Source organism: Caulobacter hibisci (genome assembly GCF_016135805.1).
Classification (GTDB): domain Bacteria; phylum Pseudomonadota; class Alphaproteobacteria; order Caulobacterales; family Caulobacteraceae; genus Caulobacter; species Caulobacter hibisci.
This window is the reverse complement of record NZ_JADWOX010000001.1, coordinates 111,202-167,376: the sequence shown is the minus strand read 5'-3', so window position 1 is coordinate 167,376 and position 56,175 is coordinate 111,202. Positions and strand designations below refer to the sequence as shown.

Genomic DNA, 56,175 nt, shown 5'->3' with positions numbered 1-56,175 from the left:
GCTCCTGGGCGAACGGGGCCTGGCGCCAGCGGAAATAGCTGACCACGCCGGCGCCGTGGGCGAAGGCCTCCAGCGTCCACAGCCGCACCATGCCGGGGGCCGGACGCGGGTTGTGGTTGGCCCAGTTCACCGGACCCGGCTGCTGCTCCATGATCCAGAAGGCGCCGGGCGCCAGGCCACGGGTCTGATCGAAGAAGAAGGTGCCGAAGTCCGGGTGGCCCGTACGCATGTAGGGGCGGAAGGCCTCGGGGTCGTCGCCCGCCATCAGCAGGTCGGTGCGGCCCAGCGGATAGTTGTCGTAGGCGGCGAAATCGAGATCGGCGGCCACGGCGTGGTTGTCGACCCCGGTCTCGTTCATCGGGATGAAGTTGTGGGTGACGAAGCGGCCCGGCGAATGGGCGCGCAGGATCTTCACCTGGGCGTCGTGGAAGCGCACGACCTGGTCCGACGAGAAGCGGCGATAGGCCATGCGGTGCGCCGGGCTGGTCTCGGTGACCGCGCCGACCGGCAGCTCGATCTCGTCGAAGCTGCGATACTCCATCGACCAGAAGACGTTGCCCCAGGCGGTGTTCAGCGCCTGTAAGTCGCCGTAACGGGCCGCGCACCAGGCCTGGAACGCCGTCTTGGCGGCCGGCGAGGCGCTGAGCGTCGTGTCGTGGCAGCTGAGTTCGTTATCGGTCTGCCAGCCGGCGACATGCGGGTTTTCGCCATAGCGTTCGGCCAGGGCCAGCACGATCCGCTCGCACTCGCGCAGATAGACGTCGCTGGAGAAGTCGTAGTGCCGCCGCGAGCCGAAGCCGCGCACGCGGCCGGTGTCGGGATCAACGGGCAGGATCTCGGGATGGCGATCGATCAGCCACTTGGGCGGCGTGGCGGTGGGCGTGCCGATCACCACCTTGAGGCCGGCCTCGCCGAGGATCGCGATGCTCTCGTCGAACCAGGCGAAGTCGTAGACGCCGGGCTCGGGCTCGAAGCGCGACCAGGCAAACTCGCCGATCCGAACATAGGTCAGACCCAAGTCCTTCATTCGGCGAGCATCTTCGCGCCAAAGACTTTGAGACCACTGTTCCGGGTAATAGCAAACGCCGAGCAATTTTTCCTCCGATACGTAACTTTACGTTACGTAATTCAAATCTACGACCGATACGCACGTGAAGGTCGATCATTTTATATCGACGCACACATGGGCGCTTTTTATTGAGTCTTATTTATCGTACAAACCATTCGAGTCAACCGTCGCTCACCAGCCATGGACCCCATTGATGTCCCCACCGTTCATCCGGCTTGACGGCCGAACCACCAGCCTGATCGTCGATTGCCGGGGCGATGCGCCCGCGGTGCTGCATTGGGGCCCGAAGCTGAGCCCGGACCTGGATCCGGCCGAGCTGGTGCTGCTGGCCACGCACGAAGCCGCGCCCTGCTCGCCCATCGCGCCGGCGCCGCTGGCCCTGTCGCCCCTGCTGGGCCACGGCTTTCCGGGTTCGCCGGGCCTGCAGGCCCATCGCGACGGCCTGGGCTGGGCGACCTTCACCCGGATCGAGCGGGTCGAGCGGATTTCGCCCTCGGTGGTCGAGATCGTCTCGATCGACGATCACGACGCCCTGACCCTGGTTCACCGCCTGGAGCTGGACGCCGACCAGGACGTGCTGGTCGCCACGACCAAGGTGATCAACACCGGCGACCAGGCCCTGACCATCGACGCCTGCCCGGCCCCGACCCTGCCCCTGCCGCCCGAGGCCACGCACCTGATCAACCTCGACGGCCGCTGGTCGGGCGAGTTCCAGATGCGCCGCACGCCGCTGGGACAGGGCGCCACGGTTCGCGAGAACCGCCGCGGCCGCAGCTCGCACGACGCCTTCCCCGGCCTGATCGCCGAATGCGCCCCGGCCAGCGAAGCGACCGGCGAGGTCTACGGCTTCCACCTGGGCTGGAGCGGCAACCACCGCATCCATGCCGAAACCCTGTCGGACGCCCGCGCCTTCGTGCAGCTGGGCGAGCTGTTCATGCCCGGCGAGATGCGCCTGGCGCCCGGCGCGGCCTATGACAGCCCCAAGCTCTACGCCGCCTGGTCCGACGCCGGCCTCAGCGGCCTGTCGCGCGCCTATCACGACCTGGTCCGCGCCCGTCCCGAGCACGCCCGCCTGCGGGCCAAGCCGCGCCCGGTGCACTACAACACCTGGGAAGCGGTCTATTTCGACCATGACCAGGACAAGCTGGCCCAGCTGGTCGACGCCGCCGCGGCGATCGGGGCCGAGCGCTTCGTGCTCGACGACGGCTGGTTCAACGGCCGCCGCGACGACACCGCCGGCCTGGGCGACTGGTACGTCGACGCAGGCGTCTATCCCAATGGCCTCAAGCCCCTGACCGACCGCGTGCTGGCCGCCGGCATGGAGTTTGGCCTGTGGGTCGAGCCCGAGATGGTCAATCCGGCCAGCGACCTGTTCCGCGCCCATCCGGAATGGGTGCTGGGCTGCGCGCCCGCCCCGCAGCTGTCGTTCCGCAACCAGCTGGTGCTGGACTTCGGCCGCGCCGAGGTGCGCGAGCACCTCTACGCCCGGCTGGACGCCCTGCTGACCGAGCACCCGATCGCCTACCTCAAGTGGGACATGAACCGCGACATCAGCCACCCAGGCGGCCAGGACGGCTCGGCCGGCGCGCACGCCCACGTGCTGGGCCTGTATGCGGTGCTGGACCGGCTGCGGACCGCCCACCCGGCGGTCGAAATCGAGAGCTGCGCCTCGGGCGGCGGCCGCGCCGACCTGGGCGTGCTGGAGCGCACCGACCGCATCTGGACCTCGGACAGCAACGACGCCCTGGACCGCCTGTCGATCCAGAAGGGCGCTTCGCTGTTCCTGCCGGCCGAGCTGATGGGCGCGCACGTCGGGCCGACCGACTGCCACATCACCGGACGCCGCGTATCGATGGCCACCCGGGTGTCGACCGCCCTGTTCGGCCACTTCGGCATCGAGGCCAACCTGCTGGCCCTGACCGACGACGAGCGCGCCGAACTGGCCGAGGGCGTGGCGCTGCACAAGACGCTGCGCGAACTCATCCACACGGGCGACCTGCATCGCCTGGACCGGCCGGCCAACGAGAGCGCCTTCGGGATCGTGTCCAAGGACCGCGGCCAGGCGGTGTTCAGCTACACCCTGGTGCGCGAGCAGGACGCCTATTTCGCCGGCCGCCTGCGGCTGACGGGGCTCGACGCCGACGCCCGCTATCAGGTGCGACTGGTGTGGCCCAAGGCCTTCGTCACCCGCTCCAGCCTGGTGGACGTGCTGCGCGCGGGCGTCGCCCTGGATGGCCGCAACCTGATGACGGTGGGCCTGCAGCTGCCGCGGATGCATCCGCAGGCCAACTTCATCCTGCGCCTGGAGCGGCTGCCCTAGCGGCGGCCGGCCGGCGCGGGGCCCTTCGCCCTTCCAGGCGGAGGGCCCCGGCGCGGGATCCGGCGGATCCGGATGGAAAGACTCAAGACGGGCCCGCCTCCTCAGGAAGCGGGCCCGTCTTGCGTCCGGAACGCAAAAAAGGGGGCGGACCGAAGCCCGCCCCTCAGAGTCGGGGGAAAAAGACGCGTGGCAGAAACGCGCCGAAAACGGCCGGGCGCGGCGAGCCATGCCCGGCCGATCCATCAGAACTTCGCGCGAGCGCCGACCGCGTAGCGCGGACCGGTCTCGACGAGGCTCAGGAACTGGTTCTGGTAGACGCCGTGAGTCTGGGTCTTGGCGTCGTTGAGGTTGGTGCCCTCGACGAAGACCGAGAAGTTGTCGTTGATCTCGTAGGTGGCCTGCGCGTCGAACTGACCGGCCGTCTTGGTGTAGATCGGCATGCCGCCCGTCGAATTGGACTGGGTCGACATGAAGCCGTCGCGGCGGTTGTAGGCCACGCGCACCTCGAACGGACCCTTGGCGTAGAACAGCACCGCGTTCTGGCTGTCGCCCAGGCCTTCCAGGGCGAACCCGGAGTCGTTGGCGCTGGACTTCACGAAGGTGGCGTTCAGGGTCACGCCCAGGCCGTCGAGCGGCGCGGGCAGGTAGTCGAAGGTGTGCTGGAAGCCGACTTCCAGGCCGTAGACGTTGGCGCTGCCGATGTTGCGCGGACGGCTGACGTTGAAGGTCGCCTTGCCGCCGGTGAAGGCCGCCAGGTTGGCCGAGTTGGCGATCGTGAAGACTTCCGGCGCGCTGGTGACGACGATGAAGTTGTCCAGCTGCTTGTAGAAGGCGCCGACCGTGAAGAAGCCCGACTTCTGATAGTACCACTCGTACGAGACGTCGAAGTTGGTCGACTTGTACGGCTTCAGCTCGGGGTTTCCGCCGCTGGCCGCCAGGTTGCCCGGGCGGGTCGAGGTGAAGGTGAGCTGCGGCGCCAGGTCGGTCAGGTTCGGCCGGGTGACGGTCTTGGACGCCGCGAAGCGGGCGACCATGTCGTCGTTCAGGTCGATCTTGACGTTCAGGCTGGGCAGGAAGTCGTCGTAGGACGCGCTCTTGGACACCGGCGCCGAGGCGGTCAGGGTCGCGTTGTAGAGCGTGCTGTCGCCGGTGATCGGCGTCAGGTCGACCAGGCTCTGGGTCTGACCGCGCGACGTCAGCTCGGTGTGGACGTAGCGCGCGCCGACGGTGGCGCTGACCGGCAGGCCGCCGATGTCGCCGGCGAAGTCGGCCTGGACATAACCGCCCGCGACCTTCTCATGCACGTCGTAGGAGCTGGACTGCGGCGTGGCGGCAAAGCCGTTGGTCGCCTGCAGCGCCGCGTAGGAGGTGCCGACGGTGCGGCCCGCCGCGACGTCCTGGGCGTTGGCGGCCGCCTGGCTTTCCAGGAACTTGAAGTAGGCCTCGGGATCGAAGCTCAGCCATTGGCGCGGGAAGTTGCCGCCCTCGCCGTCGAGGAAGTTGCTGGGCGCGTAGGTCTGCAGCAGGCCCGCGGGCACCGAGACCGAATAGCCGCAGTAGGTGCACCAGATCGCCGAGCTGGACTGGACCAGCTGGTTGGTTTTGGTGCGGTCGGTGAAGATGCCGCCGAGGCGGACGGCCGTGAAGTGGTCGTACTCGGTCTTGAAGGTCGCATCGAGACGGTTCTCGAAGACCTCCTCGCCGTAGTTCGAGCCCTGGCGGGTGGCGAAGTGCGCCTTGCCGGCCGCGTTGGGGTCGGCGTAGTTCGTGCCCGTGGTCAGGGTGGGCAGGCCGCCGCCGGTGTTGTCGAAGTGGGCGGTGTTGGTGATGCCGACGACGGCGAAGATCTCGTTGCCGCCGTTGTTGTTCTCGGCCTTGGACCACGAGCTGTCGAACTTGACGTCGATCAGGTCGGTCGGGTTCCAGGCGGCGTTGAAGCCGAGGGCCTTGAGGTTGGTCGGACGGTTGAAGGTCCGCGACACGTAGTCGGTGTGGCTGTCGGTCAGCTGGTCGAAGCCGACGACGGTGTTGTTGGCGTCCAGCTTCACGTTGCTGATGCTGCCCGGCGAGAAGTAGTGGCCGACCTGGCTGGTGTTCGATTTGACGGTGAACTTGTTGTAGATGCCGTCCAGCGTCAGGGTCAGGTCGTCGGTGGCGCGATACTGCACCGTGCCGGTCACCGAGGTGCGCTTACGCTCCTGGATGTCGGAATACTGGTTGTAGTTCTGCGGCATGTAGACGGTCTTCCCGCCCACGGTGGTGGCGTAGTAGCCGTCGTTGTTGGCGGCGTCGATCCGCGCCTTGCGCTCCTGGAACGACACCGAGCCCAGCACGCCCAGGCGGCCGTCCATGAAGGTGTTGCTGTAGAGGCCGAAAAGGTTGGGCGTGGTCTTGCCCGACAGGTCTTCGTAATTGCCCTGGGCGCTGAGGATGATGCGCTGGCCCTTGTGGTCGAACGGACGCGCGGTCTTCAGGTTGATGGTCGAGCCGATGCCGCCCTCTTGCAGCTGGGCGTTGCTCGACTTGTAGACGTCGGCGCCGGAGATCAGCTCGGCGGGCAGCATGTCGAAGCTGAACTGGCGGCCCGGGTTCTCGGTGGCCAGGGTGCGGCCGTTCAGCAGCAGCTGGTTGAACGACGGGCCGAAGCCGCGAACGGTCACGAAGCGGCCTTCGCCGCCGCTGCGGTCAATCGACACGCCGGTGATGCGCTGCAGCGACTCGGCGACGTTGGTGTCCGGGAACTTGCCCAGGTCTTCCGAGGCGATCGAGTCGACGATCAGGGCCGAGCTGCGCTTGACGTCGATCGAGCGGTCGAGGCTGGCGCGCAGGCCGGTGACGATGACTTCCTCGACGGTGTCGCTCTCGGTGGTCTGCGCGTGAGCCGCGCCCGCCAGCAGGGCCAGACCAAGGACGCCGGCGCTGGCGCCCGTCATGAATTTAAGGCCAAGGGTACGGCCCCGACAGCCGTCGCTCTTGCGGATCATAGTTCCCTCCAGAATGCGAAAGGATCGCCTCGGTAGCCCCCGAGCGATCTCGTTTTTCAGCGCCGACTCCGCAGCGCATTAAAATGATAAATCATAGCAACGCGGGTCGGTCAAACGAACTTTCGTTTTGGTTTCGAAATCACAGAAGTCGAAACCAAATTGCTGCACCATTCGCGCTGCGGATATGCCGCGTCGTCGCAAACCCTTTTGTAGAAGGGATTTCGCGCGATGGGTCGGCGGAGGCGCTCCGCGCCTTCCGCGATCAGCTCACCAGTTTGATGGCGAAAAAGCGCAAACGGATGCGCGGGCGCGGGTTTACGCGCCTGTCGGAGCAATCGGGCTGGAGAGGCCTCAGCCGGCCTGGTTCAGCGCCGTCTCGATGACGCGCACGCCCTGGGCCTTGCACTTGGCGGCCAGTTCCGGGCTTTCGAGCCGGTCGGTCACGAACACGTGGACGTCGCCGATGTGCCCGATCCGCACCGGCGCGGGCCGGCCCAGCTTCTGGCCGTCGGCGACCAGGATCACGCGCCGCGAGCTCTGGATGATGGTCTGCGAGACCTGGACCTCGTTGATGTCGAAATCCAGCAGCGAGCCGTCGTCGTCCATGGCCGAGGCGCCGATGATGGCGAAGTCGACCTTGAAATTGCGGATGAAATCGACCGCGAAGGCCCCGACCGAGGCCCGGTCGGCGCTGCGCACGCGGCCGCCGACGACGATGACCTCGATGCCCGGCGACGGCGCCAGGATGTCGACGACATTGAGATTGTTGGTGATCACCAGCAGGCCGGTGCGGCCCAGCAGGGCGCGGGCCACCTCTTCGGTGGTGGTGCCGATGTTGATGAACAGCGAGGCCTGCTCGGGGATCAGGGCGGCCGCGGCCACGCCGATCGCCTCCTTGGCCTCGCGCGCCAGCACGCGGCGGGCCTCGTATTCCAGATTGTCGACGCCGCCGGTGGCGATCACCGCCCCGCCGTGCACCCGGTTGAGCTGGGCCTGGTCGCACAGGTCGTTGAGATCCTTGCGGATCGTCTGGCGAGAGACCTGGAGCTGCTCGGCCAGGGCCTCGACCGTCACCCGCCCGCTCTTGCGCGCAAGGGCGAGAATCGCTTCGTGACGCTGCTCGATGTTCATCAAACCAACTCCCAGGCCTCGCCTCGGCGCGCCAGTCCGCCTCTGGTTAGCCCAGGCCGCGATGTTCGACAAATCGCCGCGATACGCGAAACGTCCCCATCCGCGCGCGCGTTGATCCTGAAAGTCCGCCCGGCCAAGGGACACGCGCCCAACTTGTCGAGACGACCGCTCACGCGCGCCTCCATCCGGCTGTGTTTGGACGTGAATTTGCGGATTTACTTTCGTTTTAGGCTTTCGTATTTGCGATTAAAGCTGCACTTCGACAGCCTCAGCTATGAGTGGGAGACGCGTCGGGTATGGAGTTCGACCTTCTGGTGGTCGGTGGCGGCGTCAACGGCGCGGGCGTCGCGCGGGACGCGGTCGGCCGAGGCCTCTCCGTGCTTCTGGTCGAACAGGACGACCTGGCCAGCGCCACCTCCTCGGCCAGCACCAAGCTGGTGCACGGCGGCCTGCGCTATCTGGAATATTACGAGTTCCGCCTGGTCCGCGAAGCGCTGGAAGAGCGCGAGACCCTGCTGGCCATGGCGCCCCACATCATCTGGCCGCTGCGCTTCGTACTGCCGCACGCCAACGCCACGCGTCCGGCTTGGCTGGTCCGGCTGGGCCTGTTTCTCTACGACCACCTGGGCGGCCGTCGCCGCCTGCCCGGCTCGAGCGGGCTTGGCCTGACGGGCGCGCCGGAAGGCGCGGCCCTGCTGCCGCAATACCGCAAGGCCTTCGTCTATTCGGACTGCTGGGTGGACGACGCCCGGCTGGTGACGCTGAACGCCGTGGACGCCGCCGAGCGCGGCGCCGAGATCCAAACCCGCACCAAGCTGATCTCCGCGCGCCGGATCGACGGCCTCTGGGAGGCGCGCCTGCGGACCACGGACGGCGCCGAACGCACGGTGCGCGCCCGGGCGATCGTCAACGCCGCCGGCCCCTGGGTCTCCGAAGTGCTGGGCGGCGCCCTGAGCGTGAAGACCGGCAGCGCCACGCGCCTGATCAAGGGCAGCCACATCGTCGTGCCCCGGCTGTTCGAGGGCGACCACGCCTACATGCTGCAGAACCCCGACCGCCGGATCGTCTTCGCCATCCCCTACGAGGACCGCTTCACCCTGGTGGGCACCACCGACGTGGCGTGGGACGCCGCCCCCGGCCCCGCCAGGATCGATCCGGCCGAGGTCGATTACCTGTGCGAAAGCGTCAACCGCTACTTCCGCAAGGGCGTGACGGCCAAGGACGTGGCCTGGAGCTATTCCGGCGTGCGCCCGCTGTTCGACGACAACGCAGACAGCGCCTCGGCGGTCACCCGCGACTATGTGCTGGAGGTGGACGCGCCGCAGGACGAGGCGCCGGTGCTGTCGGTGTTCGGCGGCAAGATCACCACCTATCGCCGCCTGGCCGATCACGTGCTCGAGCGCCTGGCGCCGTTCTTCCCAAAGGCCGGCCCGTCGTGGACGAAGGGGGCGGTGCTGCCCGGCGGCGACCTTCCCGACCTCGACCGCAAGGCGCTGGCCGGGGCGCTGCGTACCGAACATCCGTTCCTGCCCGAAGACCTGGCCTTCCGCCTGGCGCGCTCCTACGGCTCGCGCGCCAGGACGATCCTCGGCGAGGCGCGTGATCTCGCCAAGCTGGGCGAGGATTTCGGCGCCGGCCTGCACGCCGCCGAGGTCGACTATCTGGTCGCCCACGAATGGGCCCGCACCGCGCAGGACATCCTCTTCCGCCGCAGCAAGCTGGGCCTGCACATCGGACCGGACGGCGTCGCGCGGCTGGAGGCCTATCTGCGCGCCATGGAAACGACCGGCGCGGAAGCCGCCCCCTCCCCCGCCCCGTCGCTGAAGGCGCGCGGCGCATGACCGCTTCCCGCTACATCCTGGCCATCGACCAGGGCACCACCAGCACCCGCAGCATCGTCTTCGACGCCAAGGGCGACATCGCCGGCAAGGACCAGCGCGAGTTCGCCCAGAGCTATCCGGACCTAGGCTGGGTCGAGCACGATCCGGAGACCATCTGGAACGACGTGGTGGCCACCGCCCGCGCGGCGCTGGCCGACGCCGGCGTGGACGCAGCCGCCGTCGCCGCCATCGGCATCGCCAACCAGCGCGAGACGGTGGTGGTCTGGGACCGGCGGTCGGGCCGCGCCATCCATCCGGCCATCGTCTGGCAGGACCGCCGCACCACCGAGGCCTGCGAGGCGCTGCGACAGGCGGGCCACGAGCCCCTGGTCCAGGCCCGGACAGGCCTGCGGCTGGACCCCTATTTCTCGGCCAGCAAGCTGGCCTGGATCCTCGACCACGTTCCCGGCGCGCGCGCCGAGGCCGAACAGGGCCGGCTGGCCTTCGGCACCATCGACAGCTTCCTGCTGTGGCGGCTGACCGGCGGGCGCGTGCACGCGACAGACGCCACCAACGCCTCCCGGACCCTGCTGTTCGACATACACCGCCAGGCCTGGGACGAAGACCTGCTGGCGCTGTTTGGCATTCCTGCCGCCCTGCTGCCGGAGGTGCGCGACAACTGCGCCGACTTCGGCGAGACCCAGGCCGAGATCTTGGGGGCGTCCGTGCCCATCCGCGGCATGGCCGGCGACCAGCAGGCCGCGCTGATCGGCCAGGCCTGCTTCAGCCAGGGCATGATCAAGGCGACCTACGGCACCGGCTGCTTCATGCTGATGAACACCGGCTCAGAAGCCGTCGCCTCCAACGCACGCCTGCTGACCACCACGGCCTACCGGCTGGACGGCAAGCCGACCTACGCCCTGGAAGGGTCGATCTTCGTGGCCGGGGCGGCCATCAAGTGGCTGCGCGACCAGCTTGGCCTCATCGTCCGGGCCTCGGACACCTCGAGCCTGGCGACCACCGTGCCCGACGGCCACGGCGTCTACATGGTGCCGGCCTTCGTCGGCCTGGGCGCCCCCTACTGGGATCCCCACGCCAAGGGCCTGATCCACGGCCTGACCCTCGACGCCTCGGCCGCGCACATCGCCCGGGCGGCGCTGGAATCGGTGGCCTTCCAGACCAACGACCTGATCGAGGCGATGTTCGCCGACGGCGCCTCGCGCCCCAGCGCCCTGCGCGTGGACGGCGGCATGGCGGCCAACGACTGGCTGTGCGCCTTCCTCTCCGACATCATCGCCGCGCCGGTCGAACGGCCGGTCAATGTCGAGACCACGGCCCTGGGCGTAGCCTTCCTGGCGGGCCTGGGCGCCGGCGTCTGGCCCAGCCTGGCGGCGATCTCGGAAGGCTGGCGGCTGGACGGCCGCTTCGAGCCGACCATGCCGGCGGACCGCCGCGCCGATTGCCTGGACGGATGGAACGACGCCATGGCCCGAGCGCGATATCGCCCCGCCCCCAAGGCGGCGACACGCCCGCCGGCCCCCAAGGCGCTCCAGACGCAGGACGCCTGAAGGCCTCGGGCAGCCCCCCAGGATCAGCGGCGCTCGCCCGCCGTCTTCGCCGGCGTCAGGGTCTCCACCCGCGTCACGCCCTTGGCGCTCTTGGTCAGGCGGAAGGCGTCCAGCTGCCGGCCGGTGGCGGTGAAGGCGCGATAGGTCACGGCCTGCGGCGACACGTCCAGGGTCTGGAAGGTCTGGGTGCGCGCCGCCGTTCGGGTGGCCCAGCTGAGCGGGGCCACGGGATACATTTTCGGCCCCGCGACCGACACCACATAGGTCGAGCCCTTGTCGGACGGATGGCCCGGCCCCGCATTGGTCATCGCCCCGGCGCCGATGGCGCCGCGCGCATAGCCGTGGTCGTGGGCCTGCAGCACCAGGTCGACATGGTACTTGTCGATCAGGGGCTTGAGGGCGTCGCGCACCCGGGCGTTGTCGCGGTCGGGATCGACCGAGAACAGCGGGAAGTGCAGGAACAGCGCCGTCCAGCGGTTGGGATTGTCGGCCAGCAGGCCATCCAGCCAGCGCACCATCTCCGCCCGCATGGCCTCGTCGCCGTGGAACAGCGGGGCGTCGACCGAGATCAGGCGCAGGCCCTGGTAGTCGACGGTCCAGGCCGTCTCCTTCAGCTTCTCGACGCCCGCCGGGCCGGTCTCCGGCAGGGTGAACTGGCGCCGCCACTGCGGGTTCAGCACCGGGCCGCGGCCGTATTCGTGATTGCCCGGCGTCGGCATCTGCGGCGTCTGGGCGTAGAGGAAGCCGCCGGCGGCGAACCATTCGCCCCATTCGTTGTCGCTGTCGTGGCGATTGATCAGGTCGCCGGCATGGATGACGAAGGCGGCGTCGCCGGCCTTGCGGAACGCCATCCTCATCGTGCGCGAGGCCTCGCTGAGGATGTTGTTCTGCATGTCCCCCATGTAGAGGAAGGTGAAGGGCTTGGCGCTCGTGGCGGCGGTGCGGAACTGCAGCCACTCGGACCAGCGCTGACCGTCGCCGACGCGATAGGCGTAGACCGTCTCCGGCTTCAGCCCCTTCAGCACCGTCGCGTGGTAGGCTGCGCGGAACGCCGGATCCTCGCGCACGGCGAGGGTCGCGTCGTCGGTGACGGCGGGAATGCGCACGGCCTTCTCGATGAAGTCCGGCCCATCCTCGGCCTCGGCATATTCGACATGGCCCGCGAGGCCCGGCGCGGTGCGCCAGGTCACGGCCATCTCGTGCGCCGGGTCGGCGGTCAGGTTCAGGATGATCCGTTCCGGCTGGACGGTGGGCGCGACCACCGGAAGGTCGGACGCCTGGACGGGCGCGGGTTCCGGACGCGGGGGGCGATCGGTCTGCGCCAGGGCCTGGCCGCCCAGGGCCGCCAAGGCGGCCCCGAGCATCAGAATGCGGGAGGTTTTCATGTCGGCCCCGATCAGAAGACGTAGTTCAGGCCGAGCGAGATGGATCGCCCGTTCTTGATGTAGGCCCGGCTGGAGCTGGTGCTGTCGCCGGCCGTGTACCAGTAGGTGTGGCTGTCGAAGAGGTTCTGGACCTGCAGCGACGCCGTCGCGCCCTTCCACAGCTTGCGCCGCACGTTCAGGTCCACGAACTCGTAGTCCTGTTCATACGGGTTGTTGCCGAAGTCCTGGATGCCTTCGAGGAATTCCGACTGGTAGCTGTAGGCGGCGTAGGCTTCCCAGCCCTTGTACTCCCAGAACAGCTGGATGTTGGCGACCCGCTCGGGCGTCTCCATCAGCGGCAGGGTATAGCCCGCCGGGTGCCAGGAGATGCCGGTCTCGGCTTCGGACTTCTGGAGGGTCAGGTTGACGCTGGCGCCCAGCGCCGACAGCGGACCCGGCAGCCAGTGGAACACCTGCTGGGCGCTGATTTCCACGCCATAGACCCGCGCCCACTTGCCGTTGTTGGGCATCGAGATGGTCACGCCGTCGGGGCTGACGTTGGTCCCGGCCGTCCCGTCGCGGATGTTCGACGACGAGGAGCGGTACAGGAAGTTCTTGATGTCCTTGTAGAACAGACCCAGCGAATAGGCGCCGGTGTCGCCGTTGTAGCGCTCGATCGACAGGTCGTAGTTGATCGCTTTCATCGGCTTCAGGTCGGGATTGCCCTGCTCGATCGAGACCAGGATCCACTCGCTGGTCGGGTTCTCGTCGCCGTCACCATCGGGATCGGTGTCGTAGCCGTACTCGCGGGCCGACGACATGCGGGCGATGTCTGGGCGGGCGAAGCTGGTCCAGATCGCCGCGCGCAGCTTGGTGCGGTCGTCCAGGCTGTAGTTCAGGTGGATCGACGGCAGGACGTTGGTGAAGTCGCTCTTGTCGGTCGAGTAGTGGCCGCCCTGGACCTCGTCGAGGATGTAGGCGTCGATCTCGTTGCGGGTGCTTTCGACGCGGAGGCCGCCGATGACCTGGGCGTTGCCGAACCGGGCGGTCCCCATCAGGTAGCCGGCGAAGATGTTTTCGTTGAAGGCGAAGCTGTCCTCGCCGCTCAGTTCGGCGTTGGCGGGATCGGTGGCGAAGCCCTCGAAGAAGGTGCTGTTACCGGCCATGGCGCGCTGCAGCTCGGCCAGCATGGCCTTGTTGTCGATGACCGTGCCCAGGCGATAGATCCCGGAATATTCGCCGTCGAACAGGCTGGTGACCTCCTCCCCGTAGAACTGCGAGAAGTCGGCCAGGGTGCCGTCGGCGTCCAGGTCCATGAACTCGCCGCTATAGGTCGAGCGCTTGGAGCTGTAGACCTTGCCGCCGGTCTTCACCGACTCCAGCCAGGTCGCGTTCGGACGCCATTCGACGTTGAACTGGCCCTGCCACAGCCGTTCCTGCGCGCCGCCGATCTCGCCCGACAGGCCCGCGAAGGCGTACTGGCTGTTGTCGTGGATCGCCGCCATGCCGGCGTCGTTCAGCACCCACTTGGGAAAGCGGCTGTCGCCGAAATTGGTGACGGCGACGCCCTTGTTGCCCAGCCAGCCGTACTTGTCGCTGCGGAACTCCATCTCGTAGCTGTCGTCGATATTGTCCTCGGACTTGGCGTAGGACAGGTCGTAGTCGACCTTGAAGTCGCCCCAGCGGCTGACGCCCCCGAAGTTCAGCGACATCAGCGAGCCGGTCTCGCGCGAGCCTTCCCAGAAGCGCCGCAGGCGGAAGCCCTGCGGGTCCCAGGTCCCCGAGGCGCCGTCCAGGGTGTAGTAGGACTTGGTCGAGCGGTCGGCGTCGGTAATGCGGCCGTCGCCGTCGCGGTCGACGATCTGGGCCGTGGTGTAGCTGTAGATGCGCCCCAGCTTGGAGTCCGAGCCGATGATCGAGGCCTCCGGCGAGGCCAGGCCGGTCATGGTCTTGTCGACCTGGGTCAGCCGGGTCGAGTTCTTGCCCGTGTCGTTGCGGAAGTTCAGGCGGTTGCTGAACTCGTCCTTGGTGTACTCGTTGAACTGGCCGCGCAGGTGAAAGTCGTGGTCGTCGCCGCGATAATCGAGGCTGGTGTTGACGCCGCGCCGCTCGACCTCGGTCTCGCCGACGGCCAGGTCCATGCCGCGCATGACGAAGGTCTCGGGATCCCAGCCCAGGGTCTCGCTGTCGGCGTACCAGACCGAAGGCTGGTTATCGCCGTCGGCGCCGTTCTGCTCGAACTGAGACTTGCGGCGCGACCAGCTGCCGGTGACGAACACGCCCCAGCGGTCGTTGAACTGGCGGCCGAACGAGCCGGCGACCTCGCCCGAGGTCTTGTTGTCGAACTTGTCCAGCATGCCGGCCGACATCGACAGGACGCCGTAGGTCGGCGTGTGGTCGAAGGCGGTCGGGGTGCGGATGTCGACCGAGCCGCCCAGGGCGTCGCCGTCGCGGTCGGGCGTCAGGCTCTTGATGACGGTGATCGAGTCGATGCCTTCCGGCGGCAGAAAGCTGAGGCGGACGCCGCGATAGAAGTTGTCGTCGCGCGAGCCGGTGCCGCCCATGCGCACGCCGTTCATCGTGTAGTTGTTCAGTTCGGTCGACAGGCCGCGGATGGTGATCCGGTCGCCCTCGCCGGTGGTGTGGTTGCGCACGGCGTTGACGCCGGGCAGGCGCGAGAGCGACTCCGCCACGTTGTTGGCCGGCAGGTCGCCCATGTCGTCGGCGCTGATGACGTCGGAGATGAAGTCGGACTTGCGCTTGGCGTCCAGCGAGCGGCGCAGGCCCGCCGCATAGCCGACGACGACGCCATCGACCTCGACGGCGTCGGGGGGCACGATCTCGGCCTGCGCCGACTGGCGCTCCAGGGTCAGCACGCCCCGCACCTCGCGGGCCTCGATGCCCGATCCGGCGATCATCTTGCGCAGCGCCTCGCGGGCCGTCATCGCGCCCGAGACGGCGTTGGACGTCCGCCCGCGGGTCAGACCCGGATCGAAGACGATCGACAGGCCGGTGTCGCGCGACAGGGTCTGCAACGCCTGGCCCAGGTCCTGGGCCGGGATGGCGATGGCGACGCGCGCCTCGACGTTGCGGGTCGCCTGCCAGGCGTGGGCGGGCGCGGCGACGGAGGCCAGGACGGCGACGGCCGCCGCCGTCAGCAGCCCGCTCTTGTGGATACGCATTCGAAAAATCCCCTGCGATCTAACTGATCGTTACGGGGTTAGACGGCGGCCGACGGGGACCTGACACCTGTCATAAAAACTTGTTCCTGAAGGCCTAACCGCCTGAAATCTCGAATTGATCCGGTCCCTGACGAGTCAGCTTGAAGCCATGCAGCCGCGCCATGGCGGCCAGGGCGTTCTCGGGATCGTCATAGGCGAAGCGGCCGCTGACCAGCACCCGTCCCACGGCCGGATCGGCCAGGGTGACCTCGACGCCGGTCGCCCGCTCCAGGTCCTCGACCACGCTGCCCAGGGTGGCCTCGTTGAACTCCAGCCAGCCCTTGGCCCACGGCGGCACGTCGGTCTCCCGCTCGGGCCGCGCCAGGGCCGCGTGCCGGACGACGCCGCCGGACACCCAGGCCCGCTCGCCCGCACGGACGTTCACCGACGGACCACGCCCGGTGACCTTCACGACGCCCTCGAACACCTCGACCTCGACCACCGCTCCGGCGGGGGTCTGGCGCTGATCGACGTTGAAACGCGTGCCGACGGCGGTGACCCGCACCCCGTCCACCTCGACCGAGAACGGCCGGCTCTTGTCGGGCGCCACCTCGAAGAAGCCTTCGCCTTTCAGGTGCAGCCGGCGCTCGCGCTGACCCAGTTCGACCCGCACCTGGCTCTGGCCGTTCAGCCGGATCGCCGAGCCGTCCGCCAGGGCGATGGGCTTGGGAACGCCACGGGCGCCGACGATCAGGTCGCCGCGCGGCGGCATAACCCCGCCGACCATGACCACGGCGCCGAGGATCACGGCGAAACCGGCGCTGGCCGTCGCGCCCACGGTCCAGGCCTGCCAGCGTCGCGGCGTCGTCCTCGTCCGGGCCATCCGCTGGGTGGCCCAGATCACCGCGGCGTCGTCGATCAACGCCTCGTGCCGGCGCAGCAGGTCGTGGCGGTCGGGCCGCCCCTCCAGCCACTGCTCCAGCGTCGCCTGCTGCCGCGGCGACCAGCCGGCTTCGCGCCGGGCGTCGGCCCAGAGGGCGGCCTCGCGATCGTCTCTTGCGTTCACGGACCTAGTCGACATGGCGGCCCTCCGCCGTCCGGCGCAGCGTCTGGGCCGCGCGACTATAATGCTTCTGCACCGCCTCGATCGACAGCTTCAGGTCGCGGGCGATCGCCTCGTAGGACTCCTCGCCCGCCCGGCGGCGCACGAAGACCTCGCGCCGCAAGGGCGGCATCGCCTCCAGCGCCCTCTGGCACAGCCTCGATCGCTCGCTCATGTCCAACGCCTCCAGCGGCGTCGCGCCGCCATGGATGGAAAGCTCCGCCGCTTCCAGGTCGTCGATCTGGACGCTGGCCGCCCGACGAGCGCGGTCGACCAGGATGTTGCGCGCCGCCCGCATGGCGTAGAACAGGGGGTCGGCGATCAGCGTGTCGCGGGCCCGCGCCAGGACGCGCAGGATCGCCTCCTGCGCCACGTCCTCGGCGTCGACCGCCGTCGCCAGCCGGCGGCGAACATAGGCCAGCAGGATCCGGTTCTGCGTCGCCAGCGTCCGCCCCACCTCCTGCTCATTCCCGATCACACGCAACGCCTCCCAGACGGAGCGTGGCTATAGGCGCCCTGCGTGACGGAGACGACGAGGTTTGATGTCGGTTTGATGTCAGCCGCGTGACGACGTCGTTCAGCGAACACCGGCGTGATTTCAAAGCCTGGGTTCGCGCGACGCGCCCCCTACGCCTCGTGGCGCGGCCAAAGAAAAAGGCTCCGGGGGATACCCCGGAGCCTTTGTCGTCATCGTGGCGAAGCGCCTCAGCCGGCCGCTTGCAGGGCCTTCAGCACCATCGGGTGCAGGTCCTGGTTGGCGGCCAGGATCGAGGCGCCCTGCACCGGGTCGCCGTGCTCTTCGATGGTGCTGACCTTGCCGCCCGACTCCTGGACCATCAGCACGCCGGCGGCGACGTCCCAGGGCTTCAGGTTGCGTTCCCAGAAGGCGTCGAAGCGGCCGGCGGCGACCCAGGCCAGGTCGAGCGAGGCCGCGCCGAAGCGGCGCACGCCGGCGACCTTCTGGCTGACCTGGTGCAGCTCCTTCAGGAACTGGCCGTGGCCGGGCTTGCCGACGAAGGGCACGCCGGTGGCCAGGACGGCCTCGTCCAGGTGGCGGCGGGCGGCGACGCGCAGGCGCTTCTCGGCGCCCAGGAACGCGCCCTTGCCCTTTTCGACCCAGAACAGGTCGTGGGTGATCGGGTTGTAGGTGACGCCGGCCACGACCTCGCCCTCGCGCTGCAGGGCGATGTTGACGGCGAAGTGGGGGATGGCGTGCAGGAAGTTGGTGGTGCCGTCCAGCGGATCGACGATCCAGGTGTGGGTCTTGTCGGTGCCCTCGATCAGGCCGCGCTCCTCGCCGAGGAAGCTGTAGCCCGGGCGGGCCTTGGCCAGCAGTTCGAAGATCGTCTGCTCGGCCTTGAGGTCGGCGTTGGTCACGAAATCGCCCGCGCCCTTCTTGGAGACCTGCAGCTCGGAGACTTCGCCGAAGTCACGGGCCAGACCCCGGGCGGCCTTGCGCGCGGCGTCGATCATCACGTTGAGAAGGGCGGAAGGCGTGGGCACGGGCGGATATCCTATGGAATTCCCTGCACCGGCGCGCGGACGCGCGGCGGCGGGAGACGGACGATGGCAGTGGGAAAGAGCGGGCGCGGAAACTAGACGCGAGGCCGCCGGAAGGCAAGGCGGGGGCGAATTGTCGCGGTGCGATCATTTCCTCTTGCAAAAGGGGACCGATCGGTCAATTTTCCGCGCCATGATTGATCTGCCTCAAAGCGGCAGGTCTGAGCCTGCGTAAACCTATGCGCAGAAAGGAATTTTCGACATGAACAAGTTCACCCTCCCCGCCGCTTCCATCGTCTCCGTCGCCCTGCTGGCCCTGGTCCAACCCGCCGCCGCCCACATGGTTTCCGGGCCGTCGGCCGCTTCGCTGCGCGTTTCGGTGACCGGCAAGCCGGCCGCCGCGGTCAGCGAGGAACTGACCCACGCCGCTCGCCAGGTCTGCGGCAAGTCGCTGAAGGGCGGCGCCCGCCACCCCAACTACGCCTCCTGCGTGACCGAGACCCTCGGCCAGGCCCGTGCCGACTACGCCGCCCTGCGCACGGCCGCCAAGGCCACCGGCGAGTAACGAAGGCATCCTCGTCATCCCGGCCGTAGCGAAGCGAAGAGCCGGGACCCAGGGGCCGTCGCAGTGCGTCGGCTTCCGCTGGCGCGCTTGATCAAACTACAGAGCCCAGTCCCCCTGGGCCCCGGATAGCCGCTGCGCGGCTTCCGGGATGACGAGGGTTTGGGAAGCGGCCCTAGCTGGCCTGCCTAAGGCAGCGTCGCCTTGACCAGGCTGTCCTTGGTCTCGCAGGCCATCTTGCCGGCCTTGCCCGCCGCGCCCGAGATGTCGTCGAGCTTGGCTTCCTTGCGCCAGTTCTTGGGCAGGCCCTTGTCTCCGGCGAAGTCCATGCCGAGGTCCATCCATTTGTCGGCGGCGCAGTCGAGGGCGAAGATCATGATCGGGCCCTTGCCGGCCGGCCACGACCTGTAGGGCCCTCCGCCCTTGCCCTCGGCGATGCGCAGGACGATGAGCCCGGTCTGATCGTCGACCCGCAGGAAATCGGCGTCGTACTGGGTCTTGGCCTCGCCGGGGGCCGGTTTCCAGGACTCGCTCACGGCTGGAAGAGCCAGGCCGAGCATGGGTACGCTGAGCAAACACGCTACGAGCCGCTTCTTCATGGCGGTCCCTCCCCGTCTTTATGGTTCGCTGGGGAGCGAGGCTATGCCTGCTCAGGCACAGTCGCAAGAACGCCGTTATGCAATCTGAAAGCGCATTCCGATGACGGCGGCCTCCGGCAGCTGATCGGATCGTCCCCCCATGCCGTCCTTCCCCGCGAAGGCGGGGATCCAAGCTGACTTTCAGGACGAGGCGCAGCCCTGGGCCACCTTCAAACTCGGCTTGGATCCCCGCCTTCGCGGGGATGCTCGGTGAAAAATCGGCTCAGGCTTGCAAAGGCCGAGAGCGCCCTGCCAAGGCCTTAGCCGCGCGTCGCCAGTCCTTCGGCGATGGCCGCGTTCAGCGCCGCGACGGCCGCGTCCGGGCCTTCCGGATGGGCCCAGACCCCGCCGGAAACCGCCAGGAAGTCGGCGCCCGACGCGGCCAGGCCGGCGGCGTTGGCGGCGGTGATGCCGCCGATGGCCACGCACGGCGCCTCCATCGTCTCCTGCCAGATCGACAGGATGTCGGGCTCGGCGACGATCGGGGCGTCCTTGGTGGTGGTCGGGAAGAAGGCTCCGAAAGCCACGTAGTCGGCCCCGGCCTCGGCGGCCTCCATGGCCAGGTGGCGGCTGTCGTGGCAGGTGACGCCGACCATGCGGTCCTTGCCCATCAGCTTGCGGGCGGTAGCATAGGGCGTATCGCCCTGCCCCACGTGCACGCCGTCGCAGTCGAGGCGGGCAGCCAGGTCCGGGCGATCGTTGAGGATCAGCGCCACGTCATGGGCGCGGGCGATCGGCGCCAGGGCCACGACGGCGGCGGCCACGACATCGTCGGGCACATCCTTGAGGCGGATCTGCAAGGCCGCCACGTCGCCGCCCTCCAGGGCGCGGGCCAGCTGGCGGCCGAAGGCGGCCAGGTCCGGCAGGGACGGCGGGGTGATCAGATAGAGGCGGCAGTCGAGCGTCATGCGCCGCCTTTACGCCGATTTGGGGCCGAGCGCGACTTTGGGCGACAAGCCATGTTCGGCGCCGAGCGTGAAAACCTCGTCCGCGACCGCACGTCGCTGCGAACTCGACTGAGAGTCAGTTGCAAACCGGTGGAAAACTGTTAGATGAGAATGACAATCATTCGGTAGGGCGTTCTTTCCTTGTACGTCTGCAATTGTAACGGCATCCGCCAGCGTGAAGTCCGCGCCGCGATCGACGCGGGGGCGACTCGTCCGGCCGACATCTTCCGCCACAAGGGCTGCCAGGCGCAGTGCGCCAAGTGCGTCTGCGAGATGCGCCAGATGATTCAGGAATCCCGCGAAGCTCTGGCTTTCGCCGCCGAATAGGGCGTCTTGCGACGCAAAGTCGTGGTTTTTCAGTAACCGCGAAGCACTCTCACGCTTTTCTGTGAGGCTGCGAAACACTTGCAGACATTACTGTTGAAGCGCTTGAAAAGCAGCTTAAGGGTGCGGGCGAACTCGAACCTTAGGAGGCCGCCATGCAAGGCGATCCCGGCGTTATCCGCGTCCTCAACGCTGTGCTCACCAACGAGCTGACGGCCGTCAATCAGTACTTCCTGCATGCCCGCATGCACGACAACTGGGGCTTCAAGCGCCTCGGCCAGATCGTCTATCAAGAGTCGATCGGCGAGATGAAGCATGCCGACAAGCTGATCAACCGCATCCTCTTCCTCGAAGGCCTGCCCAACCTTCAGGACCTGCACAAGCTGAAGATCGGCGAGAACGTGCCGGAATGCCTGGCCGCCGACCTGTCGATCGAGCTGTTCAACCGCGAACTGCTGGTGCCTGGCATCGTCCAGTGCGAGCAGGCCCGCGACTACATCAGCCGCGAACTGCTGCGCGAGATCCTCAACGACACCGAGGAGCACATCGACTACCTCGAAACCCAGCTGTCGCTGATCAAGTCGCTGGGTGAGCAGAACTACCTGCAGAGCGCCATGGGCGAACTGCCGGCGGCCTGATCGGCTCCAGATTTTGAGACCGACGAACGGCCTCCCCGCACCCGCGGGGAGGCCGTTCTACTATTCGCAGAGCGCTTCGAGCGCGTCGCGCTCCAGCAGCTCGACGTGGCGCACGGTCGGCAAGGCGATCAGGCCCTCCTGCGAGAACTGGGTCAGGGTGCGCGACACGGTCTCGATGGTCAGGCCCAGATAGTCGGCCATGTCCTGGCGGCTCATCGGCAGGTCGATCTCCGATCCGCCGGCGCGGTCGGCCAGCAGCAGCAGCAGGCCCGCCACCCGCTCGCAGGCGCTGCGGCGGCCCAGCATCAGCACGTGATCCTGGCTGCGCTGCAGGCCGGCGATGGTGACCTGATAGAGGCGGCGCGCCACATCGCCGTCGCGGGCGGCCAGGTCGCTGAGCGCCCGGCGGCGGACGATGCGGACGGCGACCTCGCCGACGGCCTCGGCCGTGGTGCGGTGGACGTCGCCGGCCTCGAAGCCGAAGGCCTCGCCGGCGAAGTGGAAGGCGTCGATCTGCCGGCGGCCATCGCGCAGCAGCCGGCCCGTGCGCACGGTGCCCTCGACCAGCTCGTAGACGAGATCGGCCGTGTCGCCCTCGGCGAAGATCTCCTCGCCGGCGGCGTAGCGGATGACGCTGGCGGCGGCCATCGGCAGGGCCGGTGGGGCGAAGGCGGGCTCGAGACGGAGGGGCGACAGCATCGAAGGCTCCCGGGGAGGGGGAAGGAGGCGGAGGGGAACCGCCTCGTGACGCCGGCACATTCCCCCTTCTCCGCGTAGGGGTAAATTCGGGGGCGACGCCTAAGGGTTTTTGCGTAGGCGCAAATTTGGGGGAGCGGCGAGAAAGGGAACCTCCCCCTGTGGGGGAGGTGATCGCGAAGCGATCGGTGGGGGGAGCGCCTGCAAGATCGGCCATCGTGCGGGAAGCTGAAAACGTCCCCCCACCGGCCTTCGGCCGCCTCCCCCACAGGGGGAGGTTCCCATGCGCACTACCGCTTCGCCCTGGCCATCCGCTCCAACTCCACGGCGCGCACCGTGGTCATGCTCAGATGGCAGCCGCCGATGTTGAGCATGTCGATCGTGCCGCCGGTCAGGTCTTGCTGGCACTCGGCGTCGCGGCGCTTGATCCAGGCGCGCTGGGCCGTGCGCAGGGTCGCCTGACGGGCCTTGGAGCGCGTCGCCATGGCCGCCTTGTAGGCGCGGTTGAGGCGGGCGTCCTGCTTCTGGAGTTCGGCGTTGGTGCAGCCGGCCATGGCCACGGTCACCCCCTTGAGGGCGTCGCCGCTATTGAGGCAGCGGTCGTAGGCCGGCGTATATTCCTTCTCGGGATCGATCTTTGGCGCATCGGCAAAGGCTGGCGCGGAGACCGCGAGCGCCAGCAGCAGCGCGGGCGTCGAGAGGCGAAAGGGCATGCGGCGGATCCTCGCGTGGACGATCCGCCGAACATGCGCCGCCGATCACGACGGCTTCAAGGCGCTCCCGACCTTGAGAGCCCTCTAGAGCGACCTGCCGATCCGCTCGGCCAGGGGCGAGAGATCGCCGCCCGGGTCGTCGAACACGCCGATATCCTCGGCCGTGATCTTCGCGAACAGGTCCTGGGCCTCGGGCGAGGCCGACAGCAGGTCGATCGCCGCCTCGGCCTCGTCGGCCGGCCAGCGGTCAAGCGCGGGTCCCAGCGCCTTCAGCCGGGCTTCGAATAGTTTCAGGTCCATAGCCACAGATCTTCTTCTGTTTCTGGAGTCGAGTCTTGAGAGTTTGCCGGCCCCGTTTCAGGAGCGAGCGAACCGCCTGTTCCGAACAACCCATGGCGTCGGCGATTCTACCGACTTCGAGCTCTTCGAAATAGAACAGGGTCAGCGCCTGGCGCTGAGTGTCCGGGAGTTTGTCGAGGGCTTTCTGAAGCGTCTTGGCGGTCTCCGTGCGTTCGAGGTTGGCGAGGGCCTCGGCCTGGGCCGGGCCTTGGACTTCGGCGTCGGCCAGGCGGGTGATGACCTCCTGGGATTCCGGGACCGCCTTGCGGACCCGGCGACGATCGATGGCCTTGTTGACGGCGATGCGGTGCAGCCAGGTCGAGAACCTCGCCTCCGGCGTCCAGCGCTCGCGAGCGCGCCAGGCTGCAATAAATGCCTCCTGGGCCGCGTCCTCGGCCTCCTGCACGTCGCCCAGGACGTTGAGGGCCAGTCGCCGCACCATGCGCAGGTGCCTGTCGACCAGAACCCGGAAAGCCGTCTGGTCGCCGTCGCGGCTGGCGAGGAAGAGCTCCTCGTCCGACCGCACGTCCGACAGACCAAACTCACCGGTCGCCGTCATCATCGCTGAATTCGCCATGGCGATTACTCGCCTCCATCGCTGTATCGCAATGGAACAGGCAAACTGCGTGCCATATATCAAATAACTACATTACTGTATTTGCTTGATACATTTCCGATACTATCGGTACGTTGCTATTTTTCAGAACGAAGTTCTTTGCAAAAGGGGCGCAACAAGTCCAGGGAGATTTGATACATAGCGGACACATCTTTGCGGCGGGAGGCGCGAAGCAGGCCGTTCAGCACGTACTGGTAGAAGTTTCGCAACGTCGCGCCGTCCTTGCCGGCGGCCGAAAAATCCAGCGTCGTCGAGAGGGCGGTCAGGATGTGGGTGGCGCGCATGGCATGTCGGCACATTTGATCCAGCTGGCCTTGCTCATGGGCGAATTTTGCCGAGGCGACCGCGCGGTAGAGTTCTTCGTGCACCGAGGCCAGCACGTCGCGCGGGCTGGCGGTCAGGCGGCTGGAAGCCGCATAGGCGCTGAGCGCCTGGTTAGTCGTCGTCATCGCTGCTCGCTCCGAGGATTGCGTCGATCTGCTGCTGGAGGATCTGAGCCGCGTAGAGCTCGGTCTCCATTTTCGAGTATTTTTCGACCAGCTTGGTCCGGTAGGTCTCCGCGTCCTCGCGGATGGTGTCGGACTGGTCAGTGAGGTCGCTGTTGACCGTCTCCAGGCTTTCGATCCGTTCCTGGATCACGCCGCCGGAGGTGCTGGCGTAGCTGTCGATCAGGCTGGTCAGCATGTTGGCGAAGCCCTGGTTGATCTCGACCGAGATCGTGCCGGTCGTCGGCGAGGCCAGGGCGAAGGACAGGCCTTCGTAGATCGAGCCCTCGGCGCCGATGATCCGGTTGCCGGAGATCGTGAACAGGCTGGAATTGCCGCCGACCGACACGCCCGAGATCGCCCCGTCGGTGACGGTGACCTGCAGGTCGAAGTCGTACGACATGGTGGTGTCGTTCTTGAGCAGCTTCAGATTGCTGTTGCTGCTCGAGAAACTGGTCTCGAAGAACTTGGCGACGCTGGACAGGTCGGTCAGCAGCAGGTTGTCGAGCGTGGTCTCGTCGGTGAGTTCCAGCTCGTTGTCGGCGTTGATGGTGACGCCCAGCGCCGACAGGTCAGTCAGTTCGTCGTCCGAGCCGGCGGTTCCGCCGACCAGGTCGTTCAGGCGGCGGTTGACGTCGCGCAGGATGCCGTCGGCGAACAGCACCGCGTCGTCGGCCACCGTGCCGTCCGAGCCCACCGTCTGGTTGGTGACGACGAAGGCGCGCAACGCATTGTAGGCGTCGACGAAGTCGGTGATCGCCGTCTTGATGTCGTCGTAGTTGGCCTCGATGTCGAGGGTGATGGTCTGGCCTGTGGTGGCCTGCATCAGCGAGATCGACAGGCCCGGAATGGTGTCGGTCAGCTCGTTGCTGTCGCTCTCGATCTCGACGCCGTCGATGGTGACGATGGACGGCTGGGCGTCCTGCAGCACGTTGGAGAACGCGCCCGTGCTGTCGGTCAGTCCGATCGACTGGCCGATGTCGTCGCCCGAGACCGTGGAGAGCGTGATCTCCTGGTTGGTGTCGCTGGTCGACAGCACCAGGCGCTGGCCCGAAGAGCTGGAGATCAGGGTGGCGACGACGCCGGTGTCGCCGCTCTGGTCGTTGATGGCGTCGGCGATGTCCTCGAGCGTCATGTCCGAGGAGACGGAGATCTGGGCCGCCGCGCCGTCGGTGGTGTTGAGCGAGAACACCCCGGTCTTGCCCAGGGCCGTGTCGGCGGTCTGCGCCGTGGAGGCGACCTTCATCGCCTTGGCCAGCTGGGTGACGGTGATCGAGTAGGACGCCGCCACCGCGTCGGCGTCGGCGCTGACCGCGATCACGTCGGTGGCGTCCGTGCCGTCGGAGGCCGTCAGGTAGGCGCTCTTCTCGTCGAAGGCGTTGGTGGTCGTCGAGACCGAGCTGTAGGTCGACGAGGCCAGGGTCGACATGCTGTCGGACACGGCCTGCAGCAGGGTCTGCAGCTCCTGGTAGGAGGCGATCTTGCTTTCGTTGACGGTGACCTTGGCGTCGATGGTGTCGGCGCGCGCGGTCTTCTGGGCGACGGCGGTCTCGATCAGGGATTCGGTGTCGAGACCCGAAACCGTGCCGCTGACATAGGACGTCGACCCCGAGGTCGAGACTGTGCTGGTCGTCGTCATGGTGATTTCCGGAAAGTCGGCGGGAGGATCCAGAGAATCCTCCCGCCCAGTCTGCAGGACGACGCGGGCGAGCCCGCGCCCTCTCGGAGCGAACCGACTACTGCAGCAACTTCAGGAGCGATTGGCTCATCTCGTTGGCCTTGGAGAGGGCCGAGATGGCCGCGCTCGTGAGAGTCGAGGCGTTGGTGTAGTTGGTCTGTTCCGTCGCGATATCCACGTCGGTGATGGCCGACGCGGCCGACTCGAGGTTTTCCAGCGAGGTCGAGATCACGTCACCGCGGAATTCGAAGCGCGACAGGGTGGCGCCCACGTCGGCCCGCATTTTCGAGATGTCCGTGATCGCGTCGTCGATGGTGTCCATCAGCGACGAGGCCGACGAGCTGGTGATCGAGGTGCCGTCGAGCAAGAGCGCGGCGGTGTCCGCATCGCCCAGCTGCACGGTGATCACGTCGCTCGACGAGGTGCCGACCAGGAAGTCGACGCCGCCGCTCGAACCGTCTGCGGAGTAGTAGTCGCTCTCGCCGTCCAGCAGCGTGATGCCGTTGAAGGTCGTCGACGTGGTGATGTCGTCGACTTCCTCGAGCAGCTGCTGATACTCAGCGTCGATGTAGCTGATGTCGTCAGAGCTCGAGCTCCCCGATTGAGCCTGGGCCGTCAGGGACTTCATACGCTGCAGGATGTCGGCGATGTTCGACAGCGCGCCGTCCGCCGTGTTCAGCACCGAAGTGCCGCTGGTCACGTTGGTGGCGGCTTGGTTGAGCACGGTCACGTCGGCGTTCATGGACGTCGCGATGGCGAGGCCGGAGGCGTCGTCCTTCGCACTGACGATCCGCGAGCCGCTCGACAGTTTCGCCAGGGATTCGCTCTGCGCAGCCGAATTGTTGTTCAGGTAGCGCAGGGCGGTGTTGGCGGCCGTGTTGGTGGAGATAACTGGCATGTTCTAGTCCGGTTCTCTGTCTGGAGTCCGCCCGGGGGAGAGTTCCGGTCGGGAAGCTGTCCGCCGTTCTGACGGCCTGGCTTCGACGGGTTGAACGGGACGTCCCCGGAGGATGGGGCGGTTTATTTTCGCGAGGCCGGATCGGAGCGTTCGAGACGCCCTGCCGCCTTCGCGCCGCCGCCGCCTCCATCTCCCGCGAGGCCTGAAACGCCTCGCGAAAAATAATCCGCCCCATCTGCGGCGGAGCCTCCGTTGAACCCATCGATCGGCGCCCAGGGCGTCGGACCGATTTCACCGGAGATCTCTCCATGACCACCGTCTCTTCGACGACGAGCACCGCCAGCACCACGAGCACGTCCAGTGCGTCGAGCACGCTGCAGCTCGGCACGACCGACTTCCTGTCGCTGCTGATGACCCAGCTGACCAACCAGAACCCGCTGGATCCCACCGATCCGACCGAGTTCACCAGCCAGCTGGCCAGCTACGCCTCGCTGGAGCAGCAGATCAGCACCAACGACACCCTGACCTCGCTGTCGGACACCATGTCGTCGCTCTCCGACACCACCTCGACCATGTCGAGCAACCTCTCGTCGCTGCTGACCCAGGTTCAGCTGCTGGCGTCGGCCAGCGAATAGGGACGCGTCGAGATGAGCCTGTCTTCCGCCCTCTCCACCGCCGTCTCCGGCCTGACCGCCCAGAGCGTCGCCCTGTCGTCGATCTCGGAGAACATCGCCAACGCCTCGACCACCGCCTACAAGACCTCGGAGGTCTCGTTCCAGTCGCTGGTCAGCGGCGCGATGGGCTCGAACACCTCGACCAGCTCGGTGGTGGCCAAGACCAGCCAGGCGCTGAACGTCACCGGCACCATCTCGTCCACCAGCGTCTCCACCAACGTGGCGATCGACGGTTCGGGCTATTTCGTGGTCGCCTCCGATCCGGGCGACACCGGCAGCGAGCTCGTCTACAGCCGTAACGGCAGCTTCTCGACGGATTCCGACGGCTATCTGGTCAATAGCGAAGGCTATTACCTGATGGGCTACGCCACGGACTCGGACGGCAACATCCTGACGTCCAACACCAGCGACCTGACCAGCCTGTCGGCGATCAACCTCGACTCGATCAGCGGCACGGCCAAGGCCACCTCGACGGTGACCATGGCCGCCAACCTGCCCGCCGACACGGTCACCGGCGACAGCTACGACACCAGCATGGAGATCATCGACTCCCTGGGCGTCAGCCACACGGTGGGCCAGACCTGGACCAAGACCGGCGACAACACCTGGACCCTGAGCCTGTCGGATCCGACCCTGACGTCGGACAGCAGCGTCACCTCGGGCACGATCAGCCCCAGCACGGTCAACGTCACCTTCAATTCCGACGGCAGCCTGGCCTCGACCGATCCCTCGCCCGTCGATCTGTCGATCACCGGCCTGACCACCGGCGCGGCCGACAGCGCCATCACCCTGGACCTGGGCGACACCGGCGGCACCGACGGCCTGACGCAGTACGCCTCCACCTCGTCGACCCTGTCGCTGAGCCCGACCTTCGAGCAGGACGGCGCCAACTACGGCGAGCTGTCGGGCATCACCATCGACGAGAGCGGCCTGGTCACGGCCAATTTCGACAACGGGGTCAGCCTGGCGATCTACCAGATCCCGGTCGCCACCTTCAGCAACCCCAACGGCCTGACCCACGTCTCGGGCACGGTCTATGACGAGAACTCGGCCGCCGGCCAGGTGCACCTGAACCTGCCGGGCGAAGGCAGCTCTGGCAGCCTGGTGGCCAGCGCGCTGGAAGGCTCGACCACCGACACCGCCACCGAATTCAACAAGATGATCATCGCCCAGCAGGCCTATTCGGCCGCTTCGCAGGTGATCAGCACCACGAGCGACATGTTCGACACCCTCATTCAGGCGGTGCGCTAGTCATGGGCGCCATCGAACGTCTTCACGTCCGCGCCCAGAAGTCGCGTCGCGACCGCGAAACGCCGGTGGTCTCCTCGGTCGAGGAGGCCCGCGCCCTGGCCCGCAGCATCGCCGACGGCCTGTCGGCCCTGTCGGACGACCAGCGCCTGCTCATGCTGTCGAACCTGCACGACGTGCAGGCCGCGCTGGAAACCCGCGTCACCGCGCTGGAGACCGACATGTCCGAGACCCGCGAGCGCATCCAGGCCGTCACCCGCGGCCTGAGCGCCACCGCCGGCTATCGCGGCAGCGTCCAGGCCCTGCGCGACCACCGCCGCCGCAAGGACTAAGCGCCATGTCGCTGTCGTCGATCATCAGCTCCGCCTCGTCCGCGCTGGCCAACACCCAGATGCAGATCGCGGTGGCCAACGCCAACGTGGCGAACGCCGACGACCTGACCTACACGAGGAAGAGCGTCAGCGCGTCGGCGACCAGCGCCCTGAACACGGCCTCGACGACGACGATCCAGCGGGCCGCCGACAGCTACCTGTCCAAGACCGTGGTCAAGACGGCGGCCACCTCGGGCTACGCCTCGACCATCGACACCTACATGCAGTCCTACGATGCGGCGCTGGGCACGGTGGACGGCGGCGACGACCTGTCGAGCCTGCTCTCGACCTTCACCAGCGCCCTGACGACCCTGGCCGCCAGCCCCGAAAGCGACTCCGAAAAGGGCTCGCTGGTCTCGGCCGCCTCGTCCCTGGCCTCGGGGATCAGCAGCCTGTCGGCCTCGATCCAGGACCTGCGCACCCAGGCCAACACCGAGATCGGCACGACGGTCGACACCATCAACTCGACCCTGAAGTCGCTGGCCTCGCTGAACGACCAGATCGCCTCGGTCACCGCCCAGGGCGGCGACATCACCGGCCTGCAGGACCAGCGCGACGCGGCGGTGACCACCTTGTCGGGCCTGATCGGCATCAACAGCTACACCACCTCCGACAACCGGGTGATGGTCTACACCACCGGTGGCGATCAGTTGCTGGGCACCACGGCCGCGACCCTGAGCTACAATGCTTCCAGCGCGCTCAGCGCGACCAGCGTCTATCCCGACAACATCTCGGGCGTGACGCTGAACGGCAAGGACATCACCGAGAGCGTCAGCTCCGGCCAGCTGGGCGCGCTGATCACCCTGCGCGACGAGACCCTGGTCAACGAGCAGGACGAGCTCGACACCCTGGCCAGCGCCCTGATCAGCCAGGTCAACGCCATCACCAACGCCGGCGTCGCCTCGCCCGCGCCGTCCAGCCTGACCAGCGCCTCGTCGGTGTCGACCACGGACTCGTTCTCGGCCAGCGGCTCGCTGCGGGTGGCCATCGTCAACGCCTCGGGGACCACGGTCTCGACCGAGGACCTCGACCTTTCCAGCTATTCCAGCATCGACGACCTGGTTTCGGCGCTCGACGCCATCGACGGCCTGACCGCCTCCATCGACTCCAACGGCAAGCTGTCCCTGACGGCCGAGGACAGCGCCAACGGCATCGCCCTGGGCGACATCGGCGCCGCGGTCGGCGACGACAGCCAGGGCTTCTCGGACTATTTCGGCTTCAACGACCTGTTCTCGGGGTCGAGCGCCACCGACATCGCCGTCTCGTCCGGCCTGGCGAGCGACTACAGCCGCCTGGCCACCGGCGTGCTGGACACCACGAGCACGCTGTCGGCCGGCGACCGGGCGGTGTCCAATTCCGACACCACGACGCTGGACGCCCTGACCGCGATGCTGTCGAGCCAGCTGAGCTTTTCGGCCGCCGGCGACCAGGGCGCCAAGACGGTGACCCTGTCGTCCTACACCGCCAGCTTCGTCGCCGGCGCGGCGACCCTGGTGTCGAACGCCGCCTCCGACTCCGAGACCGCCACGGCCACCTATGACGCGGCCACCACGCGCCTGCAGAACAGCACCGCGGTCAACATGGACGAGGAGCTGGCCATGCTGACGACCTACCAGTCGCAGTACGAGGCCAACGCCCAGCTCGTCTCGATGGCCAAGGACCTGTTCGACGCCCTGATCAGCATGGTCAGCTAGCCATGATCAGCCGCATCTCCACCTTCGGCCAGTCGACCTCGATGCTGACCACCACCCTCAAGGTGCAGGCCAAGCTCGCCGACCAGCAGACCCAGACCTCCTCGGGCCTGAAGTCCACCACCTATGGCGGCCTGGGCAAGGACAGCAGCAGCGTGCTGCGCCTGCAAAGCCAGAGCACCCAGCTGGCCGCCGAGAACACCGCGGCCAGCAACGCCACGGCCATCGTCAATGCGTCCTACTCGGCCCTGGGCAGCATCGCCGACCTGGCGACCACCATCAAAAGCCAGCTGGCCTCGATGCTCAGCGGCACGACGACCGACACCGACACGATCACCCAATACGCCACCGACTGGCTGTCGGACCTGCAGGCCCTGCTCAACAGCCAGTCGGGCGACACCTATCTGTTCGGCGGCACGGCGACCAACACCGCGCCGGCCGACTTCAGCGACGCCGACTACGACCCCACGGCCGACACCTCGGTGGCCGACACCGGCTACTACCAGGGCTCGACGACGGGCCGGACCCTGACCACCACCGACGGCCAGACCATCAACCTGTCGGTCAGCGCCAATTCTTCGGCGCTGGAGGAACTGGCCCGCGCGCTGAAGATGGTGCTGGCCTCGCCCACCGACTCCTCGGTGATCTCGTCGGCCTACGACATGGTCAGCGACGCGGTCAGCGGCGTCGGCGCGCTGCAGGAGCAGGTCTCGATCCAGGCCTCCAGCCTGTCGGACCTGACCGAGCGCAACACGGCCAAGATCGACAGCATCGACACCCTGGTCTCGAACCTGAAGGACGCCGACCTCAGCGAGACGGCGATCCTGTCGACCCAGTACGAGACCCAGCTGGAGGCGATGTACTCGATGATCAGCAGCCTCTCGAAGCTGAGTTTGAGCAAGTATCTGTAGTCGTTCAAGAACCTCCCCCTATGGGGGAGGTGATCGCGAAGCGATCGGTGGGGGGAGCGTCTGCGAAGACTGCCAACGCCTCGGCGGCTGAAAACGACCCCCCACCGGCCTTCAGCCGCCTCCCCCACGGGGGGAGGTTCCTCGGCTTACCGCCCCACTTGCGGCCGCCAAGGTTGCAACCTCGCAAAATCCCGACATACGCGGGCATGATCGTCCGGCCACAAGGGCCGCTCCACGTTTCGGAGTCTCGATGCCCTCGCCCGTTTCCCCCAGCCGTCGCGGCCTGCTGGCCCTGGCCGGCGCCGCGCCCTTCGCCGCCATCGCCGTGGGCTCGCGTCCCGCGGTCGCCGCCGACGGCGTCTGCGCCCTGACCCCGCAGGTGACGCAAGGGCCCTACTGGTTCGATCCCAAGCTGAACCGCGCCGACATCACCGAGGGCAAGACCGGCGCGCCGGTGACCGTGGCCCTGACCGTCGTCGACGGCGCCTGCCGGCCGCTGAAGGGCGCGCGGGTCGATATCTGGCACTGCGACGCGCAGGGGCTCTATTCCGGCTACGAAGGCCAGGGCGACGACCACAAGGCCGGCGCCAAGGACAAGACCTTCCTGCGCGGCGCCCAGATCACAGACGCGGCCGGCAAGGTGGCGTTCAAGACGGTCTGGCCGGGCTGGTACGAGGGCCGGACCCCGCACATCCACATCAAGGTGCACCTGGACGCCCGCACGGCCCTGACCGCCCAGCTGTTCGTGCCCGACGCCCTGTCGGAATATCTGTACGAGAACCTCCCGGCCTATAGGCGCCCCCGCAAGCGCGACACCTTCAACCGCCACGACGGCATCGCCCTGCAAGGCGGCGAGGCCATGGTCGCCAGCGTCAAGGAAGGCAAGGACGGCTACGTCCTGGCCCTGGTGCTGGGCGTCGATCCCGCCGCCGACTGGAAGGACGATGCGGGCATGGGCGGCCCTGGCGGTCCGCCTCCCGGTGGAATGGGTCCTCCCCCCGGTGGAATGGGTCCGCCACCGCGAGGCCTGAACGGCCGCCCGCCCGGCCCGCCGCCCGGCGGCTTCCCCGGCGGCTCGCCTCCGGAAGGCGGCATGGGCGGCCCGCCGCACCACGAGACGCTGACCGGCGAAGCGCGCCTGAAGGCGATCGTGCCCGGCATCTGATCCTTCTCCCCTTGCGGGAGAAGGTGGCCTGCGAAGCAGGTCGGATGAGGGGTCTCTCAGACATCGAACGCCGCGACAGCCCAGCAGCCGTCGCGGCGTTTTCGCGTGTGCGACCCCTCATCCGTCGCCTTTCGGCGACACCTTCTCCCGCAAGGGGAGAAGGAAAGACTTTCCGTCGTCATTTCCACACGCCATCCTCCGCTCCAAACGGCCGTTCGGCTAAAGGGGTGGATATGAACAAGACGATCTGGGCCGTGCTGGCCGTCTCCATGAGCCTGGCCGGAACGGCCTGCGCCCAGCCGGCGCCCGCCGGCCCGCAGCCCAAGAACGACTACACCCAGGACGCCAACTGGCTGTGCCGTCCCGGCCGCGCCGACGCCTGCGCCCAGGACCAGACGACCACCGTCGTCTCCGCCGACGGCTCGACCAAGGTTGAGCCCTTCAAGGCCGATCCCAAGGCGCCGGTCGACTGCTTCTACGTCTATCCGACGGTGTCGACCGATCCCGGCGGCAACAGCGACATGACCATCGACCCGGCCGAGACCATCGTCGCCGAGCAGCAGTTCGCCCGTTTCGGCCAGGTCTGCCGCACCTTCGCGCCGATGTACCGGCAGGTGACCCTGGCGGCCCTGCGCCAGGTGATGCGCGGCCAGGCCTCGCCGGGCGATGAGCAGCTTGCCTATGCCGACGTCCTCGACGCCTGGAAGGATTACCTGGCCCGCGACAACCACGGGCGCGGCGTCGTGCTGATCGGCCACTCGCAGGGCTCGCGCCTGCTGCTGCGGCTGCTGGCCGAGGAGATCGACGGCAAGCCGGTGCAGAAGCAGCTGGTCTCGGCCCTGATCATCGGCATGAACACCCAGATCAATCCGGCCACCGACGCCTATGGCTCGATCAAGATGTGCCGCAAGCCCGGCCAGACCGGCTGCATCGTCAGCTACGTGTCGTTCCGCGCCGGCAGCCCGCCGGAGGGCGCGGCCTTCTTCGGCAAGGCCGAGGGCGCCAAGCGCGCCGCCTGCGTCAACCCGGCCGCCCTCGCCGGCGGCGAGGCGCCGCTGCACAGCTATTTCAGCGACCGCACCATCGCCGGCGCGCCGCGCAAGACGCCGTGGGTCAAGGGCAAGGACCTGACCACGACCTTCGTCTCGGTCCCGGGCCTGGTCACGGCCGAGTGCGCCACCAGCGGCGCCTACGACTACCTGGCCGTCAAGGTTCATGGCGACCCGGCCGATCCTCGCGTCGACGACATCCCCGGCGACCTGCTGGTCATGGGCATGCCGCTGAAGGCCTGGGGCCTGCACCTGGCCGACGTCAACCTGACGATGGGCGACCTGGTGGCGCTGGTCGGGGCGCAGGGTAAGGGCTGGAAGTGAGATCAAAATTCCCTCTCCTCCTGCGGGAGAGAGTGGCCTCCCGTAGGGAGGTCGGGTAAGGAGTCGCACGAAAAGAAACGCCGCGACGGCTGGTTAGCTGTCGCGGCGTTTGGCGTCTGAGAGACCCCTCATCCGTCATCCTGCGGATTACACCTTCTCCCGCAAGGGGAGAAGGAACAGGATCATTTCCCCGTCACGCCCTTGAAGACGCCCAGGCCGAGCACCAGCACGACCACGAAGACGACCAGGAACAGGAAGAACAGGATCTTGGCGACGCCGGCGGCCGCGCCGGCGATGCCGGTGAAGCCGAGGGCGCCGGCGATGATGGCGACCACGGCGAAGATGAGGGCCCATTTCAGCATGGGGAAACTCCTTGCACTGGACCTGCGCTGTGCAGGCTTCAGCGGATCAACGTCGCCTTGGCGTGCGTCGTTCCTTGTTTTCGCCGGCGCGCGCCGCTAACTCCAAAGCCATGGCCTCCAAGCCCGAAAACCCGACCGAACCCTTCAAGCGCGCACTGGCGCACGCGGCCCGCTCGCTCGCCGAGACCCCGGACCTCGAGATCGTGTTTTCCGGCGAGTCGCCGGGGCTGGTCGGCAAGCGCGCCGTGCTGCCGCATCCGCCGCGCGACCTGTCCGGCCCCGAGGCCGCCCGCCTGCGCGGCATGGCCGACCAGATCGCCCTGCGCCTAGCCCACCACGACCCGTCGACCCACGCCCGCTCGCGTCCGGCCGCGCCCGATGCTCAGGCGATCTACGAGTCGGTCGAGCAGGCCCGCATCGAGGCCATCGGCGCCAACGCCCTGAACGGCGTGCGCGCCAACCTGACGACCGTGCTGGAGACCCGGCTGGAGAAGCAGGGCCTGACCCGCGCCGTCGCCTTCGACCAGCAGTCGGCCCCGATGGCCGAGATCCTGGGCCTGATGGTACGCGAGCGCCTGACCGGCGACGCCCCGCCCGACGGCGCGAAAGCCCTGGTCAACATCCTGCGCGCCGACATCGAGGCCAAGGCCGGCAAGGATCTCGACCGCCTGGCCGCGGCCATCGACGACCAGGCCGCCTTCGCCAAGGTCACCCGCCAGATCCTGCGCGACCTCGACCTGGGCGACGACGCCAACGAGGCCACCGAGTCTTCGGATGAAGACGAGGGCGACGACGACACCCCCACCGACACCGCCGACGACGACCAGGGCGACGGCGAGGGCGAGCAGCCCGACGGCTCCTCGCCGCAGGAGAGCGAAGCCTCCGACCGCGAGAGCCAGGCCGGCGACGAGGAGATCGTCCAGTCCGAGCAGGAGGGCGAGCCGCAGGACAGCGACGAGGCCCCCGACATGGCCGACGGCGCCAAGCCGGCCCGTCCCGATCCCTCGGCCGACAAGGGCGGCGAGCCGATCTACAAGGTGTTCACCACGGCCTATGACGAGGTGGTCTCGGCCGAAGAGCTGTGCGACCCGGACGAGCTGACCCGCCTTAGGGCCTATCTCGACCAGCAGCTTTCCGCCCTTTCCAGCGTCGTCTCGCGCCTGGCCAACAAGCTGCAGCGCCGCCTGCTGGCCCAGCAGAACCGCGCCTGGACCTTCGATCTCGAGGAAGGGATGCTCGACGTCGCCCGCCTGACGCGGGTGATCATCGATCCGACCGCTCCCCTGTCGTTCAAGCAGGAGGAGGACCAGGAGTTCCGCGACACGGTCGTGACCCTGCTGATCGACAATTCCGGCTCGATGCGCGGCCGGCCGATCATGGTCGCCGCCGTCTGCGCCGACATCCTGGCCCGCACGCTGGAGCGCTGCGGGGTCAAGACCGAAGTGCTGGGCTTCACTACCCGGGCCTGGAAGGGCGGGACCAGCCGCGACGAGTGGATCAAGGCCGGCAAGCCGCCCTCGCCCGGCCGCCTCAACGACCTGCGCCACATCGTCTACAAGGCCGCCGATGCGCCCTGGCGCCGGGCCCGCAAGAACCTGGGCCTGATGATGCGCGAGGGTCTCCTGAAGGAGAACATCGACGGCGAGGCCCTGATGTGGGCGCACCAGCGCATCATCGCCCGGCCCGAAGCCCGCCGCATTCTGATGGTGATCTCCGACGGCGCGCCGGTGGACGACTCCACCCTGAGCGTCAATTCGGGTCACTATCTGGAGCGGCATTTGCGGCAGGTCATCGCCGAGATCGAGGGCAAGAGCCCCGTCGAGCTGATCGCCATCGGCATCGGCCACGACGTGACACGCTACTACCGCCGCGCCGTCACCATCGTCGACGTCGAGCAGCTGGGCGGGGTGCTGGTCGAGCAATTGGCCGCCCTGTTCGACGAGGAGCCGCGCGCCGCCGTGCGCGCCCGCGGCCTGCTGCCGCCGCCGCCCACCGTCGTGCCGTCCGCTCCCAAGAGCGCTCGCAAGGTTTCCGCGTGATCGGACTGCGCGGCCTGATCGTCCTGGGCCTGGCCGGCGGCGCGCTGGCCCAGTGCGGCCCCAAGGCCCCGCCGCCGCCCGTCGTGCTGCCGGCCGCGCCGGTCAAGGTCGGCCCGGAGATCGGCCTTTCCACCACGCCCGTGCCGCTGAACGCCTCGGACCCGAGCCAGACCGCCGTCGGCCGCTTCGTCTATGCGGGCGGGATCCAGATCACCAGCGCCGACACCAGCCGACTGCACGGCCTGTCCGACCTGATCCTGACCGAGGACGGCGGCATCGAGGCGATCAGCGACGACGGCGACCGCTTCTCCGCCCGGCTGCAACTGGACGCCGCCGGCAAGCTGATCGGCCTGACCGACGGCAAGCTGTCGCCGCTGATCGGCCACGACGGCGAAGGCCTGCGCGGCAAGAGCCAGGGCGACGCCGAGGGCCTGGCGCGCCTGGCCAATGGCGAGCGCCTGGTCAGCTTCGAGCGCGACCATCGCATCTGGCGCTACGCCGTCTCGCCCACCGGTCTGTGGAGCCGCCCCGCCGTCGCCCCGAAGCCGGCCACGGTGTTCCCCGACAACGAGGGCATGGAGGCCCTGACCGCCTATCCGGCCGCCGGTTCCGACGCCTATCTGGTTGGCGGCGAGGAGGGCGAGGTCTGGCTTTGCCGGCTGACGACCAGCTGCCAGCCGATCCCGCCGCAGTCGCCGGTCGACTTCACCTGGGGCCTGACGGGCTTCTCGGCGTTCGGCGGCAAGGCCCTGGCCACCCTGCACCGGGCCTTCGACCCTGTTCGGGGCTGGCGCGCCCAGGTCAAGTTCATCGCCGATCCGATGATCCCGGCGACCAAGCAGTATCCGCTGGCCAGCCTGACGCTGGACGGCCAGCTGACCCGCGACAACTTCGAGGGCCTCGCCCTGGCGGCCGGTCCGAACGGCGCGACGCGGATCTATCTGCTGTCGGACGACAACGGCGGCGAGATGAACCAGCGCACCCTGCTGCTGGCCTTCGACTGGACGGCGCCGCCGCCCCAGCCGGTTGCCCCGCCGCCGCCGGCGCGCAAGAAGCGCCGCTAGACGCCCCTCCCCTTCTCCCAAAAAAGAAGCCGCCACGCCGAAGCGTTGGCGGCTTTTCAAGTTGGGGAGAACGTCGGGGGAGGCGCCTCCCCCGCGAATGGTCGTCAGAAGTCCATGGTCAGGCCGACGAACAGCGTGCGGCCCATGGGGTCGTAGACGCCGGGATAGGTGTTGCCGTTGCCGAACGAGGAGAGCAGGCCCGCGGCGATCACCGGCGGATCCTTGTCGAAGGCGTTGTTGATCCCGCCGCGCAGGGTCAGCTGCTCGCGGACCTTCCAGTTGGCGGCGAGGTCCAGGTAGTTGTACGCCTTGATCTTGCGGTTGATCTCGACGTAGTCGCCCTGCAGGAACGGGTTGCTGTCGTTGCTGGACAGGTCGGTCGCGCCGAAATAGCGCCAGTTGGCTGACAGCGAGGCGGCGATCCACGGCAGGTTCCAGGTCGCCCGCATCTGGTGGCGCCAGGCGGGGTTGGGCTGGCCGCAGGTCGGGCCGAACAGGCCCTTGCAGTTATAGGAGCCAAGCCCAGGCAGCTGTTCGATCTTACGGCTGTTGAGGTAGGTGCCGACGAAGCTGAAGTCGACGTCGCCGAAATTGCCCAGCGACGACAGGTCGAGGCGATAGTTGCCCGTCACGTCCAGGCCGGAGGTCTGCAGGAAGCCGGTGTTCTGGTTGGTGGCGATGATGTAGCCGCGATCGCCGAACAGCACGCCCGAGGTCGGGTCGCGGTGGAACAGGCTGCAGAAGTACGGATTGCTGGTCTGGACGCACTGGTTGATGACGGTCGGGGCGTCGACCGCGCCGATGTACTGGTCGACATAGATGTCGAAATAGTCGAGCGACATCGAGAAGCCCGGCAGGAAGCGCGGGGTCAGCACGACGCCGGCGGTGCGGGTGTCGGCCACTTCCGGCTTCAGGTCCGGATTGCCGCCGCCCTGGGTGACGCAGGTCTCGGCCGGACAGTCGGGGATCTTGCCGTACTGCGCGGCGGTGACGCCGGTCAGGGCGCAGGCCGCGGCGCTGGCCTTGGGCGTCGGTCCCGAGCACGGATCCACCGCCGCGACATTGCCCAGGCCCTGCGGTGCGTAGAGCTCGCTGATGTTGGCGGCCCGGACGGCGCGGTTGTAGCTGGCGCGGAACCGCACGTCCGAGGTCGGGGCGTATTGCAGCTCGACCTTGTAGGTCGAGACCCGATCGTCGAGATAGTCGTACTTAGAGGTGCGGTAGCCGGCGTTCAGCGACAGCGCCTTGATGAACGGCGCGTCCTGCACCAGCGGCAGGTCGACTTCGCCATAGAGCTCGCTGACGCTGAAGGCGCCGCTGCTTTCCTTGGTGCCGGCGGCCTGGGCCAGGGCGTCGGCCTCGAACTTCAGCTCCTCGCGGCGATGCTCGACGCCCAGCGCCAGGGCCGCGCCGTCCTCGGCCCACGGGGTCTTGAGGCCGTACTGGCCAAGGTCGCCGTTCAGCGAGGCGCTCAGCACCTTCTCGCGCTGGACGCCGTGGGTGTAGGTCGGGGCGTAGAGGTACTTGTAGGCCGCCGCGCTGAGGCCCTGGTACTTGAAGACGTCGATCGGCACGCAGTTGGGGTCGGTGCCGTCGATCACCGACTTGCAGGTCGGGGTCCCGTTGACGTTGACCACCTGCAGCGCCTTCAGCGCCTTGGCGTTGTCGACATTGTTCTTGTAGCTCTCGTCGAGAATGACGGTCGAGAACAGGAAGCTGGCGTCATAGCTCCAGCCCTGGGCGAGCTTGCCGCGCAGGCCGGCGTTGATGCGGTAGTCGGTGTGGCGCAGGTCGTCGCGGCGAGGCGAGCTGCCCGGGCCGGTCAGGCGATAGCCGATAAACGCGTCCTGGCTGACGCTGGTCCCAGCCGCCGAACCGCACAGGGTCGCGGCCTGCGAGGCCGACATCAGCGGGTTGTCGCAGTTGATCTTGAACGTCGTCCCCTGGAACAGCGCCGACGGAGCGGCCTGCGAGAACGTGTGGTCGTCCATGAACATCAGGCTGCCATAGGCCTCGACGGCCGGGTTCAGCTCGTAGTGGGCGAAGGCGCCGGCGGTGTAGCGGGCGTCCGAGCGCTGGATGTAGTTGGTGGGCGCGTAGTTGTAGAGGAACGAGCTGTCGTACGGGACCCAGGTCTTGGCCCCGTCCTTGGTGTTGTTCAGCGTCTGGCCGGCGTTGGGGCCGCTGAGCAGGGTGAACAGGCCGTACTCGTTGTTGCTGGAGCCGCCGCAGACCAGGGCGTTGTTGTTGCTTCCCGCCAGGTTCAGGCCGCAGGCCGAATAGTCGCGGCTGTCCTGGGTGACCGGCTTCAGCTCGCGATAGCCGACATAGAAGGTGACGTTGCCCTTGCCGCTGGGGGCGTTCATGCCGATGGCCAGGTTGACGTCGATCTTCCCGCCGTCGGTGACGTTCTTCTCGGGCAGCTTGTAGTTGGCCTGCGAGATCAGCGATCGCGGATAGGCGTTGTCGTTGGTGTGCTGGGCCAGGCTGTACTGGGCGTCGAGGCGCAGGCCGTCGAGATCCCGCTTGAGGATGAAGTTGACGACGCCCGACACCGCGTCCGAGCCGTAGACGGCCGAGGCCCCGCCGGTGACCACGTCGACCCGGTCGACCAGGGCGCTGGGGATGAAGTTCACGTCCGCGGCCTCGGTCGGCAGCATCCGCTGACCGTCGACCAGCACCAACACGCGGCTGGAGCCCATGTTGCGCAGGTTCACCCGCGCCGTCCCGTCCGAGCCGTTGGAGCCGTTCTCGTTGGAATCGGCGGTGAACTGCGGCAGGCGGTTCAGCACGCTCTCGACCGACGTCGCGCCCTGCAGCTTCACCTCGTCGCCGCCCACGACCGTCATCGGACTGGCCGAGACCAGGTTCGGCCGCTTGATCCGCGACCCGGTCACCACCACGGCCTCGACCGTCGCGGCGTCCTCGGCCGCCGGGCCTGAGGTCTGGCCGGTGGTCTGGGCCGCCGCGAGCGGTGCGATCGCCAATCCGGAGAGCAAGGCGATCGCCGCCGCTCCCCCAAGCGCCGCCAGGCGCACCTTCTTCGTCCGCATCGCAATCCCTCCTCGCAGTCCGCGCGATCTGGATGCGTCGCGCCTCGGCGAAGAGAGCCACAATGATACGATTTATGTCAAATATCTTATACGATATACCTATTACAGTATTCTCTTACTTAGCGTTTGCCTCGATCTTGCGGAGGGGCCCTGCTTGGTCGTCGAGCCGGCCTGTCGGGAAAGGCGCGCCCGCGTAACCCCGCCAACCGAGGCCGATCGCTCGAACCGGCCGCCGCAAATAGGGATAATTTCACCTGAAACTATAGCATTATTGGCGCCCATTTGCTGCACAGAGTGCCTTTTGCGCACACAGCGTTCGCGGTCGTCGTAAAAATTTGACGCCTGGAGCCAAAAATCCGCTTGGAATGACAGCGTTGTCACTGTATTTAGAACGTGACGGCATGAGCAGGCGAGATCCGGACGGCCGTCAGAGGAACGCATCGGGAGGAGGTTGATCCCAACCCCCTTTCCGGAATGACTGAAATGCAACGTGTGTTTGTTCTGGCCGCTTCGGCCATCGCTCTCCTGAGCGCCCCCGCCGCCTTCGCCGGCGAAGTCACCGTCAAGGTCGCCGGCCGCACCACCGCCGCCGTCCACGCCGACATCGTCAAGGCCGCCACCTCGGTGTGCCAGGAAGACGCCGGCGCGACCAGCTACGGCGCCGACGTGCTGCCCTACTGCATTCGCGACGTGGCCCGCGCCGCCGTCGAAAAGGTCGGCAGCCCGACCCTGACCGCCTACGACAAGACCCAATGGCGCCCGAACGGTCTGATCAAGACCGCCGCGGCCCGCTAAGCCTCAAGGCCCAGCCCCATCGGGACCAGAGCCCGCGGAGCCCCCGCTCCGCGGGCTTTTGCTTGTCCGCACAGCGAACACTGACACCGGTAACAAGCGCGTGAAATCAAACACTTCACCCACCGGTTGCGCCAACATAATCATTGATAACTGATCAGCAGTGAGCTACAGCTTGTTTCCGGTGACAGAGCGGGCGAGATCCTGGACCAGTCACCAGAGGAACGCGTCGGGAAGCGATCGCTTCAACCGCCTTCACAGGCATCCGACTGGAATCCGTCCGATGATCCGCTCCGCCGCTCTCGCTCTCTCCGCCCTGGCCCTGCTGGTCGCCGCCCCCGCCGGCGCCGCTGAAGTCCGCGTCAAGGTCGCCGGCCGCGCCGCCGCCGACGTCCGCGCCGACATCGTCAAGGCCGCCTCGACCGTCTGCTGGCAAGACGTCCGCGGCGAGTCGCTGGCCATATACCTGTACCCGGCCTGCGTCCGCTCGTCGGTCAACGACGCCGTGGCCAAGCTCGGCAACGCCGAACTGAGCGCCTACAACGCCGCCAACCCGGCCAAGGCCATGGAACTGGCCGCCCGCTAAGGCGACCAGCCCTTCAAGGCTTCAGAAGCCGCCGTCGCCCCGCGACGGCGGCTTTTTGCTGGGCGGTTTATTGATTCCCTCTCTCTGAGAGAGAGGGAGGGGCCCGCCGCGAAGCGGTGGGAGGGTGAGAGGTTTCGCCTCCAGCAAGCAAATCCGAGAAAGCGACATACCAGCTAGCGCTGGAGCTAGATCTATCGCGCTTCATGCGGTGAGTTTGTTACCTCTCACCCTCCCATGGCTTCGCCATGGGCCCCTCCCTCTCTCAAAGAGAGAGGGTTCTACAGACCTAACCCCGAAACGCGAAAAAGCCCGCCGAGCGAACTCGGCGGGCTTTTCGTATTCTTCCCCGGCCTAAGCCAGGGTCGAAAGCCTTAGGCGGCGACCGCGGCGGCCTTGGCCTTGGCCTTGACCTGAGCCTTGATCTTCAGGGCGCGCGGCGACAGCTGCTCGTCCTTGGCGCCCAGCAGGAACACGTCCAGGCCGCCCTTGAAGTCGAGGGTGCGCAGCGCGGCGTTGCTGATGCGCAGCTTGAAGGTCTGACCCAGCGAGTCCGACTGCAGCGAAGCAGGCGACAGAGCGGGCAGGAAGCGGCGCTTGGTCTTGATGTTCGAGTGGCTCACATTGTGGCCGACCATCGGACCGACGCCCGTGAGTTCGCAACGGCGCGACATGACGAGTACCTTGGGCTAGGCGAAGCCGAAGCCCCGCGAACATAATGTCAGGCGCGCTTCCGAACCGAGGTCCGCCGCGCGAGAGGGGGCGATATAGGCGATGGACCCTTGCCGAGTCAAGGCGGCAAAGCCCTGGGCCTCGCCATCACCCCGCCTTCAACCGCGGTTCATGTGCGCTTCCTTATATACACGGCCATGAAGGAGTTCGACCGCATGCGTTTCATCGCCCTCGCCGCCCCCGCCCTGGCCGCCCTGACGGCGGGATTCGCCGTGGTCGCGCCCGCCGGCGCCGCCGCGCCGCGAGCGACGATTCTGCCCGGCCACTGGGAGTACAGCTACACGATCGGCATCATCCCGGCCGGCAGCGAGGACAAGTGCATCAAGCCGGCCGACGCGGCCCAGTTCTCCAAGGGCATCTGCACCCGCCGCTACAAGTGCGACTACACCACCAACCAGGTCGACGACGGCAAGATCCAGCTGAAGGGCACCTGGACCGACAAGAAGGGCCGCGTGGCCCCGGTCAGCGCCAAGGGCAGCTACACGCCCGAGAGCTTCAAGCTCGACATCAAGCTGAAGACCGTCAACGGCCTGCCCCTGGCCGGCGTCATGAACGCCAAGCGCCTGGGCGCCACCTGCCCCGCCGACGCGAAGTAGGCGTCCAGCCCCCCCGTTAGGAAAAGCGGCTTCAGGGAACGTCGTTGTGGTTAATCGGCGTTAAGCTACAATAGCTTGTAGGGAACAAATCCCGAATCGGACCGAGTCAGCGATTCGGTCCTGATTCGTTTCGCGCGCGTTCTGGCCGTTCAAGCCTTGCCGTTAACTTGGCTGTGGACGCTGGCCGGTTACCCCCGACATTCCATCAGTCGAGCAGCCATGCGGACAGCCGTCGGCGCTCCGGAGCCGCCGAAAGGCTTGCCCAGGGTTGAGCCGCCGCTTAACGAAGTCGCATGGGTAAGCTTCGCCACATCATCGGCCGCGCCGCGACGGACACCACGTTGCGCCGCCGCTTCGTACACGCCGGCCTCGCGATCCTTGCGGTCGCCCTGGTCGCCTCCCCGGCCGCGGCCCAGATCGCGCCAGGACCGACTCCCGTCGAGTTCGGCCGCCCGATCGGCTACACCGCCGCGATCGAGCTCAGGCTGCCCCGCGGCTCCGAAGGTTACGGGACCTTCCCCTGCACCGCGGGCGGCGGAACCTGCACCGCGGCGTTCGCCAGTTGGGCCACCGTTCCCGACAAGGCCCAGGCCGCCGAGATCCTGGCCCTGGCCGGCCGCAAGGAAGGCGTGACGGAAACCAGCTGCCGTGTCGGCCCCAAGGGCGATCTCGTTCGCTGCCGCCACAAGGGGGTGCTGGACAAAGGCGTCCGCGCCGCCGTGGATCGCGGCCTGGCGCTGCTGCGCGTTCCGGAAACCCTTCAGGACCTTCCCACGAAGGACGGCCTGGTTTCGATCTCATGGGATTGGCGAGAACTGACGCAGGGCCTCTGGATGAACCCGGGCCCGACGGCCTCGCCCCCACCAGTCGACAGCGGAAACTAGCCCTACTCCGCCGCCACCTTGACGGCGGCGGCTTCCAGCGCCTCGCCGACGGTCGGCGACGGGCCTTCGTGGATCACCCGCGACAGATCGCGGCCGTCGACCACCTCGCCGCAGGCCTCGCAGGCCAGCTTGGCGTGGAAGTCGCAGCCGCACGCCTTATGCACGAAGCGCACCGGGCCGTTGCCCACGCCATAGACGTGGCGGTCGCCCCACTCGGCCATGGTCAGCAGCACGGCCGACAGGTCGCGCCCCTTGGCGGTCAGCACATATTCATGGCGCGGCGGCCGCTCGGAATAGCGGCGAGTCTCCATCACCCCATGGCCGACCAGGCTCTTGAGGCGGGCGGCCAGCACGTTGCGGGCCACGCCCAGGCGCTCCTGCCACTGCTCGAACCGCCGCACGCCCTGGAAGGCGTCGCGCAGGATCAGCAGGGTCCAGGGATCGCCGACGACCTCGAGGGTGGCGGCGATGGCGCAGCGTTGGTGACTGTAATCGGCGGTGCGACCCATACGGAGGAAAGTGCGGCGTTCCGCGGGGGAATGCAAGGGCCGTTGCTTTTGAGTACGAACTTGGGTAAGTTTCCAATCGCAATTGACTCTCTCGGTTCATTGCTCGACTGACCGGCCGACGGCGGGAGCCGCACTTCCGCCGTCGGCCGCTTCTTGCGCGACAGGCTTGCGCGAACCGCCTGATCCAGGGCCTATTCCACCGCAAAACAAACCGTTCGGGAGTTCATCCATGTCCAATCACGCCGATCCGGTGGTGATCGCCGGCTTTGCTCGCACGCCCATGGGCGGCTTTCAGGGCGCGCTGGGCGGGGTGAAGGCGACCGAGCTGGGCGCGACCGCCGTCAAGGCGGCGCTGGAGCGCGCGGGCCTGTCGGGCGACAAGGTCGACCAGATCATCATGGGTTGCGTGCTGCCCGCGGGCCTGGGCCAGGCGCCCGCTCGCCAGGCCGCCCTGGGCGCTGGCCTGCCCAAGTCGGTCGAGGCCACGACCGTCAACAAGATGTGCGGCAGCGGCATGCAGGCCGCGATCATGGCTCACGACGCCCTGCTGGCCGGCAGCGCCGACATCATCGTCGCCGGCGGCATGGAGAGCATGACGGGCGCGCCCTATCTGATGACCAAGCATCGCGGCGGGGCCCGCATCGGCCACGACCAGATCTGGGACTCCATGTATCTGGACGGCCTGGAGGACGCCTATACCCCCGGCAAGCTGATGGGCGCCTTCGCCGAAGACACCGCCGCCGAATACCAGTTCGGCCGCGAAGCCATGGACGACTACGCCACGCGGGGCCTGGCCAAGGCGAAGGCGGCCGTCGAAGGCGGGGCCTTCGCCGCCGAGATCGCGCCGGTGACGGTGACCACCCGCAAGGGCGTCGAGACCATCGACAGGGACGAGCAGCCGCTGAAGGCCGATCCGGCCAAGATCCCGACCCTGCGCCCGGCCTTCGCCCGCGACGGGGCGATCACGGCGGCCAATTCGTCGTCGATCAGCGACGGCGCCGCCGCCCTGGTGATGACGCGCAAGAGCATCGCCGAGGCCCTGGGCCTGCCGATCGTCGCCACCGTGATCAGCCACGCCGCCCACGCCCACGAGCCGGCCCTGTTCACCACCGCGCCCGTGCCCGCCATGAAGAAGGCCCTGGCCCGCGCCGGCTGGAGCGTCGCCGACGTCGATCTGTTCGAGGTCAACGAGGCCTTCGCCGTGGTGGCCATGATCGCCCAGAAGGAACTGGGCATTCCGGACGACAAGTTGAACGTCAACGGCGGCGCCTGCGCCCTGGGCCACCCGATCGGCGCTTCGGGCGCCCGGATCCTGTGCACCCTGATCTCGGCGCTCCAGGCCCGCAATGCCAAGCGCGGCCTGGCCTCGCTGTGCATCGGCGGCGGCGAGGCCACCGCCATGGCTATCGAGCTCGCCTAAAATCTGCTCAAAACGCGACATTACGGCCCGCCGCGCGGCAAGACCTTGCGCGGCGGGTCGGCAAGCGTTACCTGTTTGAGTGCAAGCTGACTGGAAGCCCTCCGACCTCATGCTGTCGAACCTGACCACCATCGCGCTGTTTACGACTGGCCTCACCGCCGGCGTCGCGATGTGGTGCGCCATGATGTCGAAGATTACCCAGATTAAAACCGTGCCTGTACGGACGGGGCAAAGACGGCGCGCAGACTAGGGAACAAGGGTTCCCCAGAAACCAAGCCGAAGGATCGCAAGATCTGAAAAAGCCCCGCCTCCGAAAGGAGCGGGGCTTTTTCGTTGCGCGATCCGACGGTCCTTCCAAAACCAAAGGATCTTCGACGATGAGCTACCTGCCTTCCCCACCCGCCTTCCACAGCGACCATGACGGCGTCACCGTCCACCAGCTGTTCCTCTGCGCCCAGGATGCGCCGAGCGCGCTGGACGCCGTGCGCCAGAGCCTGGCCGACAGCGGCGCCGAGCTGTGCAACCTGTCCCTGAAGCCGGTCGGCCAGCTGGTCGAGGCCTCCCTGCGCGTGCGCCACCTGGGCGACCAGGCCGCCCGCCTCCTCGCCCGTGACCTGGCCGCCTGGCCCGGCGTCAACTCGGCCAGCGTGGAACATCAGTGGGTGCGGCCTTGAGCCTCGATCTTGATGCAGACAAACGCCGTCTGTTCCTCGTGACCGCCGAAGACAAGCCCGACGCCCTGATGCGGGTGCTGGGCGTGGCCAGCGTGCAGCAGGTGCGCCTGCGCGCCCTGACCGCCCAGCCCGAAGGCGCCGACATCGCCATCCGCCTGGAGATCGACGATCAGGGCGACGACCGGGCCCACACGCTCGCGGCGCGCCTGGCGGCGGTTCCGGCGGTGCGCGGCGTCGGCCACGGTTGGCGGTAGGCCCGTTCAAAACCTTTCGGCCCGTTCGGCCGTATCTATGGACGACGCCTCGAAAGGACCGCCCATGCTTCGCCGCCTCCTGCTGCTGATCGCCCTCGCCGCCGCCCTGCCGGCCGCGGCTCTAGCGGCGCCGACCAAGACCGCCGTCTTCGCCGGCGGCTGCTTCTGGTGCATGGAGAACGACATGCGCGGCATTCCCGGCGTCGTGAAGGTCGAGAGCGGCTACACCGGCGGCCACGTGAAGAACCCGACCTATCGCGACGTGACCAGCGAGCGCAGCGGCCACTACGAGGCCGTCCGCGTCACCTACGATCCGCAGAAACTGCCCTACGCCTTCCTGCTGCAGCGCTACTGGAAGCTGGTCGACCCGACCGACGACGAGGGCCAGTTCTGCGATCGCGGCCCCTCCTATCGTCCCGCCGTCTTCGTCGACGCCGAGCAGCGCCCCGCCGCCGAGCGCTCCCGCGCCGAGGCCGCCAAGCGCCTGAAGACGGGGGTCATGAAGGCCCAGATCCTGCCGTTGCAGACCTTCTGGCCGGCCGAGGCCTATCACCGCGACTACGCCAAGAACAATTCGGTCGAGTACCACATCTACCGCACCGGCTGCGGGCGGGATCGCCGGCTGGCGCAGGTGTGGGGCCGCTAGCGCTTCCCTCTCCCCTTGCGGGAGAGGGTGGCCCGCGCAGCGGGTCGGGTGAGGGGTCTCTCAAACCTGTCGGCTTCGGCGCCCGGTCGATCGGCTGTCGCGGCGGGGACGTTTGAGAGACCCCTCATCCGTCGGCCTTTGGCCGCCACCTTCTCCCGCAAGGGGAGAAGGGCACCTGAATTTACATCCATAATCTCTCGACTTTCCCTCGCGCCCATGAAAACGTGGCCGCAACGATAGAGGGAGACGACGCGCCGATGCACCGCGCAGTTCTGTTCGCCGCCGCGTGCGCGGCCGCCGCTTCCGCCCAGATCGCCTACGCCCAGAGCCCGCCGAAGGTCTCGGTCACCATCTACAACAGCAACCTGGCGCTCGTTCAGGATCAGCGGACGATCGACGTCGCCGCCGGCCGCCAGCGACTGGAGTTCAAGGACGTCTCGGCCGCCATCCGGCCCGAGACCGTCAGCCTCTCCTCGCCCAATCTCGGCGTCGTCGAGCAGAACTTCGACTACGACCTGCTGACTCCCGACAAGCTGATGGAGAAGGCGGTCGGGCGGCAGATCAAGATCGTCCGCACCAACCCCGGTGACGGCAAGGAGACCATCGAGACCGCCACGGTGCTGGCCGCCAACGAGGGCGTGGTACTGAAGATCGGCGACCGCATCGAGGTGCTGCGCGACGACGGCGTGCCCACCCGGGTGATCTTCGACAAGGTGCCCGAGACCCTGCGCGCCCGCCCGACCCTGTCGGTGACGGTCAACGCCGACAAGGCCGGCCCCACGCCGGTGACGCTCAGCTACCTGACCTCGGGCCTGTCGTGGGCGGCCGACTATGTCGCCCTGTTCGACGAGAAGAAGGGCGCCCTGGACCTGCAGGGCTGGATCACCCTGAGCAACACCTCGGGCACGGCGTTCGACAACGCCCAGACCCAGCTGGTGGCCGGCAACGTCAACCAGTTCAACGGCGGCTACAGCCGCGCCTCGACCTCGGCCGGCACCGAGAGCAGCGACCGCGAGCGCATCGCCGACTATTACATCTATCCCCTGCCCGAACGCACCACGATCGCCTCCAACCAGAACAAGCAGGTCGGCTTCCTCAGCGCCCAGGCCGTGCCGGCCAAGAAGGTCTACGAGGTGCGCGAATACGGCTTCTCCAGCGACGAGAACCCGCAGAAGGCCGTCGTCGCCATCCAGTTCAGCAATTCCAAGCTGAAGGGCCTGGGCGACCAGCTGCCGGCCGGCGCCATGCGCGTCTACATGCGCGACCAGGCCGGCGATCCCAAATTCGTCGGCGAGAACGCCATCGGCCACACCTCGGCCGGCTCGGAGCTGTCGATCAAGACCGGCGAGGCCTTCGACGTCTCCAGCCAGGCGACCCTGGTCTCGCAGGAGAAGCTGTCCAAGACCCGCTCGCGCTACGCCATGAAATACGTGGTCCGCAACGCCCGGCCCGAGGCCGTGACGGTCGAGCTGCGCCAGGCCGGCCTGTGGCGCGACGGCAAGGTCACCGACGAAAGCCTGCCCAGCCGCCGCCTCGACGCCCGCACCCTGGCCTGGAGCGTGCCCGTCCCCGCCAACGGCGAGACCGTCCTGACCTTCACGGTGGACAACGGCTGGTGAGCCCGAGCCCTTTCCGCAGGGAACCTCCCCCTGTGGGGGAGGTGTCGCCGAAGGCGACGGTGGGGGGAGCATCCTCAGACCTTGCCACGCCCCCCACCGGTCGCCTTGCGACCGCCTCCCCCACAGGGGGAGGCTCCTCGCTCGTGCGCCCCCTCCTCGCCGCTCTCGCCCTGCTCTGCGCGCCCCTCGCCGCCCGCGCCGAAACCATCGCCTCCGCCGCGCCCGAAGCGGTGGCCGTCACCCTCTATCGGGACGGCCAGGGACCGGTTCAGACCCTGTCGCCCTGGCAGAAGCAGCAGGCCTTCGAGAAGGGCCTGGTGATGGTCAGCGAGACCCGCACGGTCGAACTGCCGGTCGGCCGCCACACCCTGCGCTTCGACGGCGTCGCCGAGGGCCTGATCTCGCAAAGCGCGGCGATCGAGGGCCTGCCGGCCGGCGCGGTCGAACGCAATTACGACTACGCCCTGCTGAGCCCCGGAACGCTGGTCGAGCGCTCGCTGGGCAAGCCGGTGAAGGTGGTGCGCACCAATCGCGAGACCGGCCGCCAGGCCAGTGTCGACGCCGTGCTGGTGCAGGGCCCCTCGGGCCTGATGGTGCAGACCGCCGACGGCGTAGAGGCCCTGGGTTGCTCGGGCGGGGCCGAGCGCCTGGTGTTCGACCGCGCGCCCGACGGCCTGTCCAGCAAGCCAACCCTGTCGGCCCTGATCGACGTGCCCCTCGCCGGCCGCTATGCCCTGACCCTGACCTATCTGGCGATCGGCGTGAACTGGCAGGCCGACTACGTCGCCACCCTCAATCCGGACGGCCAGACCCTGGACCTGCTGGGCTGGCTGACCCTGATGAACAGCTCCGGCTCGACCTTCGCCGATGCGCCCACCCAACTGGTGGCCGGCAAGCTGGCCCGGGTTCCGGCGCGGATCTCGCGGCCTCGCGTCATTCCGGTCCGCCGCGACTGCTGGCCGATGGACACCACGACCCACGGCCAGGCGGCGATGATGGCGAACGACCTGGGCGCCCTTCCGGCGATGATGGCTCCGCCGCCCCCTCCCCCGCCGCCGCCGCCCGCCCCCATGATGGAACGCGTGGCGGTCAGCGCCGCCAGGCGCGTCATGGCCGAGCAGTCCGACCTGGGCGACTACAAGCTCTACACCCTGCCGGAACCGGTGACGGTGGCCGCCCGCCAGACCAAGCAGATGGCCTTTCTCGACCAGAAGGGCGTCCGCTACCAGCGGCTCTACGTGACCTCCATCAGCCCCTGGGCCGACTATGACGAAGGCGGCCCGACGGCCGCGCCACAGGTGGTGCTGAGGCTCGACAACAAGACAGCCAACGGCCTGGGCAAGCCCCTGCCCTCCGGCGCCCTGTCGGTGATGGAGACGATCGGCGGCGTGCCGGCCTTCGCCGGCGAGCAGGCCGTGCGCGACGTGGCGGTGGGCGAGCCCGCCGACCTCGCCATCGGCTGGGGCATGGACGTCCGCGTGCGCCCGCGTCTCGTCGAGGACAAGCGCGCCAACAAGACGACGGTGCGGCGCACCTACGAGGTCGACCTGGCCAACGCCAAGTCGATCCCGGTGACCGTCGAGATCCGCCACGACCCCAACGTTGAGTTCTTCAAGGTGGTGTCCGAGCCGGCCAAGCACGACATCCGCCAGGGCCAGATCGCCTGGCGCGTGACGCTGCAACCCGGCGAGACCCGCCTCTTCCGCTACGCCGTGCGCCACGCGGGCTGACACGCGGGACCGTTGAGCGTGTCGAAAGCGCCACAGCAACCCGGCGATGCGCCCGATCGGCGAACGCCGGTCTTGCAGTCGCGCGCCGGCCGTGAGATCAGCCCGCTCCCGATCAGATCTCCGGAGCCGAACCGCCGCATGTCCTACCTCGTCGCACAGCTGAAGCCGCCGACCCAGGCGGAATGGCGCGCGTCGACCCAGGCGCGCGCGGCCCTTCGCCCCACCGTTTCCCACCGCTGATCGCGGCCGCTCCGGCCGCGTCCGGAGCTCTTCGATGTCCGTCATCACCCCGGCGGGGGCCGTCCTGGCCGGCTCGCCCCACACTACGTCGCCCCTGCTGCGCCTGATCGCGCCCGACTACGCCGACACGCTGGCCGCCCTGTGGCCCGCGCCCCATACGCCGTTCCTGACCGCGCCGGCCGCGCGGCGGCATCTCGTCTGCCTGATGCTGGCGAGCGAGCCCGCCGACGCGCGCGCCGTCGAGGTCGGCGCCCTGCTGGACGCGCCGCTGCGCAAGGTCGTGCGGCTGGTGGTGGATCCCGCGCCCGACGGCCTGCGCCGGGCGCTGGAACGCCTGGGCGAGATCGCCTGGTCCCCCGCCGACTACCGCGCCCTGCTGACCTTGCTGGCCGAGCCGGCGACCGCCAAGCGGCTGCGCCACGCCGAGGCGATCACGGTCGAGCAGATCCGCACGCTGGCGGCCCTGCCCTCCTCCGTGCGCGAGGCCGGCGGGACGGCGACGCGCCTGACGCCGGCCCAGGCCGAACTGCTGGCCGAGGCCCACGCCATGCTGCGCCGTCGCCTGTCGCCGGGCGTGCTCGACGATCGGGTCGGGGCCTGGAGCCGGGCGGCCAACACCCGAACCCTGTTCGGGCTTGTGGCCGACGACTTCCGCCACGACCTGCCCAAGCCGCCGCATCCGGGCACCGAAAAGCTGCGCCCGCTGGAGACGATCGCGGCCATCCGTGACGCCGCCCGGCGGTATCGCAACTGCCTGGACGGCTATGTCGACCACGCCCTCGACGAGCGCAGCGCCATCTATGAGTGGCTGCCGCAGCCCGGCGCGGTGATCGAGCTGACGCCCGACAGCTTCTTCGGCTGGCGGCTCGACCAGGCGCGGTTGCAGAACAACAAGGGGGTGGACGAGGCCACGCGCGAAGCCATCGTCGCCGAACTGCGCGGCATGGGGCTGCACGTCGGCCGCAGCGCCTGGCAGATCCGCCGGGCGCTGAACCAGGCGGCCTCGCCCGGCTTCAAGCTGGAGCCAGTGGACGCCGCGATCGCCGAATACTTCACCGACGACTGAGGTCGTCGGTGAAGACGCCCGCGCCCTCGAAGATCGAAAACAGGCGAGGCGACTTCGTCGTGAAGCCCCGCTAGGCTTGGCCGAGGATCAGGCCTGCGGAGAGACGCATGAAGAAGCCCGCGATCGAAACCCTGCTGGAGCGCGGCCTGTTCGCCTCGCGCTGGTTGATGGCCCCGTTCTATGTCGGCCTGGTGGTCGCCCTGGCCGCCATGATCGTGGTGTTCTTCCAGGAGCTGTTTCACGGCTTGCCGCAGGTGCTGTCGATGAAGCCGGAGGACGCGATCCTGCTGGCCCTGTCGCTGATCGACCTGTCGCTGGCCGCCAACCTTCTGGTGATCGTCATTCTGTCGGGCGACGAGAACTTCGTCTCCAAGATCGACACCGCCAGCCATGAGGACCGTCCCGACTGGATGGGCACGGTCGACTTCTCGGGCCTGAAGATGAAGCTGATCGCCTCGATCGTGGCGATCTCGGCCATCGCCCTGCTCAAGTCGTTCCTGAAGCTGACCGAGCCCCAGGTCCCGCTCGATGAGCCGCGCCTGCTGTGGCTGGTGGTGGTGCACCTGTCGTTCGTGGTCTCGGGCGTGCTGCTGGCGGTGATGGACTGGCTCAACAGCAAGGTGGCCAAGCACTGACCGCAGCCGCCAGCTCGGATGGACAGCGCTCAAAATATCAAGGTCATCGCCCGGCTCGTCCGGGCGACCCAAGCGGCGTCTCAGGATGCGGCCAAGTCGGCTTGGGTCGCCCGCATGAAGCGGGCGATGACTTTTGAAGGGATAGGCCTTCGGCCGCCACCTCCTCCTGCAAGGGGAGAAGGGACCTAAACGCTAGAACGGCAGGATGTTGCGCTGGCGGCTGTAGGCCAGGTAGCCGATGTTGGCGCCCAGGCGCAGGCCGACGCCGGCGCGGATCGGGGCCAGGGTGATGGTGTCGGCCTTCTGGTAGTTCACGCCCAGGCCGCCCACGAGATAGGCGCTGCCCTCGACGCCGGGGAAGCGGCGGAAGATGGCGTCGGGATATTGCAGGTTGTAGCACAGGGTGAAGACGCGGCTGGCGTTGCCGCCCCAGTCCCAGCCCACCGACGGCCCCTGCCAGAAGGTTTCCTGGGTGGGGCGGTTCTTCATGTAGAGCAGGCCGCGGCCGTAGCGCAGGCCCACGCCGATGGCGCCCGAACCCTCTTCGCCGGCGATGTAGCCGGTGGGCTGACCGCGCTCGCGGAAGATCCGCTCAATGGCCGCGCCGGCGCTCTCGGCCGTCACGCCCAGGAAGTCGGACGTGGCGCGGATCATCTCGTCGGCCGAATAGGTCGCCGCCGAGCCGGTGTCGTAGGTCGGCCCATTCGGGCTTGGGTTCTGCGCCTGCGAGGTGCTGGCGCAGGCGCCGAGGCCCGCGGTGGCCATGCCCGAAAGGATCAGCGTGCGGCGGTCCATGTGTCTTTCTCGCATGTCGAACGTGTCGGCACTGTCACAGGCCTTCGTGTCCGGTTTGGGGCGCGTTGCTTAACGCGCGGTTAAGCATGTTCCCAACTGGACCTGCGAGGTCTAACGGGCGGTGCGCTCCACAAGGTCCGCCAGCTTCTCGGCCGCGTCGGGCGCCGCCACCGACCGCGCGCCCTTGGCCATGCGGGCCAGGCGCTCGGGGTTCTTGAGCAGGGCGTTCAGGGCGCCGGCCAGGGCGTCGACGGTCAGCTCGTCCTCCAGGCACACCGCCGCGCCGCCAGCCTCTTCCAGAAGCTTGGCGTTGAAGCGCTGGTGGTCGTCGGCGGCGATCTTCAGCGGCACCAGGATCGACGGGCGGCCGGCCACCGCCAGCTCACAGCAGGTCGAGGAACCGGCCCGGCCGATGACCAGGTGGCTCTGGCGCAGGCGCCCGGCCATGTCGCGGAAGAACGGCGCGACCTCGCAGTCGACCATGGCGTTGCGATAGATCTTGCGGGCGTGCTCCATGCTCTCGGCGCGGGCCTGCTGGAACACCTTCATGCGGCCGCGCATCTCTTCGGGCAGCTTGGCGACGGCTTCGGGCACCAGCTCCGACAGCAAGCGCGCGCCCTGGCTGCCGCCGGTGACGAGAATGCGCAGTTGCACCTCGGGCGGCAGGTAGGGGGTTTCGGCCAGGTCGCGGATCTCGGGCCGCACCGGGCTGCCAACCACATGGGCGCGAGCCTTCACGGCGGGCTTGGCCAGGTTCAGCGTCGGGAAGGCGCAGGCCACCTCGGTGACGTGAGGGGCCAGGAACCTGTTCACCCGGCCCAGCACCGCGTTCTGTTCGTGGATGACGGTCGGGCGCTTTTCGAGAAGCGCGGCCAGCAGGGCGGGCAGAGCCGGATAGCCGCCGAAGCCGACCACGACCGACGGGTTCAGCCGCGCGAAGGCCTGCTTGGCCTGCATCACGCCCTGGAACACGGCGACGCCCGCCTTGACCATGCCGACCGGGTCGCTGGCCTTGGCCGTGGCGGCCGCCAGGGCCAGCCGCTCTTCGGCGGGAAACTTGTCGGCATAGAAGGCGCCGCGCTCGTCGGTGGCCAGCACCACGCGCCAGCCGCGCGCGTTCAGGGCCTCGGTCAGCGCCTGGGCGGGGAACATGTGGCCGCCGGTGCCCCCGGCGGCGACGATCGCCAGCTTGCCGCTCATCAGGCCTGGTCCGTCGAACGGATGGAGGGACGCGTGAAGAGGTTACGCAACTGCAGTCTCCCTAACCCGGGAGCCTTCAGTCGAAGGACCCCGCCTGGCCGAACGGCCCGCCGCCGCCATAGGCCCCAGGACGCTTGCGCGTCAACGCCAGCGCCATCCCCAGGGTCAATCCCATGGCCAGCATCGACGAGCCGCCGTAGCTGATGAACGGTAGGGTCATGCCCTTGGTCGGGATCATGTTCAAGTTCACAGCGACATTGATGAAGGTCTGCTGGCCCAGCAGCACGAAAAGGCCGGCCGAGGCCACCTGCTCGAACGGGTCCGACAGCTTCATCGACTTGTAGAGCCCGCGCACCACGACGAAGCCGAACAGGGCGATCAGGGCCAGCGAGAAGACCAGGCCGTATTCCTCGGCCGCCACCGAATAGATGAAGTCGGTGTGCAGGTCGGGCACGTGGCGCTTCATGACGCCCTCGCCCGGACCGCGCCCGAACAGGCCGCCAGCGTGGATGGCCTCAGCGGCGCGGGTCACCTGGTGGGTGTCGGCCTGGTCGGGGCTGAGGAACTTCTGCACCCGGGCGTGCACGTGGTCGAACAGGAAGTAGGTCGAGCCGAGACCACCCAGCGCCACCGCGCCCAGGCCCATGATCCACGAGATCGGCACCCCGGCCATCCAGAAGGCGGCCCCGAAGGCGATGGTGATCAGCACGGTCTGGCCGACGTCGGGCTGCATCAACAGTAAGCCGACGGCGATGAAATAGAGGCCGAAGGCGATCGACACGCCGGGCACGCCCTCGCCCTTCTGGCCTTCGGAGAACATCCACGAAACCAGGATGATCAGAGCCGGCTTCATGAATTCCGACGGCTGGAAGGTGAAGCCGCCGATCATCAGCCAGCGGGCCGCGCCCTTGGCGCTGTGGCCGATGAACGGCAGGGCCGCCATGACGCCGATGGCGACGATGTAGATGAAGAACGCCGCCCGCCGGATGCCCTTGGGACTGAGCATCGACACGGCCAGCACGATCGTCGCCGCCCCGGCGCCAAACACCAGCTGGCGGATGGCGAAGTGGAACTGGTCGTCGATGCCGATCCGCTGGGCCGCGGCCGGGCTCGAGGCGAAGGACAGCAGCACACCTACGGTCACAAGGATCGCGGTGGCGCCCAGCAGCCAGCGATCGGTCGTCCACCACCACACCCCAAGGGGCGAGCGGTCGGTCCGGGCGAAGGCGTGGGCGGTCTGCTGGCGCATGGGGCGAAGAGTCCGCCGTTACGGTTAATCGAGTCTTGCCGACGACC

52 protein-coding genes (1 of these 52 only partly in view) are annotated in these 56,175 nt (G+C 68.0%); 28 read left to right on the top strand and 24 right to left on the bottom strand.

Going from position 1 to position 56,175, the window contains the following annotated elements; all coding sequences use genetic code 11:
* A protein-coding gene (locus I4Q42_RS00775) for a beta-galactosidase (protein WP_198574165.1) crosses the window boundary here: on the bottom strand, positions 1-1,093 show its 5' portion. It extends 872 nt beyond the left edge of the window; 1,093 of the gene's 1,965 nt are visible here — the first part of the coding sequence; the start codon lies at positions 1,091-1,093; its stop codon lies off the left edge, out of view.
* A gap of 169 nt (positions 1,094-1,262) precedes the next feature.
* On the opposite strand from I4Q42_RS00775, the gene I4Q42_RS00770 reads away from it, so the two are divergent.
* Positions 1,263-3,389, top strand: a complete 2,127-nt coding sequence (locus I4Q42_RS00770; protein ID WP_198574164.1) for an alpha-galactosidase — start codon at positions 1,263-1,265, stop codon at positions 3,387-3,389.
* A 242-nt stretch (positions 3,390-3,631) separates the two neighbouring features.
* Here I4Q42_RS00770 and I4Q42_RS00765 read toward each other — a convergent pair whose 3' ends face one another.
* Positions 3,632-6,373 (bottom strand): TonB-dependent receptor, encoded by a 2,742-nt coding sequence (locus I4Q42_RS00765; protein WP_198574163.1) that lies wholly within the window; start codon positions 6,371-6,373, stop codon positions 3,632-3,634.
* A gap of 351 nt (positions 6,374-6,724) precedes the next feature.
* Positions 6,725-7,504 carry a DeoR/GlpR family DNA-binding transcription regulator gene (locus I4Q42_RS00760; protein WP_198574162.1) on the bottom strand — a complete coding sequence of 260 codons (780 nt, stop codon included), beginning with the start codon at positions 7,502-7,504 and terminating at the stop codon, positions 6,725-6,727.
* Positions 7,505-7,800: 296 nt separating this feature from the next.
* Here I4Q42_RS00760 and I4Q42_RS00755 point away from each other — a divergent pair, with 296 nt between their 5' ends.
* Both I4Q42_RS00755 and glpK read left to right on the top strand, forming a co-directional pair.
* Positions 7,801-9,345, top strand: coding sequence for a glycerol-3-phosphate dehydrogenase (locus tag I4Q42_RS00755; protein WP_198574161.1), 1,545 nt, complete (start codon positions 7,801-7,803; stop codon positions 9,343-9,345).
* The gene (gene glpK / locus I4Q42_RS00750) at positions 9,342-10,892 is read left to right on the top strand and encodes a glycerol kinase GlpK (RefSeq protein ID WP_198574160.1); all 1,551 of its coding nucleotides are present in this window, start codon (positions 9,342-9,344) and stop codon (positions 10,890-10,892) included. The genes I4Q42_RS00755 and glpK overlap by 4 nt, the downstream gene beginning before the upstream one ends.
* Before the next feature lie 23 nt (positions 10,893-10,915).
* Here the strand turns inward: glpK and I4Q42_RS00745 are convergent, their stop codons facing one another.
* The 5 genes from I4Q42_RS00745 to I4Q42_RS00725 form a co-directional block, all read right to left on the bottom strand.
* Positions 10,916-12,277, bottom strand: coding sequence for a purple acid phosphatase family protein (locus tag I4Q42_RS00745; RefSeq protein ID WP_232792760.1), 1,362 nt, complete (start codon positions 12,275-12,277; stop codon positions 10,916-10,918).
* Positions 12,278-12,288: 11 nt separating this feature from the next.
* A complete protein-coding gene (locus tag I4Q42_RS00740) occupies positions 12,289-15,438 on the bottom strand; it encodes a TonB-dependent receptor (RefSeq protein ID WP_198574159.1) in 3,150 nt (1,049 codons plus the stop codon).
* A gap of 94 nt (positions 15,439-15,532) precedes the next feature.
* A complete protein-coding gene (locus I4Q42_RS00735) occupies positions 15,533-16,498 on the bottom strand; it encodes a FecR family protein (protein ID WP_198574158.1) in 966 nt (321 codons plus the stop codon).
* Entirely contained in the window at positions 16,488-16,997 is a 510-nt protein-coding gene (locus tag I4Q42_RS00730) for an RNA polymerase sigma factor (RefSeq protein WP_198574157.1), read from the bottom strand. The genes I4Q42_RS00735 and I4Q42_RS00730 overlap by 11 nt, the downstream gene beginning before the upstream one ends.
* 227 nt (positions 16,998-17,224) lie before the next feature.
* Positions 17,225-18,022, bottom strand: coding sequence for an inositol monophosphatase family protein (locus tag I4Q42_RS00725; RefSeq protein WP_198574156.1), 798 nt, complete (start codon positions 18,020-18,022; stop codon positions 17,225-17,227).
* Between the two features lie 259 nt (positions 18,023-18,281).
* Here I4Q42_RS00725 and I4Q42_RS00720 point away from each other — a divergent pair, with 259 nt between their 5' ends.
* Positions 18,282-18,584 (top strand): hypothetical protein, encoded by a 303-nt coding sequence (locus I4Q42_RS00720; RefSeq protein WP_198574155.1) that lies wholly within the window; start codon positions 18,282-18,284, stop codon positions 18,582-18,584.
* 185 nt (positions 18,585-18,769) lie between these two features.
* On the opposite strand, the gene I4Q42_RS00710 is transcribed toward I4Q42_RS00720, so the two are convergent.
* Entirely contained in the window at positions 18,770-19,180 is a 411-nt protein-coding gene (locus I4Q42_RS00710; protein ID WP_198574154.1) for a hypothetical protein, read from the bottom strand.
* 299 nt (positions 19,181-19,479) lie between these two features.
* Positions 19,480-20,127 (bottom strand): thiamine phosphate synthase, encoded by a 648-nt coding sequence (thiE, locus tag I4Q42_RS00705; RefSeq protein ID WP_198574153.1) that lies wholly within the window; start codon positions 20,125-20,127, stop codon positions 19,480-19,482.
* A gap of 180 nt (positions 20,128-20,307) precedes the next feature.
* Between thiE and I4Q42_RS00700 the strand changes: the two genes are divergently transcribed.
* Positions 20,308-20,493 (top strand): (2Fe-2S)-binding protein, encoded by a 186-nt coding sequence (locus I4Q42_RS00700; protein WP_110121027.1) that lies wholly within the window; start codon positions 20,308-20,310, stop codon positions 20,491-20,493.
* 152 nt (positions 20,494-20,645) lie between these two features.
* A complete protein-coding gene (bfr, locus tag I4Q42_RS00695) occupies positions 20,646-21,128 on the top strand; it encodes a bacterioferritin (RefSeq protein ID WP_198574152.1) in 483 nt (160 codons plus the stop codon).
* A gap of 60 nt (positions 21,129-21,188) precedes the next feature.
* Here the strand turns inward: bfr and fixK are convergent, their stop codons facing one another.
* From fixK to I4Q42_RS00660, 7 genes are all read right to left on the bottom strand, one after another.
* Positions 21,189-21,827 (bottom strand): transcriptional regulator FixK, encoded by a 639-nt coding sequence (gene fixK, locus I4Q42_RS00690; RefSeq protein WP_198574151.1) that lies wholly within the window; start codon positions 21,825-21,827, stop codon positions 21,189-21,191.
* A 287-nt stretch (positions 21,828-22,114) separates the two neighbouring features.
* Positions 22,115-22,537 (bottom strand): lysozyme inhibitor LprI family protein, encoded by a 423-nt coding sequence (locus I4Q42_RS00685; RefSeq protein ID WP_198574150.1) that lies wholly within the window; start codon positions 22,535-22,537, stop codon positions 22,115-22,117.
* An 84-nt stretch (positions 22,538-22,621) separates the two neighbouring features.
* Entirely contained in the window at positions 22,622-22,837 is a 216-nt protein-coding gene (locus I4Q42_RS00680; RefSeq protein WP_198574149.1) for a hypothetical protein, read from the bottom strand.
* Positions 22,785-23,516, bottom strand: a complete 732-nt coding sequence (locus I4Q42_RS00675; protein WP_232792758.1) for an RNA polymerase sigma factor — start codon at positions 23,514-23,516, stop codon at positions 22,785-22,787. The genes I4Q42_RS00680 and I4Q42_RS00675 overlap by 53 nt, the downstream gene beginning before the upstream one ends.
* A 53-nt stretch (positions 23,517-23,569) precedes the next feature.
* On the bottom strand, positions 23,570-23,941 hold the full coding sequence (locus I4Q42_RS00670; RefSeq protein WP_198574148.1) for a flagellar protein FliS: 372 nt from the start codon (positions 23,939-23,941) through the stop codon (positions 23,570-23,572).
* Complete coding sequence (gene fliD / locus I4Q42_RS00665; RefSeq protein WP_198574147.1) at positions 23,928-25,616, bottom strand: flagellar filament capping protein FliD; 1,689 nt, start codon at positions 25,614-25,616, stop codon at positions 23,928-23,930. The genes I4Q42_RS00670 and fliD overlap by 14 nt, the downstream gene beginning before the upstream one ends.
* Positions 25,617-25,713: 97 nt before the next feature.
* Complete coding sequence (locus I4Q42_RS00660; protein WP_198574146.1) at positions 25,714-26,553, bottom strand: flagellin; 840 nt, start codon at positions 26,551-26,553, stop codon at positions 25,714-25,716.
* Positions 26,554-26,861: 308 nt separating this feature from the next.
* Here I4Q42_RS00660 and I4Q42_RS00655 point away from each other — a divergent pair, with 308 nt between their 5' ends.
* From I4Q42_RS00655 to I4Q42_RS00625, 7 genes are all read left to right on the top strand, one after another.
* On the top strand, positions 26,862-27,188 hold the full coding sequence (locus I4Q42_RS00655) for a flagellar hook capping FlgD N-terminal domain-containing protein (protein WP_198574145.1): 327 nt from the start codon (positions 26,862-26,864) through the stop codon (positions 27,186-27,188).
* Between the two features lie 12 nt (positions 27,189-27,200).
* Complete coding sequence (gene flgE / locus I4Q42_RS00650) at positions 27,201-28,478, top strand: flagellar hook protein FlgE (RefSeq protein WP_198574144.1); 1,278 nt, start codon at positions 27,201-27,203, stop codon at positions 28,476-28,478.
* Positions 28,479-28,480: 2 nt separating this feature from the next.
* Entirely contained in the window at positions 28,481-28,807 is a 327-nt protein-coding gene (locus I4Q42_RS00645) for a hypothetical protein (protein WP_198574143.1), read from the top strand.
* A 5-nt stretch (positions 28,808-28,812) separates the two neighbouring features.
* On the top strand, positions 28,813-30,540 hold the full coding sequence (gene flgK, locus I4Q42_RS00640; protein ID WP_198574142.1) for a flagellar hook-associated protein FlgK: 1,728 nt from the start codon (positions 28,813-28,815) through the stop codon (positions 30,538-30,540).
* A gap of 2 nt (positions 30,541-30,542) precedes the next feature.
* Positions 30,543-31,448, top strand: coding sequence for a flagellin (locus tag I4Q42_RS00635; RefSeq protein ID WP_198574141.1), 906 nt, complete (start codon positions 30,543-30,545; stop codon positions 31,446-31,448).
* 250 nt (positions 31,449-31,698) lie between these two features.
* Positions 31,699-32,613: an intradiol ring-cleavage dioxygenase gene (locus I4Q42_RS00630; protein ID WP_198574140.1), complete on the top strand. Its 915-nt coding sequence runs from the start codon at positions 31,699-31,701 to the stop codon at positions 32,611-32,613.
* Positions 32,614-32,846: 233 nt separating this feature from the next.
* Positions 32,847-33,986: a DUF3089 domain-containing protein gene (locus I4Q42_RS00625; protein ID WP_198574139.1), complete on the top strand. Its 1,140-nt coding sequence runs from the start codon at positions 32,847-32,849 to the stop codon at positions 33,984-33,986.
* Between the two features lie 182 nt (positions 33,987-34,168).
* Here the strand turns inward: I4Q42_RS00625 and I4Q42_RS00620 are convergent, their stop codons facing one another.
* Positions 34,169-34,348 carry a DUF1328 family protein gene (locus I4Q42_RS00620; RefSeq protein ID WP_116490557.1) on the bottom strand — a complete coding sequence of 60 codons (180 nt, stop codon included), beginning with the start codon at positions 34,346-34,348 and terminating at the stop codon, positions 34,169-34,171.
* 110 nt (positions 34,349-34,458) lie between these two features.
* Here I4Q42_RS00620 and cobT point away from each other — a divergent pair, with 110 nt between their 5' ends.
* Both cobT and I4Q42_RS00610 read left to right on the top strand, forming a co-directional pair.
* Positions 34,459-36,387: a cobaltochelatase subunit CobT gene (cobT, locus tag I4Q42_RS00615; RefSeq protein ID WP_198574138.1), complete on the top strand. Its 1,929-nt coding sequence runs from the start codon at positions 34,459-34,461 to the stop codon at positions 36,385-36,387.
* Positions 36,384-37,451, top strand: a complete 1,068-nt coding sequence (locus I4Q42_RS00610) for an esterase-like activity of phytase family protein (protein WP_198574137.1) — start codon at positions 36,384-36,386, stop codon at positions 37,449-37,451. Before cobT ends, I4Q42_RS00610 begins: the two co-directional genes overlap by 4 nt.
* Before the next feature lie 104 nt (positions 37,452-37,555).
* Here I4Q42_RS00610 and I4Q42_RS00605 read toward each other — a convergent pair whose 3' ends face one another.
* The gene (locus I4Q42_RS00605) at positions 37,556-40,504 is read right to left on the bottom strand and encodes a TonB-dependent receptor domain-containing protein (protein ID WP_198574136.1); all 2,949 of its coding nucleotides are present in this window, start codon (positions 40,502-40,504) and stop codon (positions 37,556-37,558) included.
* A 483-nt stretch (positions 40,505-40,987) separates the two neighbouring features.
* Between I4Q42_RS00605 and I4Q42_RS00600 the strand changes: the two genes are divergently transcribed.
* Positions 40,988-41,299, top strand: a complete 312-nt coding sequence (locus I4Q42_RS00600; protein WP_198574135.1) for a hypothetical protein — start codon at positions 40,988-40,990, stop codon at positions 41,297-41,299.
* Between the two features lie 280 nt (positions 41,300-41,579).
* Entirely contained in the window at positions 41,580-41,882 is a 303-nt protein-coding gene (locus tag I4Q42_RS00595; protein WP_198574134.1) for a hypothetical protein, read from the top strand.
* A gap of 371 nt (positions 41,883-42,253) precedes the next feature.
* Here the strand turns inward: I4Q42_RS00595 and rpmB are convergent, their stop codons facing one another.
* Entirely contained in the window at positions 42,254-42,553 is a 300-nt protein-coding gene (gene rpmB, locus I4Q42_RS00590; RefSeq protein WP_198574133.1) for a 50S ribosomal protein L28, read from the bottom strand.
* Positions 42,554-42,766: 213 nt separating this feature from the next.
* Between rpmB and I4Q42_RS00585 the strand changes: the two genes are divergently transcribed.
* Entirely contained in the window at positions 42,767-43,207 is a 441-nt protein-coding gene (locus I4Q42_RS00585) for a DUF3617 domain-containing protein (RefSeq protein WP_198574132.1), read from the top strand.
* Between the two features lie 293 nt (positions 43,208-43,500).
* Positions 43,501-44,091: a hypothetical protein gene (locus I4Q42_RS00580; protein WP_198574131.1), complete on the top strand. Its 591-nt coding sequence runs from the start codon at positions 43,501-43,503 to the stop codon at positions 44,089-44,091.
* Between the two features lie 2 nt (positions 44,092-44,093).
* On the opposite strand, the gene I4Q42_RS00575 is transcribed toward I4Q42_RS00580, so the two are convergent.
* Positions 44,094-44,600, bottom strand: a complete 507-nt coding sequence (locus tag I4Q42_RS00575; protein WP_198574130.1) for a winged helix-turn-helix transcriptional regulator — start codon at positions 44,598-44,600, stop codon at positions 44,094-44,096.
* A gap of 229 nt (positions 44,601-44,829) precedes the next feature.
* Between I4Q42_RS00575 and I4Q42_RS00570 the strand changes: the two genes are divergently transcribed.
* The 9 genes from I4Q42_RS00570 to I4Q42_RS00530 all read left to right on the top strand — a co-directional run bounded on the left by I4Q42_RS00570 (position 44,830) and on the right by I4Q42_RS00530 (position 52,884).
* Positions 44,830-46,020, top strand: coding sequence for an acetyl-CoA C-acyltransferase (locus tag I4Q42_RS00570; protein ID WP_198574129.1), 1,191 nt, complete (start codon positions 44,830-44,832; stop codon positions 46,018-46,020).
* A 109-nt stretch (positions 46,021-46,129) separates the two neighbouring features.
* Positions 46,130-46,270: a hypothetical protein gene (locus I4Q42_RS00565; protein ID WP_198574128.1), complete on the top strand. Its 141-nt coding sequence runs from the start codon at positions 46,130-46,132 to the stop codon at positions 46,268-46,270.
* Between the two features lie 127 nt (positions 46,271-46,397).
* The gene (locus I4Q42_RS00560) at positions 46,398-46,694 is read left to right on the top strand and encodes a hypothetical protein (RefSeq protein WP_110117883.1); all 297 of its coding nucleotides are present in this window, start codon (positions 46,398-46,400) and stop codon (positions 46,692-46,694) included.
* Positions 46,691-46,948 carry a hypothetical protein gene (locus I4Q42_RS00555; protein ID WP_232792757.1) on the top strand — a complete coding sequence of 86 codons (258 nt, stop codon included), beginning with the start codon at positions 46,691-46,693 and terminating at the stop codon, positions 46,946-46,948. The genes I4Q42_RS00560 and I4Q42_RS00555 overlap by 4 nt, the downstream gene beginning before the upstream one ends.
* A gap of 64 nt (positions 46,949-47,012) precedes the next feature.
* Positions 47,013-47,594: a peptide-methionine (S)-S-oxide reductase MsrA gene (msrA, locus tag I4Q42_RS00550; protein ID WP_198574126.1), complete on the top strand. Its 582-nt coding sequence runs from the start codon at positions 47,013-47,015 to the stop codon at positions 47,592-47,594.
* A gap of 257 nt (positions 47,595-47,851) precedes the next feature.
* Positions 47,852-49,213, top strand: coding sequence for a DUF4139 domain-containing protein (locus tag I4Q42_RS00545; RefSeq protein ID WP_198574125.1), 1,362 nt, complete (start codon positions 47,852-47,854; stop codon positions 49,211-49,213).
* 143 nt (positions 49,214-49,356) lie between these two features.
* Positions 49,357-50,943, top strand: a complete 1,587-nt coding sequence (locus I4Q42_RS00540) for a DUF4139 domain-containing protein (protein ID WP_332872994.1) — start codon at positions 49,357-49,359, stop codon at positions 50,941-50,943.
* Between the two features lie 274 nt (positions 50,944-51,217).
* Entirely contained in the window at positions 51,218-52,249 is a 1,032-nt protein-coding gene (locus tag I4Q42_RS00535; protein WP_198574124.1) for a hypothetical protein, read from the top strand.
* A 107-nt stretch (positions 52,250-52,356) separates the two neighbouring features.
* Positions 52,357-52,884 (top strand): TIGR00645 family protein, encoded by a 528-nt coding sequence (locus I4Q42_RS00530; RefSeq protein ID WP_198574123.1) that lies wholly within the window; start codon positions 52,357-52,359, stop codon positions 52,882-52,884.
* 192 nt (positions 52,885-53,076) lie between these two features.
* On the opposite strand, the gene I4Q42_RS00525 is transcribed toward I4Q42_RS00530, so the two are convergent.
* The 3 genes from I4Q42_RS00525 to ftsW form a co-directional block, all read right to left on the bottom strand.
* Complete coding sequence (locus I4Q42_RS00525) at positions 53,077-53,679, bottom strand: DUF1134 domain-containing protein (protein ID WP_198574122.1); 603 nt, start codon at positions 53,677-53,679, stop codon at positions 53,077-53,079.
* A 111-nt stretch (positions 53,680-53,790) separates the two neighbouring features.
* The gene (murG, locus tag I4Q42_RS00520) at positions 53,791-54,879 is read right to left on the bottom strand and encodes an undecaprenyldiphospho-muramoylpentapeptide beta-N-acetylglucosaminyltransferase (protein ID WP_198574121.1); all 1,089 of its coding nucleotides are present in this window, start codon (positions 54,877-54,879) and stop codon (positions 53,791-53,793) included.
* Positions 54,880-54,955: 76 nt separating this feature from the next.
* A complete protein-coding gene (ftsW, locus tag I4Q42_RS00515) occupies positions 54,956-56,128 on the bottom strand; it encodes a putative lipid II flippase FtsW (RefSeq protein WP_198574120.1) in 1,173 nt (390 codons plus the stop codon).
* Positions 56,129-56,175 lie beyond the last annotated feature (47 nt).

Bases quoted from the DNA above. Each gene is read 5' to 3' on its own strand.
- I4Q42_RS00770 (WP_198574164.1), top strand. From the start codon at position 1,263: ATGTCCCCACCGTTCATCCGGCTTGACGGCCGAACCACCAGCCTGATC.
- I4Q42_RS00765 (WP_198574163.1), bottom strand. From the start codon at position 6,373: ATGATCCGCAAGAGCGACGGCTGTCGGGGCCGTACCCTTGGCCTTAAA.
- I4Q42_RS00760 (WP_198574162.1), bottom strand. From the start codon at position 7,504: ATGAACATCGAGCAGCGTCACGAAGCGATTCTCGCCCTTGCGCGCAAG.
- I4Q42_RS00755 (WP_198574161.1), top strand. From the start codon at position 7,801: ATGGAGTTCGACCTTCTGGTGGTCGGTGGCGGCGTCAACGGCGCGGGC.
- glpK (WP_198574160.1), top strand. From the start codon at position 9,342: ATGACCGCTTCCCGCTACATCCTGGCCATCGACCAGGGCACCACCAGC.
- I4Q42_RS00745 (WP_232792760.1), bottom strand. From the start codon at position 12,277: ATGAAAACCTCCCGCATTCTGATGCTCGGGGCCGCCTTGGCGGCCCTG.
- I4Q42_RS00740 (WP_198574159.1), bottom strand. From the start codon at position 15,438: ATGCGTATCCACAAGAGCGGGCTGCTGACGGCGGCGGCCGTCGCCGTC.
- I4Q42_RS00735 (WP_198574158.1), bottom strand. From the start codon at position 16,498: ATGTCGACTAGGTCCGTGAACGCAAGAGACGATCGCGAGGCCGCCCTC.
- I4Q42_RS00720 (WP_198574155.1), top strand. From the start codon at position 18,282: ATGAACAAGTTCACCCTCCCCGCCGCTTCCATCGTCTCCGTCGCCCTG.
- I4Q42_RS00710 (WP_198574154.1), bottom strand. From the start codon at position 19,180: ATGAAGAAGCGGCTCGTAGCGTGTTTGCTCAGCGTACCCATGCTCGGC.
- thiE (WP_198574153.1), bottom strand. From the start codon at position 20,127: ATGACGCTCGACTGCCGCCTCTATCTGATCACCCCGCCGTCCCTGCCG.
- bfr (WP_198574152.1), top strand. From the start codon at position 20,646: ATGCAAGGCGATCCCGGCGTTATCCGCGTCCTCAACGCTGTGCTCACC.
- fixK (WP_198574151.1), bottom strand. From the start codon at position 21,827: ATGCTGTCGCCCCTCCGTCTCGAGCCCGCCTTCGCCCCACCGGCCCTG.
- I4Q42_RS00685 (WP_198574150.1), bottom strand. From the start codon at position 22,537: ATGCCCTTTCGCCTCTCGACGCCCGCGCTGCTGCTGGCGCTCGCGGTC.
- I4Q42_RS00680 (WP_198574149.1), bottom strand. From the start codon at position 22,837: ATGGACCTGAAACTATTCGAAGCCCGGCTGAAGGCGCTGGGACCCGCG.
- I4Q42_RS00670 (WP_198574148.1), bottom strand. From the start codon at position 23,941: ATGACGACGACTAACCAGGCGCTCAGCGCCTATGCGGCTTCCAGCCGC.
- fliD (WP_198574147.1), bottom strand. From the start codon at position 25,616: ATGACGACGACCAGCACAGTCTCGACCTCGGGGTCGACGTCCTATGTC.
- I4Q42_RS00660 (WP_198574146.1), bottom strand. From the start codon at position 26,553: ATGCCAGTTATCTCCACCAACACGGCCGCCAACACCGCCCTGCGCTAC.
- I4Q42_RS00655 (WP_198574145.1), top strand. From the start codon at position 26,862: ATGACCACCGTCTCTTCGACGACGAGCACCGCCAGCACCACGAGCACG.
- flgE (WP_198574144.1), top strand. From the start codon at position 27,201: ATGAGCCTGTCTTCCGCCCTCTCCACCGCCGTCTCCGGCCTGACCGCC.
- I4Q42_RS00645 (WP_198574143.1), top strand. From the start codon at position 28,481: ATGGGCGCCATCGAACGTCTTCACGTCCGCGCCCAGAAGTCGCGTCGC.
- flgK (WP_198574142.1), top strand. From the start codon at position 28,813: ATGTCGCTGTCGTCGATCATCAGCTCCGCCTCGTCCGCGCTGGCCAAC.
- I4Q42_RS00635 (WP_198574141.1), top strand. From the start codon at position 30,543: ATGATCAGCCGCATCTCCACCTTCGGCCAGTCGACCTCGATGCTGACC.
- I4Q42_RS00630 (WP_198574140.1), top strand. From the start codon at position 31,699: ATGCCCTCGCCCGTTTCCCCCAGCCGTCGCGGCCTGCTGGCCCTGGCC.
- I4Q42_RS00625 (WP_198574139.1), top strand. From the start codon at position 32,847: ATGAACAAGACGATCTGGGCCGTGCTGGCCGTCTCCATGAGCCTGGCC.
- I4Q42_RS00620 (WP_116490557.1), bottom strand. From the start codon at position 34,348: ATGCTGAAATGGGCCCTCATCTTCGCCGTGGTCGCCATCATCGCCGGC.
- cobT (WP_198574138.1), top strand. From the start codon at position 34,459: ATGGCCTCCAAGCCCGAAAACCCGACCGAACCCTTCAAGCGCGCACTG.
- I4Q42_RS00605 (WP_198574136.1), bottom strand. From the start codon at position 40,504: ATGCGGACGAAGAAGGTGCGCCTGGCGGCGCTTGGGGGAGCGGCGGCG.
- I4Q42_RS00600 (WP_198574135.1), top strand. From the start codon at position 40,988: ATGCAACGTGTGTTTGTTCTGGCCGCTTCGGCCATCGCTCTCCTGAGC.
- I4Q42_RS00595 (WP_198574134.1), top strand. From the start codon at position 41,580: ATGATCCGCTCCGCCGCTCTCGCTCTCTCCGCCCTGGCCCTGCTGGTC.
- rpmB (WP_198574133.1), bottom strand. From the start codon at position 42,553: ATGTCGCGCCGTTGCGAACTCACGGGCGTCGGTCCGATGGTCGGCCAC.
- I4Q42_RS00585 (WP_198574132.1), top strand. From the start codon at position 42,767: ATGCGTTTCATCGCCCTCGCCGCCCCCGCCCTGGCCGCCCTGACGGCG.
- I4Q42_RS00580 (WP_198574131.1), top strand. From the start codon at position 43,501: ATGGGTAAGCTTCGCCACATCATCGGCCGCGCCGCGACGGACACCACG.
- I4Q42_RS00575 (WP_198574130.1), bottom strand. From the start codon at position 44,600: ATGGGTCGCACCGCCGATTACAGTCACCAACGCTGCGCCATCGCCGCC.
- I4Q42_RS00570 (WP_198574129.1), top strand. From the start codon at position 44,830: ATGTCCAATCACGCCGATCCGGTGGTGATCGCCGGCTTTGCTCGCACG.
- I4Q42_RS00565 (WP_198574128.1), top strand. From the start codon at position 46,130: ATGCTGTCGAACCTGACCACCATCGCGCTGTTTACGACTGGCCTCACC.
- I4Q42_RS00560 (WP_110117883.1), top strand. From the start codon at position 46,398: ATGAGCTACCTGCCTTCCCCACCCGCCTTCCACAGCGACCATGACGGC.
- msrA (WP_198574126.1), top strand. From the start codon at position 47,013: ATGCTTCGCCGCCTCCTGCTGCTGATCGCCCTCGCCGCCGCCCTGCCG.
- I4Q42_RS00545 (WP_198574125.1), top strand. From the start codon at position 47,852: ATGCACCGCGCAGTTCTGTTCGCCGCCGCGTGCGCGGCCGCCGCTTCC.
- I4Q42_RS00535 (WP_198574124.1), top strand. From the start codon at position 51,218: ATGTCCGTCATCACCCCGGCGGGGGCCGTCCTGGCCGGCTCGCCCCAC.
- I4Q42_RS00530 (WP_198574123.1), top strand. From the start codon at position 52,357: ATGAAGAAGCCCGCGATCGAAACCCTGCTGGAGCGCGGCCTGTTCGCC.
- I4Q42_RS00525 (WP_198574122.1), bottom strand. From the start codon at position 53,679: ATGGACCGCCGCACGCTGATCCTTTCGGGCATGGCCACCGCGGGCCTC.
- murG (WP_198574121.1), bottom strand. From the start codon at position 54,879: ATGAGCGGCAAGCTGGCGATCGTCGCCGCCGGGGGCACCGGCGGCCAC.
- ftsW (WP_198574120.1), bottom strand. From the start codon at position 56,128: ATGCGCCAGCAGACCGCCCACGCCTTCGCCCGGACCGACCGCTCGCCC.